The following is a 46155-nucleotide window of genomic DNA, read 5'->3' on the forward strand; positions in this document are numbered from 1 at the left end:
GTTCATAATAATTGAGGTTTGATTGTATTCACTGCCGCAAAGCTACAACCAAACCTCAAAGTGTAAAAGGTGCATTTGTTCGAATGCTTACTCTATACAATACTCCCCTGATACTCCGAAAGGAAGTTGCAAATATTTCCGAAGGGGAGATAGAATATTCTCGGAAGAAGAATAAATCACAGAACCATTTTGGGAAATGGCAATTTCCACTACCCCGATTCCTTCCATAAAATCCAATTCCACGGAATAATTAGAATCTTCAACGAATACAACAAATGGCACTAATGGTATAACGGAACGGCTTCCATCTTCTTTTCCCGTAGTCAGAATTTCAAAAGGAATATCATTTGAATGCAAAAAGACTTCTTCTTTTCCAGAAGCAATACTTATGTCGACCAAAGGATTAGCATCGACCTTTAATAAAGAAAATAACAACAATACAGATAAGATAATTTTCAGTTTCATAGTCTTTCATTTTTTATTTATACAAAATTAGGGACTATTCAACAATAATTCAGCAATAACTATGCGGACAAAAATAGGGTAGGTAATAAATTATATATCAACACACTACAAAGAAACATATAGGACAAAAAAACGTTTTTTTCTCAATACATCATTATCATTTGCTCTAAAGAATCATTCTTAGTAAGTCCTAAATCTGCTTTTAGTCTTTGTCTGTTTTTATATATGGATTTCATTTCACAATCAAAAACAATCATTAATTGCTTGTTAGAGAATCCCACTTTCAGCAACGCAGCCAACAATAATTCATTTTTTGTTAAATCAAACTCTTGTTTAAGTCGAGTAATAAAATTCGCATGAACCAAATCCAGAAAGTCAAATATATGTTGCCGTTCAGCAATAGTCATATTACTAATAATCAAATTTCCTTGCTTCAATTCCTCTAATACAAACAAGGCGTCAACACTCGAATTCTCACATACTCGCTTATTTTCTGCTATTAAACAAAGGATTTTTCTATTCAGGATTCCTATTTCCTCTTTTTTAGCCTGACGTTCTTGTAAGCTCACATTCTCCAATTCTGCAATTCTACAAGCATATCTATTAATAATTGCATTATTATTTCCAATAATCTCGACATTACGCAACAATTTTGTTCGATACCTTTTCCTAACCAGAAAGAAAGCGATGATGCCCAACCCTAATATGAATACAAATAAAAACAAATAAAAATAAGTCTGTTTCTCATTTTCCAGCCTTATCTGTTTATTTTCCAAAATAAGCTTATCATTTTCATACTTATTCTGCAAATCCAACAACTGCTTTTGCAGTTCAGCATTACGAGTCACCTCTAATAATGAATCAGACTTCTCTTTATACAAAAACGCTTTCAAATAATTACCATCTTTTTTATGCATATCAGCCAAATAGTAATATGCACCCGAAGACACAAAAATATTAGTTGCATTGATACAAGTAACAAAACAATCTTCAGCTTTTTTCTTTTGACCTACTTCAGAATAAACACGTCCCAAAGACAAACTATAACGATATTTATCATTTAAATTATCACAAACTTCCATTGCATTTGAAAAATACTCTATTGCTTGTGGATATCGTTTTTCATTATTGGCAATAAGTCCTAATAAATGTAGAAAAGATGCCTTCATACCACTAACAGTGTCACTCAACACAAGCCCTTTTTCAGCATACCAACCTGCACTATCATTATGATGTACCGAAAAATAGCCTCTTGCCATATTCCTATAACCATATAAAATACGACGTCTGTCACTCGCCAGTTCATAGTACCTGATAGAATGTTTAAAATTGTCTATAGAATTTTCATACAATCCTTGAACCGAGTTCAAATACCCTATATATTCCCAGACCATCCCTTGTACTTTATAATCCCTAGTTTCTTCCAAGAGACTCGATGCTTCCAGATAAGCCTGCATAGCATCTGAGAAGCGCTCCTTTAACAACATCACTTTTCCATAATAAAAGTAAGCCTTCCCTGCCTTCAATTTATCACCTTCCTGTTTATAATATTCTACCGCTATCATTATCAATGAGTCTGACTGCAAATTATCCAAATAGTTTTTATCCAAAGCCTGCGTTAAAAGCAAAGCATAATCTGCTCTCTGTTGTCCTCTCATACATTCGGGACATTCAATTTGACTCAGAAGCGACAAGGCACTATCAGGAAATAATTCCATACACGCTTCCACACGTCTTAAGACATTATTGTCCTCTTTTTCTTGTACACATGAGATAAACAATACAAGAATCATCAATAAATTAATTCCATTTTTCATCCCGGCATTCATAGCTCGCATATTTTAGCTTTCAGATAGCACATCTCTCCAATACCGAAAGGCAAGAATGGGTATAGGCTAATATGCCTTTCCTCGTTACTCTCTATCACACAATCTTGGCAAACAGCTCCAAATGCTCATCCACATAGCCGGCAACCAAAGCTGTATATTCCTCCTCTTTTTCCAAAAATTCATCTTCCAGTTCATCGAAAGCCTCATATTGCTCGTACATTGCCATAAATTCCTCGTCTGTGCGTTCGCGTTCCAAGTCGTCACGATGGCTATCGTATATTTTCTTGGCAGCATAAACCAACTTGCTCAAATCGCCCACTCCCCACAAACGCATCACTTTGGCAAACGGATTGTCGAAAATATAACCGCCATAACCATTTTGAATCAGTTGGCAGAAGCCCCCTTCCATCACTTCATCACGGAATATCTGATAGGCCAACAATGAATGCTGTTCACCGGTAAGCAAAGACATCGTCCCGGCAGTCATTTCTCCGCCTATTTCTTTCTTATAAGCACCGGTGAATACGCCGATGAATGCATCCATCCCTTCACCGGCAGCCTGGCGCAATGCCACATCTGTAACTTCTATCATAGTTTGTATTTTATTTAATTGTGCCACAAAGGTAAGACTTTGCAGTCATAGTCAAACACGGACTCCCCTTTATTTTCTTCGCCTTGCCAACCAGTTGGCAGGATTTTGCCTTACCATTGGCAAGACTTTGCCACCGTGTTGGCAAAACTTTGCCATAGGCATGGCAAAAGTTTGCCAAGACGCAAGCAAGGGGTTGGCAAAATTACTTCCTGATTGACAAGCACATACCTTATTGATTCACAAACCCTATCAGAGACGAGAAAAAACAGTCAACTGCAAACTCCACTTTACATTCCGCAGAAATTCAGCTTCTTATTACTTCTTTTTAATAAAAAAGTCAAATTGAACAGTTGGCAGAAACGGGGAAAACAACTAACTTTGCACCCGACTAATAAAAGTGGACTACGTTTTTTTTAATTATATCACTTAAAAAAAGAGCTAATTATGACTTATTCACACGAAGTGGAACACATGTGTGTTGTGAAGAAAGGTCCTAACCACGGACCGGCTCCTATTCCCGAAGAAGGTAAATGGGTAAAAGCTAAAGAAATTGTTGACATCTCTGGTCTGACACACGGTATTGGCTGGTGTGCTCCTCAGCAAGGTGCATGTAAATTAACCCTCAATGTAAAGGAAGGCGTTATCCAGGAAGCTTTGGTTGAGACTATCGGTTGCTCCGGTATGACTCACTCTGCTGCTATGGCATCAGAAATCCTCCCGGGAAAGACTATCCTCGAAGCATTGAATACTGACCTCGTTTGCGACGCTATCAACACAGCTATGCGCGAACTCTTCCTGCAAATCGTTTACGGTCGTACTCAGTCTGCTTTCTCTGAAGGCGGTTTGATTATCGGTGCCGGTCTGGAAGACTTGGGTAAAGGTCTGCGCAGCCAGGTAGGTACACTGTACGGTACTTTGGCTAAAGGTCCCCGTTACCTGGAAATGGCCGAAGGTTACATCAAGAATGTATTCCTGGACAAGGACGACCAAATTTGCGGGTACGAGTTTGTTCACCTGGGCAAGTTCATGGATGAAATCAAGAAGGGAACTGACGCAAACGAAGCTTTGAAGAAAGTTACCGGTACTTACGGACGCGTAACAGCAGAACAAGGAGCAGTTAAACACATTGACCCACGTCACGAATAATATAAGGAGGAAAAGAATATGATTAGAGAAGTGAAATTTGAAAGTCAAGACCGTCGTATCAAGCAGATCATCGCTGCTCTGAACGAAAACGGCATCAAAGACATCGAAGAGGCTAACGCTATCTGCGAAGCTCATGGACTTGATCCTTATATGACGTGTGAAGAAACTCAGCCTATCTGTTTTGAAAATGCAAAGTGGGCCTACGTTGTAGGTTGTGCCATCGCTATCAAGAAGGGCTGCAAGAACGCTGCTGAAGCTGCCGAAGCTATCGGTATCGGCCTGCAGGCATTCTGTATCCCGGGTTCTGTAGCCGACGACCGTAAGGTTGGTATCGGTCATGGTAACCTGGCTGCCATGTTGCTGCGCGAGGAGACTAAGTGCTTCGCTTTCTTGGCAGGTCACGAGTCATTCGCTGCTGCCGAAGGTGCTATCAAAATTGCCGCTAAAGCAGACAAAGTACGTAAAGAACCTCTGCGTTGCATCCTGAACGGTCTCGGCAAGGACGCTGCACAGATTATCTCTCGTATCAACGGCTTTACATACGTTCAGACTCAATTCGATTACTATACAGGTGAACTGAAAGTAGTTCGTGAAATCGCATACAGCGACGGTCCCCGTGCCAAAGTAAAATGCTACGGTGCAGACGATGTTCGCGAAGGTGTGGCTATCATGTGGAAAGAAGGCGTGGATGTATCCATCACTGGTAACTCTACGAATCCGACCCGCTTTCAACACCCGGTTGCAGGTACTTATAAGAAAGAACGCGTATTGGCTGGCAAGCCGTACTTCTCAGTGGCATCCGGTGGTGGTACTGGTCGTACTCTGCACCCGGACAACATGGCTGCCGGACCGGCTTCTTACGGTATGACTGACACAATGGGTCGTATGCACTCAGACGCTCAGTTCGCTGGTTCTTCATCAGTTCCTGCTCACGTGGAAATGATGGGATTCCTCGGCATCGGTAACAACCCGATGGTAGGATGTACAGTGGCTTGTGCGGTTGACGTGGCTCAGGCTTTGAGCAAGTAAGTAGCAAGTAAATAATTACATAGAAAAAGAGGATAGCCTTCATTGGCTATCCTCTTTTTCTATCTACCCACAATCGCCACCTTTATCACCCCCTCCAGCCTATTCTCAAAAATACGGTAGGCTTCGTCAATTTCCTCCAACGAGAAACGATGTGTGATAAGCGGTGTGGTATCTATCTGTCCCGCCGCTATCAGGCGCAGTATCTCGGCACAATCGCACCCATCCACACCACCGGTCTTGAAGACAAGATTCTTGCCATACATCTCCGGCAAGGGCAATAACTGAGGCTGGTCATAAAGCGCCACAATGGTGACAATGGCATTGGGACGGGCACACTCCCATGCCAAGCGGAAAGTATCTTCCGTGCCGGCAACTTCAAGTACGACATCTGCCCCACCATGGTCGCTATGCTTCCTCACAAAGTCTTTGCAGTTTTCCGGCCCAATGACCAGCACCTCCGAATAATGCTCGCGGACAAAACGGATTCTTTCGGCCGACTGCTCGCAGACAATAATGCGACGGGGCTTCTTCAGCATGGAACAAAGCAGGGTACAAATACCCGTCGGCCCGGCACCGATGATGAGTACAGTGTCTTCCTCGGTTATTTCGGAGATACGGGCAGCCCAGAAGCCGGTGGCCAACACATCGCCTACCAAGAGCGCCTGCTCGTCGCTTACCGTATCGGGAATACGGTTCAGTCCCTGGTCGGCATAAGGCACACGTACATATTCCGCCTGGCCGCCATCGATACGGCACCCCAAAGCCCAACCGCCATTGGTGTCGGTACAGTTGTTCACATATCCGTGACGACAAAAGAAACATTTACCACAAAAAGTCTCCACATTCACAGTCACACGGTCGCCGGGCTTTACCGACTCAACTTCGGCACCCACCTGCTCTACGATGCCCACCATTTCGTGTCCTACCGTAATTCCGGGTACGGCGCGCGGTACACTTCCATGCTTTATATGCAAGTCACTGGTGCATATGCTACCCAGTGTCACCCGCACAATAGCATCACGTGCATCTTCCAATACCGGTATCGGTTTCTCAAGCAATCCGAACTTTCCGTGTTCAATATAAGTATATGCCAACATAATATATGCTTTTTTGAGTTATCACTTCTAAACGCGAAGTTGCCAGAAAGCAACAGCCGCTGCGGCCGCCACGTTCAGCGAATCTACACCGTGCGCCATGGGGATACGAACCACATAGTCGGCTCCCGCAATCGCTTCGTGCGAAAGACCATCTCCCTCAGTACCCATCACAATAGCCAACCGGGGCTCGGTCTTCAAAACGGGATTGTCTATGGAAATGGAATTGTCCGTAAGCGCCATGGCCGCCGTACGGAAACCCAACTCACCGAGCGTATCCAGAGGACCGTCCATCCACGTCCACGGCACAAGAAAAACCGTTCCCATTGAAACCCGGACCGCACGACGGTTCAGAGGATCGCAGGAATTACGCGTCAACAGCACAGCATCCATGCCAAGAGCTGCCGCCGAACGGAAGATGGCCCCAATATTGGTGGTATCCACCACCCCGTCAATAACCACAATACGCCGGGCTCCCCGGCAGACGTCCTCCATACTCTTCGGAACCGGACGGCGCATGGCACAAAGAACACCACGCGTCAAAACGTAGCCGGTCAGCTCGGCAAGCAATTCCCTACCGCTTGTGTAGACGGGTATATCGCCACAACGCTCAATGATTTCAGCAGCATCCCCATAGATGTGCTTGTGCTCACACAAAAAGGCCAAAGGCTCGTAGCCGGCATCCAGAGCCACCTTGATAACCTTAGGACTCTCAGCTATAAACAGCCCTTTGTCCGGCTCAAGGCGATTGCGTAACTGGGCTTCGGTAAGGGTACTGAATATCTCCACACCGGGATGGGTCAAAGATGATATTTCGATAACAGGCATCGGATGATTTACTATTTGACGATTACTATTTACAATTCATGGCAGAAAGCCCTATAACCCCTTTATTGTCTTCATCAGTTGTTCTCCCAGTCCGATGGTATATCCTTGCGATACAAAGACCACCCGATTGAAAGTATCGGCTATGATGAATACCGGCAGGCTCTCTTTGTGCTTCAGCTTCATACTTTCTGCAATCTGCGCAGCGATACCGTCCGTATCTATACCATAAATAATGGTAGAGGGCAAATCGGGGAATGACTCGCGGGCGAACTTGCCGGCTTTGGACTCATCAGGGAACAGCAACACCATCTTACGCCCCCACTTCTCCAAATCAGCCTTGAATGAAGCGATGTCGCGCAACGCATGATTGGTTGGCTCTTGATTGACACCCAGAATGCCTACGACAAAGTAACCGCGCCCACAAGCCTGCAGCAGACTCTGCCGGGCTGCGGAGCCGGCGTCCGGCAGCGGAGTGAAGAGAGACTCCGAATTAAAGTTCCCGATAACCTGCACCTCATCCTCGCTCTCGCGCATCACCAATTCAATTTCCGTTGTCTTCTCCGGCAGAATATTGAAAAAGGTGGTTTTAGAAAGTACCGCACCGCTGGCAAGGCGTGTACCGGTCACCAAAACATAATCTCCGGCCTCCAGAGCTGTTCCTTCCTTCAGCAGATTGCTCCATGTAGTACCGCCGCCCATATCTGCATCGCCTTCGTCATAGGAAAGCAATTGCAAACTGCCCTGCGGGGTCTGTTTGGAAAGAGTGAAATGAGAATAGTATTTCGGGTTATCCAACGAACGGATAGGCTTATAGGAAGCCACCAACTTTCCCTTCGAAGCAATTCCTTCTGCCATAAAGACCGGCTCTTCCGAATGATGGTTCAAGTCCACATCCATCGCACCATCATCCCCTATCAACTGTACTTTGCCGGTCACTCCGTTGATACGGGCAGGGATTGCCATGCTGCGTGCCATGGAGACGAAGAAAATGTCACGGCTATGGGCATCAGCCACACGGGCCTTCCAGACCCCTTCCGGAGAAATGGGAGCCCCTCCCAAATTACAGTCATTGTCTACCCGGATATTTTGGGCCACCCATGCCACCAGTTTCATCGGTTCTGCCTTGTATGCCTCAGCATCTTCCTTTGAGACGGCTTTCTTGAAAAATCCTTTATAGGGGGTCAGCATCTCGTTGCTTACGCGTGGATTGCGCACATATCTGCGGAAATGGTCGGCATTCTTGCACATACGGGATTGCATGTGGTCCATCAGAACTTCCAGTGTAACGTCGCGGAGGTCTTTTGCCGAAATCCGTTGGAGCAGGTCCAGACCTCCTCTTTTGGACTTTTCAGAGCGCAACCGTGCCATGAAGTCGGCAATGACCCGATGGTTTCCTCTGGAAGCGACCAGTATCCGTGAAACGGCATCTTCGTCGAGCTTGTACCGCCGGGCAAAATAACGCGCCGTCTCATCCGTCATGAACATAGACACATAAGCGTTGCGGATGGAATCTTCATGGACCATGCGGCGGTCATTCGCCGCACGCTGTTCGGGCGTAACCGCCGGCAACTCCGCATTTTCGGGGGGAGGCACAAGTTCAAAATCTACCGCATGGCCGTCGCCGGCAGTCTTATCCATCTTCACAACCAGTTCATGGTCCTTACCGAAAGACAGTTTGGCATAGCCGAATTTTCCGTCTTTGGAAGCCCATACCAGCATGTCACCCTTACCGGCCGTCAAAAAAGCCTTTCCCTCTGCATCGGTCTGCTTCCGGGCTACAGTATAGAACTCCGCATAATTATAGAGCTTGAACTCCACACAAGCATCAGACACCGGATTTCCATGTCCGTCCATGACCGTAACTGTGGCCTTAGCCGTCGGTGCATAGTTACCGATTACATTGATTTCCGTATAAGTAGGAGTGACAGACATCACTTCCTCCGCTCCTTCATAACGTCCGAAGACCTTGGTATGCATCAGCATACCGCGACTGGCCGGAGCATTGAACCAACCAAGGTTGAGTACCGGTTCGGGTTCGCAGGCTCCAAGAAAATACCATTTCCCGTCTGCCCATGCTTCTACCCACGCATGATTGTCGTCGGTATGCGCCCACCGGGGTGTGTAGACCTGACGGGCAGGGATACCCACCGAACGCAAGGCGGCAACCAGCAAGGTAGATTCCTCGCCACAACGCCCGTATGCCGTGCGTACCGTTGCCAAAGGCGAACTGGTACGGGCATCGGAGGGAGTATAGATAGCCTTCTCGTGGCACCAGTGGTTCACCTCCAGAATGGCATCATAGAGGGACAGAGACTTGACACGATTCTTCAGTTCTTCGTAAAACACTACCCGTGCACTGTCCAGATGCTCATTGTTGACCCGCACCGGAAGCACAAAATGACGAAACAAATCCTCAGGAATAACTTTTCCCCAAGGCATCTCATCGGCAGCCTTTTGGGAGGCGCGCACGTTCATCAGATGAAATTCTCCGGAATAATCGGCAATGTCTGCCAAAGGCATATAGGCATAAAGGAACTCCAAAGCTTCGCGTTCGTACGACGTCAAGTCCGTATCGAATATGGCAAACAAATCGCCCTGCGGCAACCTTTCTTTTTTTTGATTGAAGTCTTGCTCCACACGTTGGCGGTAAGAAGTGTCTGTAATGAAAGAACGTTTGCCGCAAGAGGCAAGCAAACATACCAGTCCGAGAAATCCCAGAAGTCGTGCAACTCGTTTCATAACGCAATTATTAAGGTTGAGCCACAAAAATAGTGTAAATCGTCCGCAAAAGAAAATTAATTCCCGTTTTACTTACATAATCACTCTACTTCAGATGTATCACCAAAGTCGTGTCTCCGGAAAAAGTGAAGCTGCATTTGTCATAAGACGGCAGACCCATAACGCCTTGAGCATCATTGCTGAACCCGTACTTCTCTGTAGGAATGCCGAAAACGGCAGTATCCAGTTTCCCGTTTCCGTTCTCGTCTTGAAACAACGAAATGGCATACGTACCCGTAGGTAACCCCTGGCAAGGAATGGAGAGCGACGTATCTTTCACATCTATCCGGAAGGCGGTCAAGGGTTTCTTCATGAATGTTTCTTCCGAATTGTAGATGGCGACATAGAGATGCCCCTCCACCTTTTCAATGTCACACACTTCAATAGTCAGGTTCTGGGCAAAGAGCAGCTGGGCGGCACTTTGCATTACAAATACTAAAAAAATAATCATTGCTTTCATCTTTGTTTATTTAAAAAGGGTTATTGTCTAAAAATTGGATACATCGTAGGCGGCCTTCTTGCCTAAAGTCACATATACTCCTACATAGAAAAAATGGTCGCTGGAAGCCAGGACAGCCTTGTTATCCACCTTACCGAACTCATTCTTCCGGCAAAGGATATTGCTGGTGGAAGCATGGATGATTACCTTCTTGCTTGCCAGGAAGGTCACACCCAAATCCAGACTGTTATAAGGCTTCACTTCATCGTTCATCAGACCCGGCAGCATGGGGTTATGATAAGGACGTCCGCTACTGAAACGGTCGGTCACGCTGACAATGGAACGCAGGCGAGGCAAGGAATACTTCACCACCCAGGCTGCATTATGCCGTGTAGCATACTGAGGAGTAGTCAGTTCCAGATACTCCCGATATTTACGTTTGGCTATATTATAGGTATAGGATAACTGGTATTCCAGATTCTTGAAGGACGCTCTATCACGGAAGAACAAGTCTATGCCTTTGCTGTGTCCATAACCGTTGGAGGTCAAGAATACAGCTTTCGTATCGGCATCCGTTTCCTCCAATGCCAGACGGTCATAATCCTTATAATAAAGTTCAGCTTTACAGAAACGCCCTTCATAGTCGTACTGAACGCCCAAATTGTACTGCATACATACTTCCGACATCAACTGCGGCCGACGCACCAGACAGTTGTTCTCGGGCAACTGTGTGTATCGCCCTACAATCCCCGACAGCATCATGTTTCCCCAATAATAGTTCGCCGCCAGCCGGGGAGAGAAATTCATCTTACGGTTCGGAGAAGTGTATTCCGTGCGAAAAGAAAACTCCATCTTCAATTGTTCCATCGGATAATAAGCCATCGAAAAGAAACCCGCACCAATGGTAGGCGACATGCGATTGCTGTCATCCGTCCCGCACAACAGATAATGATTCCCGTAATTGCGGATATAGCTCTCTATCCCCATATCCAGGCGGAATACCGATGACAGCCGTTTGGAAACTTTAGCCTTCAGATGCGTCTCTTGCTGACGTTCCAGCCAGTTATCACCCGAAACAACTGCTCCTCCGATTCTCCGGTTATAGTAAGAATAGGCCGCCCCTGCAAACCAACTCCACTCTCCGGAAGTATGCCTGCGAAAGGTTGCATTTACATAGATATTGTCTTCACCCAGCCCGAACAATCTGCGGTTATCCCCTTCGTAAGTGGAAAAGTCCGTCCGGTCGTATTGTGCGTAAACCTTCCATACCACTCTTTCATCAAGAGTATAACGGAACTGGACAGCTCCGGAAAACATCCGGTAAGGCTTCTCGAAATCCCTCCTGCCCGAATAAACCTTGTCATACAAACCCAGGTTCTGATAATTCAAGTCAACAGACAAGGATCCTCTGTCAAAAGTCTTTGTGCCCCCTCCACCAACACCGACAACGGAAGCGTTCACTCCGACTTTATCGACCTTGCTGTAATCTTTTGTTTCCAATGGCAAGACTGCCGAAAGCGCTTCTCCATATTCTTGTGGAGCGCCTCCCGAAGCAAGGTTTACCCCACTGAACATAAATGTAGAGTAACGACTGCGAGCAGGGGTATTTATTCCGTTCGAAGTATAGGGATTCAGTACATGCATTCCATCAATAAAAGTCTGCGTCTCGTAACTGCCTCCACCACGTACCAGCAATTCACCGGTTTCACCCTGCACTTGCGTACCGGGCAAAGTCTGCAATGCCTTGTATAAATCACCGTTCGCACCGCCCACCGTGACCAGTTCCACCGGATGCATATCGCTCCAACGGCTGTTGGCAGCAGGAGTTCTGGCTCCTTTTACCACTACTTCTTCCAAAGCGACACTGTCTATATTAAAATTCAGACGTACTGTATCGGTCACTGATTTCTGCGCTACGGAAGGCTGTGTATAAAGTAATACACCCAATATCCCAAAGACTGTTTCCCGTTTCATATCTTTACATTCGTTGTGTTTCCTGCCGCAAACATAAAGGAAGGGTATAAGACAAAAAAATATCCGGGACAGACAGCCCGGATATGTGACAACCAACAAACTCTTTGTGACGAACAACGTATTTCTGTGACGAGTGACTAACTCTTTGTTCGGTTTTCAATCAATGCTTTCACCTCTTTGGCGTATGCGCGTGAAACCGGAACATCTTCTTCGCAACCCTCCAGATTCAGCTTATATCCCTGAGAGTTTCCATCTACTTTCACCACCATCCGGATGTTTACAAGAAAGGCCCTATGGCAACGGATAATAAAAGGGCAAGCAGAGACAGCTTCCTCTGCCTGCTTCATGGTGGCACGCAACAATCTCCATGTAATTTTCTTTTCTTTATCCGAATCTGAACGGTAACCTACTTTTACGTAATTCCCCTTTGCCTCTGCATAAAGGAAATCTCCGGCCTTTACTTCCAGCATTTCTTTGGTGCCACCGGCAAACACCAACGCTTCTTCCGAGGAAAACACCTTGTCTTCCAAGCTCGCTATCCCAACTTCCGGGGATATTCTCCTTGAAAGGTGACCGTTCATCTCCATAGCTTCTTTCAGATTGCGGGTCAGTTGCAAATTGCGGTTCCACATCAGAAAAAATATGGTAGGAAAAGGTGCCAGCACCATTACCCAAGACAAAGCCAGAAAGAACAACCGCTTGTCCAACCACATTCCCATCAACCATGATTGATAGGCCCAAATCCCCACTGCTATCAGCAACAACATCAGCAGCAAATTCAACACATGCTTACCCAATGTCCAGTTCTGCTCCTTGTAATAAGCAGGAAATAATGCCGGAAGCAAATAGGTGAAAACTCCCGAAGCACCTGCCGCAATCAATGCAGAACCGGCAACCACCCCAAACACACTTCCCTTTATCCGGGAAATACCGAACGGCTGAAGTATATATAATATCAGAAAAATAATGGCCGAAGGTATCACTACTGCCTTCCAGCGTTGATAAAACGTAGGATAAGGACTCCGCCAAAGTTCCACCAATTTCCCCATAAGTATATAGTCTCTCTTGTTTACATGGTAATATATGCAAAGATAATACATTTACTCAACACATGCTCATACAGATACTATATTATCAATCTGTTTTATCACACGACAAGGATTTCCCACTGCCACACAATTCGCAGGAATAGAACGGGTAACCACACTCCCCGCCCCGATAACGCTGTTCCTCCCGATGGTGACACCAGGCAAAATGACAACCCCTCCACCAATCCATACTCCATCCTCTATTCGTACAGGTAAGGCATACGTACGGCAGATTTCTTGTTCTTCCGGACAGTCCTGCACCATACGTTCATCTACTTTGGTAGAATGGGTTGCCGTATATATCTGTACATTAGAGGCTATTAAGACGTTGCTACCTATGTCAATACGATTGTTGTCCACAAAGGTACAATTCATGTTGACAATTACCTTGTCGCCCATAAAAATATGCTTGCCACATTCACAATGGAAGTCAATATCCACATGCACATTCTTGCCTACATGTCCCAACATCTCACACAACAACTCCCTCCTGCGCTTGCTATCGGCATAATCTGTGGCATTGAATTGTGCCAGGAGACGTTTTGTACGCAAAATCATCTCCACTATTTTCGGATCCCTGCTTCCTATAAAAGGTTCGCCAGCCATGCACTTTTCATATTCTGTTTTCATACGCATCCTGTTTTTGCGGACAAAAATACAAAACTCTAATGTATAGGAATTTATCCTATGTTAAAAAATACCCCTTTGCCCTGATACGACTCAATGATTGTTGTGTAATGCCAAGGAAAGAAGCGATATGTCCCAAAGTCACTCTATGAAAAAGGGCCGGACACTCACTCATTAATTTTTCATAACGCTCATACGCAGACAAGTTGAGGCGAGATATATGAATATCTTGTAAGCGAAGAAAATTTTCCTGTTGTAACACCCTCATCCAATTTGCAATATCTATATCTGACTTATACAACTCATTAAGCGTTTCAATGGAAATAGAATAGACCAGTGTTTCTTCCAATGTTTCCACGTATTCAAAGCCTGCTTTGTTCCTATATAAATCCCACGAGCCACAAGCTACATCACCTTCCATAGAGAACCATGTCGTTATTTCTTTTCCATCGTGCAAGGTGTACGAGCGTGTCATTCCCTTCTCTATGAAGTGGACTTGCCTATCAAATTGTCCTGCACGGATAATAAGTGTTTTGACAGGAAACACTTGCTTTTCAAAACCATGTGCCAATGTCGCCAATGCTTCATCTGAAACCGGATAATAAACTCTTATTGTTCTGACAATATTCTCCATACTAAAATATCCCTTTTTACAAAGGTATAAAACAAGGAAGAGTTTGCGAAACTTGCGTAACATATTTGTCATATATAGATTGCAAAATCTAGTATTTCTAAAGAAAATAAAGGATGAATGGCTATTTTTTATGTTATAAAACACATTTCTCGCAAACATTTCGTATCTTTGCAACGTTATAAGATAAAAGAAAAGATGTAAAAACCCGCTTTCCGAAACGCGGAGAGCACAAAAAGATGAGAATTATGAAAAAGAATGCAAATGAAATTTTTATGTTACAGTACCAAATCAAACGCTATCAGGCAATGGGTAATGGAACAATGTGTCAAACACTGAACGGTAAACTACAAAAGCTGCTTGCAAAGCAGTCACTCGTAACCATGTAAAAAAACACCTTTAAATACAATGAATAAAGGGCAGGGAACTTTTCAGTTCTCTGCCCTTTTTCTTTTTTATCCATCTATACTAATGGTTAGCACCAACAACAAACTCACTTTGCATCCTTATCTCCCTACCGTCAACCGAAATTCCTTGTAGGGTAATTATATATATTCCGTTCATATCCGAAGTATAAAAGTTGAGTGTACCCATAGCGGAAGTTATCTCCGGATTCCAATAAAGTGTATGCCGAAAATCCGGTAAGCGAGAACCGGCTTGTTTCTCTGAATTGTATGATGGAGCAACAAATGCGATTCTCTTTTGTGGAAACTCATAAGAAAACATCTGTGAATTCTTATCCAAACGTATATCAGGCAATGTTCCCCGATGGGTTATAAACGAAACAATTCCATCATACAACTCCCCGCCAAAAGTATATTTGCCAGTATAACGATGTATATAGTGTATCAAACGGGCATCATAGTTCAGAATGGTTTCATGGTCATCAAACGGAATCCCGTCTAACAACACCAGTGTTTTCATATTACTGAATCTCCTTATATCCGGTTGCAGTATCCGGATGACATCTTTACCTTCCAGCTGACTGATACGTATTCCCTTGACAAATTCCACAAAAACATCCCTCACAGTCCTGAAACGAACATACTCATCCAGATTATAAGTGGAAGCGGGAACAAAATCATAAAGTTGTTGCAATATACTCTTGCTATACGAAGAATCTACCGGCAAAAGAGAATGTAATTGCGCGCTGAAACCACGCTCTATCAAGTCTTCTTTCCGAAATGACACACAGACTTTAGGAAGTTTTTCTGCCAACACCCCGACAAAAGGAGAAATAAGCTCCAATCGGCAGGGACTTTCCTCCTCCGGTAATGCAGTTAATACAATCTCCTGCATATCCGTTATTCCGGTCGTATAAAAAGCATAAATAGCGTCAGCCTTAGGCTGTCCGCCAAAGACACGAATATCCTTGCCCACACATGCCAGACGTGCATTTACATTGTCAGCAGGCGCTCCCATCAGCCTGCCGGTTACAATATGCCCTTCACACTCTGCAGCAAATGACCGTTCCGGAACACTTGTATAGTTCTTCTGCCCGTCGGCTGATATTGGAAACCCCTTTAGCACATAGTCTTTTCGTACTACGGACAAAGTAAGCTCCTTGACATCAGCAGGCAGATTGGGTAATGTCAAGGCTACTTTACTCCGGTTCCCATAGACCGATTTATCTGTCCATAAGTCCGCTCCGGAAAGCTGATTGCCGGAAGCTTGTGAAACGGTAATGGAATCCGTGAAAAGTTCCACATTATCCTCCTCTGTTGTCTGAACAGTATTAAGCAAGGCTATATACTTCTTTGGGAAACAAGCCATAGGATAGTTCCTCATATAACGCGTATATGCCGTCAGTTGGTAAGCTCCGGTATGCATGACTTGCGGAAGTCTGATACGTCCCCATCCATTCCCGTTCTGCAAGTCGATTTTACCTTGTGCGTATACCAGCTTCGTGTCACTTATCTCTACATAAGCTACTTTGCTTAATACGCTTCCACGAGACAAGGAATCCGTCACACAAACTTTTATCCACAAATCTTCTCCAGCCACATAGCAGTCCTTGTCTGTATAAATACGCATATTCTCAACAATTTGAGCGTGTAATCCCAATACAAGAACCCAACCTATAATACAAAATATCACTCTCTTCATATCATTTCAATATTAATTCATTTCATCCGGCCAGAAGGAAGGCTTTTCCAAGCTGGCACCTAAATAGCGTACGTCTGTACAACCTCCGGAAACCCATGCATAACCTACCATCAATGGATAAGCAATAGCATATCCCATCACATATAAATCCATGTACGAATCTGCCCAACCTCTAAATTCTTGGCAATAACCGTCAGGAAACCTATAATATATATCATCGGCAGAAATGAAAATACGATATTTTGCCACATTCATGCTAACTCCCACATAACCAACTACATTTTTGCCTGAATTGTTGCAAATAATATTCGTAGGAAGTTCTGAAGGCTGAGGAATAAACAATCCACCCATTTCTTCATTGATTTTTATTTTCTCCTGATAATATTCGTACTCGCCCCTCGAAATCTTACGCTGTTTCACCAAAGTGCTATAATGATGAAAGACACGGTTATTATCCGCCTTTATAGAATAGAGCCACTTATCCTTCAATTGAGTATCCTTATTTGTTCCTATATTACCTACTATGATTTTAGCCGACTTATCATGAAACCATCCCCGTGCATATGGTGTAGTATCAAAATCAACCACCTCATCAGTGGTAGGGTCATAACGGAACTTGGGATTATATACTGCCCTCACTTCCCAATCTTCCTCGTAACTCCAGAAATAACATCCGCCATCTTCACTCCGCATAGAAAAGCGGATAGAGATGTCACCGTATTTTTCCGGTTGCTCGTAGGTAACGTCATTTATTGTTTCTGTCTCCAATGGATATTGAGGCTCCGAAGTATAAATATCCCCTTCATACACAATTTTCAGACTATAGCTGGCATCTTTATTCAAAGAGCCAATTACAACTTGGTATTTTCCATCTCCCAAAGAAGTGCCATTAAAACAAGAACCATCACTTCCTACTACACTGACTTCTGCATCTATCTTGTTATAATCCTGAGGAATTCCTTCTACATTCAAAGGAAAGGAACAGCTCAAGGAAAAAACAACTGTACTATCTGATATGATGTTACCTTCAACTATAAGCACCCTCGTACTACTCTCCGGCAAGTGCGCATTGAATTTATCCACACAACTGCCAATAGTGAGCCACAACAAGCATATCCATGTTACTATATATTTTGCATTATTCATCGCTTTTTCTTATTAAAACAGATTGATTTCAACTGGCCAGAAGGAAGGCTTTTCCAAGCTGGCACCTAAATAGCGTACGTCTGTACAACCTCCGGAAACCCATGCATAACCTTTGAATCCCGTACTTGGGTCCGGATATGCAATGGTATACCCCATCAAGTATAAATCTAAAAATGTATACTCTTCTTTCAGCCCTTTCGCTCCCTGACAATACCCCTCAGGAAGCCTATATTGTATATCATCTGTAGAAATGAAAATGCGATATTCCGCCACATTCAAACTGACACCAACATATCCAATGGCCTGTTTATTTGAGCTTTCACATCTAATGTTCGACGGCAATTCCGAAGGCTGGGGAACAAACAACCCGCCCATCTCCTCATTAAGCTTTATTTTCTCCTGATAATATTCATATTCACCCTTCGAAATCTTACGTTGTTTCACTATAGTACTGTAATAGCAAGAAAAACGAATATCGTCTGCTTCAATGGAATAGAGACACTTATCCTTTACACGATTATCCTTGTTTATTTCCATATTACCTATTATTATCTCGGACGATTCACTATGACACCATCCGCGTGAGTATGGTCTAGCATCATAATCAACGATCTTATCTGTTTCGGGGTCATAAGCACACATAGGATTGTATACGGCCCTCACCTCCCAATCTTCTTCATAACTCCAAGAATAACATGCAGCATCTTTGCTTTGCATAGAGAAACGGATACTGACATCACCATACTCCCCTTGCTGTTCGTAGGTGACATCGTCTATGCTTTCCGTTCCTATCGGATATTGAGGTTCGGAAGTATAGATATCTCCCTCATAGACAATCTTCAAGCTATAGCGGACATCCCTATGCAATGTTCCGACAGCAACCCGGTACTTTCCATTACCCAACGCAACACCCCTAAAACTGGAGCCATCCTCACCGGTTACACAAACTTCAGCATCCACCTTATTGAAATCAGGAGGAACCCCTTCCACATCCAAGGAAAAGGAACGGCTCAAAGAAAACACGACAGCACTATCCGATATTATACTACCTTCAACTATGAGAAGGCCGATACTACTTTCCGGCAAGTGGGCATTGAACTTATCCACACAATTACTAAGGAACAACCATAACGGACATATACATATCACCCAATATACTTTATTCTTCATACCCTTTCAGAATTTAATATTATAAGTAACAAAAGGAATGGGAGCACCGAATATGGACATCTTGTATCCTTGAATCCTACCCTCCTCGGACACAAAATAGACAGAGTACACATTCTTCCTTCCGGTCAGGTTATAGATACCGAAAGAAAGGGAACTGTGGGTCAACAATGTCAGGTGGTGACTGGGTTCAATATTGAACGACAAATCCATACGGAAATAGTCGGGAACACGATAACTGTTACGGTCGGTATAGTAAACCTGCATTTTCTTCAAACCCTGGTCGTAGTATTGCCCGGCAGGAATTGTGGTGGGACGGCCCGTACTGTAATCCATATTGAAAGACATGCTGTAACGGCGGGTAAACTTGTAATTGCCTACAAGCTTGAAGTCATGCGGCTTGTCATACTCGGTCGGATACCATTCTCCACCATTGATGGGACGGGCTATGCGCGGATCATTCTGACGCAAGAAAGTGCGCGAATAAGTATAGCTCATCCACCCGTTCAGTTTTCCAGCCGGTTTTTTCACCTGGAATTCCACGCCGTAAGCATATCCCTCCGTATTGATGACATCCGTCTCCAGATGGTGGTTCATCAGGATTTGGGCGGAACTGCGATAATCCAGATAATCAATCAGCTTTTTGTAATATCCTTCTACAGATAATTCCAGAAGTTGCCCCGGCGTATTATAGTAGGCGCCTGCCGCCACCTGCCAGCCACGTTGAGGCTTGATATTGGGGTCGCTCAGCTTCCAGGTATCTGTAGGAGACATAACGGCAGTATTCGATACCTTATGGATATACTGCCTCATCGTATTGAAACCGGCCTTTACGGAAAAATCATCTGTAAAGGCATAACGTGCCGACACTCTGAATTCCGGTCCGTGATAGGTCTTGATGACCTTTCCATTCCCCGCCGTGATAGAATCCGCCACCGAAGACATGGAGGGCAGTATACCTTCCTGATATGTATAGTAAGTGCACGGTCCCAAAGCATTGAGCATGGAATAGCGTATACCCGCATTGATGGAGAGCCTGGAAGTTATATCCCATTCATCCCCTATATAAACGGCACTTTCCAGTGCTTTATCCTTTTGCAGTTCATCATATCTTACCAGCGAATTAGGCCCCACCGGCTCGTAGGTCCCGGAATTCACATTATACAGCTGGCTCATCAAACCGAAGTTCACCGCATGGCTATTGCCGGCTTGATAAAGAAAGTCCGCTTTTCCAAACCATTGGTTAATGGCAAAAGACAGCCGTGCGGCAGACGCTTCCTCCACCGTTTCATCATTTCGGTAATCGTAGTGGTCATAACCGAAAGAGAAGTTTCCGGTCAGCTTTTCTGCAAAGACAGTCCTCCAGTTTGCCGAGAAATTCATATTGTTGTAGGCATACTTCTCATTGTCATTAAAGGCAAAACGGTCGTGACTATAATAGCCATAGACATTCAGCTTGTTGCGCTCGTTCAGCGTATGCGAGAAGACAGTCCCCAAATCATAGAAACCGGCTTTCCCATCACGATACCCGCTTTTGTTGGGCAATGTCTTCATTATCCAGTCCGAATAGGTCGTACGTCCACTCAGCAGAAGGGAAGTCTTTTCCTTAATGATGGGAATCTCGAGATTCAACTTACTGGTCACAAGCCCGATACCTGCAGAACCAGTAAACTTTTCCTTGTTCGCCTCCTTGCTGGTGATGTTCAGTACGGAAGCGATACGCCCGCCATACTGGCTGGGGATACTGCTCTTATAAAGTTCCGCATCCTTTATCATGTCCGAATTAAAAGCCGTGAAAAAACCGAAAAGATGATTGGGGTTATAAATCGTTCCGTTATTGAAAAGAAGCAGGTTCTGGTCAGCGGCACTCCCACGCACATTGTATCCGCTGGATGCCTCCCCCACTGTCTTGATGCCGGGAAGTGTCTGTATCATCTTCAGCACATCCACCTCACCCATAGCCGTAGGAATGTTTTTCAGCAGGGCAGGCTGCAGCTTCTCCATTCCCAACTGCACACTTTTCACGTTCTGTATACGCCCCGAAACAATAAGCACCTCATCCAGCATATGGTCTTCCTCTTCCAACTCGATATGGACAATGCCTTCACCATAAAGCATAAATTGCCGATGGGTCACTTTGATATTCATCCCACTGATTTCAAGAATATTATAGCCTGCAGGCAGGTCAATGGTAAATTCCCCCTGACGGTTGGTCGTCGTAGCTACCCACGGCTCTCGATGAATGATGTCGATACCATCCAGATTCTGGCCGGTCTTAAAGTCAGAAACTCTTCCGGTCAAAGTTATCATATCTCCGGGGGCAGGCTTGTACTTGTTTCCTATCTCATAGACCTTGTTTTCTGAAGAAGACTTCACAATAGGAATGTATGAAGGCAATAGTTCCTCATCCGTCTCCAACTTTTCCCCCATCAATACCGGTGGCAGCGAGGTAGCCAGAAAAATCTCCGGCAAGACAAATATTCTGTCACCATAAACCGTCACCTTATAGATAGTAGCTGCCAAAGCCTCTCTCAAGTACTCGGCAGTGGGGTTCTTCACCTCTGCCCGCTTCACTTTAAAAGGAACCGTTATCGTTGTATAAACACGGCAAGACGTGCCCTTTTCTACTGCATCCATCAATTCGAATATGGAAATGCTGTCCGTAGCCATCTGTTGCTGTGCAAACATGCCGAAAGGCGACAATAGGAGGAAAAAGGCTACTGTATATTTAAGATTATGTGCTTTCATATTATTTTCCATGAATTAAGGAATCAATATATTCCGTTAACCGGGTCATTGCCCGGACACCGCCATCTTCCTTGAAGTCCAGCCGCTCTTTCCGGCAATAAGCCTTCAACTGCTTCTTGTATGTAGGAAAAAGTTTCAAGAAACCCGAACGGGAAGTTATCACATAATCGGTTCCGCCACTGCGAAGACTGAAATAGCTCTTTTTCTTGAACCGGCTGTAATAAAGATCGTTTTTCTTCACCTGAGACTCCATTGTGGATACGATATACTGTGTCAGGCACATTTGCGGACTATCATATAGCAACGCAGCGAAACAGTCACCCTGCGGTACAAACTTCTGTCCTTCTATGACAAAATAATCCACTTTCCGCATATCTACCTGCAAGGTTATCCGTTTCTCCGGAGTAACCACAATCAGACTCTTTTTATAGGTATCATAACGGAGCTGCAAATCCGAGTAAAGCCATCTGCCATAACAGACAGCCCCCTCGCGAAATTCATCCGTATTCCAATAGGGATGGTTAAGATACTTCTGCTGGTTATAATTTTCCTCTGCCTTACCGGAGTAAAGAGCAGCATAATCTCCTGCCGCTTTTCTGAATTCATCAAAAACGGCTTGTTGTGCACAAACCAAAGATGGAAAACATAGGACGCATAGTAGCGTGTAAAGGTGTGTTTTTCGCATATATGTGAAGTGTTATAGGTGAGGATAATCACAAATATAACATTTCACTTTTAAAAATAAAATTATTATTATATATAATTCAAATAAAAACAAAAAATAGAACCATAATCGGATGCTAAACACAAAGCTAAACATTTAGCATGCAAGCAGAAGCACATTACAATAAGATTAAAGCGCCATTCATCCTCTACCATCAATTATACTTACATATATTTATAAAAAACGATACAGCACAATCGCTCAAGCCGCAACAATATCCTTCCCGAAAGGAGTCAATGCCAGCCCTGCCAGCTTAAAGTGTTGGATACCGAAAGGAATGCCTATAATGGTGATGCACAGCAATAACCCGAATCCCAAGTGCGAAAGGCAAATCCAAATGCCGCCCAAGAATATCCAAAGAATATTCATCAGCACATAGAGGCAACCGTTGGAACGTTCCCCGCTACGAACCTCTTTGCCGAAAGGCCACAAGGCAAGGCTTGCCATTTTCAAGGTCTGCATGCCAAAAGGGATGCCAATAATGGTGAACATCATCAATAAACTTGCAATAAGATACTCCACAGCAGTGATGATACCTCCAAACATCAACCACAAAATATTCATAAAACAGCCCATAGCTTTCCTTTTTTTAATACTGAACACAAATATAGCATTATTTATTTGAATGTTCCGTCTCCCAGTCACTAAATTCAAAACTCAGCTGTTCCCAGACTCCTTTCTCCTCCCCCTCTTCACGGGGGTTGGAAACGGAAAGCCCAATCAAACGGATAGGATGATGTTCATAATCCACTTCCTGCAGCAATTGCTTTGCCAAAGGCAGAATCACGTCAAGGGCAACCAGCTCCTTTGTTTGGGTCATACTGCGGGTAATCTGGCTAAAATCATGAAACTTGATTTTCAGCGTCAGCGTATTCCCGCGGAAATTGGTGTGCTCCAGTCGCCCCACCAGCTCCACTGCCGCATGGTACAGCTCTATAATGACGGATGAACGCTTGCTGATGTCCTTCTCCAACGTATGTTCGCAACCCACAGACTTGCGGATGCGGACAGCCTCTACCGGACGGATATCGATGCCACGGGCAAAATCATAATAAATTGTTCCCACTTTGCCAAATTCGCGGGTCAGCATCTCCAAAGACTGCATACGCAGCTGTTCCCCGTTGTGAATCCCCAAAGTGTGCATCTTCTTCGCCGTTACCGGTCCCACTCCCCAGAAACTTTCAATGGGCAGCCGGGCAACAAAGTCCAGTGCCTGGGCAGGATGTATGGTGCAAAGCCCGTCCGGCTTGCGGTAGTCCGAGGCTATCTTGGCAAGAAACTTATTATAGGATATGCCGGCAGAAGCCACCAGATTCAACCTCTCCCGCACCTTCCGCTTTATCTCCTTCGCGATGTCTACAGCCAATGGAATGCCCGGTTTATTCTCCGTCACATCCAGAAAAGCCTCGTCCAGCGAAATGGGCTCGATGACATCCGTATATTCATGAAAGATTTCGTGTATCTGGCGGGAAACGGATTTGTAGACTTCCATCCGTCCCGGGATAAAGATAAGTTGGGGGCACAGCCGCTTTGCCTTCAGTGACGACATGGCAGAACGCACCCCGAAACGCCGTGCCTCGTAACTGGCTGCCGCCACCACTCCCCGTTCCTCCGCATGGCCCACGGCAATGGGCTTGCCCCGCAATGCAGGATTATCACGCTGCTCTACGGAGGCGTAGAATGCGTCCATATCGATGTGTATAATTTTTCGTCCGGTCATTCTTCTTTCAACTCCCCGATACAAAGATACACTAATTTTTCTTCATCCGAAGTATCCGCCGATAGACATAAATGAAGGCTGGTATTAAAAAGGCATCTGCAAAAATCCATGCAGTAGGGTCACCAAAACACACGGCCAGATAGCCGAAAGCCGGAACAGCCAGCAGGCTGACCAGTATCCGGGCAATCATCTCCAAGACACCGGAAAGCATGGCAAGATTGGTATATCCCACCCCCTGGATAGTGTATCGCAGGATGCAGAGCAGTCTCCAAACCGGGAAAAAAGAAACGGAAATGTATAGGAACAACTCCGTATTCTTCCATTTCTCTGGATGTTGCCATAAATCTAATACCTCCGAAATTGGGTGTAAAAATAGGGAAAGATAGCGTTTAACTCGCGAATTACCTCTATCAGCTACCGGAAATCTTCGGGATGAACATCTCCGATATTGCCGATACGGAAAGTGTCGGCTTGCGAAATCTTTCCCGGACATTCCGGAAATTTTCACTTTGCAACCAAGTTGCATCTCCTTTCCGCTACCTTTGCTGCAGAAAATAGAAAATAAGAGGAAACAATATGAGTTGCAAATGCTGCTGCACACACGGACATACAGCGATACAAGAAAAAAGAAACAGTCTGCTGAAAGATTATTGGAGAATCATCCTCTCCACCCTATTACTTTTCGGAAGTCTCATCCTGAATGCTACTGACGCCACCTTCTTCAAGGGAGAGTATGTACCTTTTATATGGTACTTGCTTGCCTATCTCCCCGTAGGCCTCCCGGTGATGAGGGAAGCCTGGGAAAGCATCCTGCAAAAGAACGTGTTCAGCGAATTCACCCTTATGTCCATCGCCACCCTCGGCGCCTTCTATATAGGCGAATATCCCGAAGGCGTTGCCGTCATGCTCTTCTACTCCTTGGGAGAGCTCTTTCAGGACAAAGCCGTAGACAAAGCCAAGCGTAACATCAGCGCCCTGCTCGACGTACGTCCCGAAACGGCAACGGTCATCAGAAACGGCAGTACGCTTGTCGAAGCTCCCCAACGTGTGCAGGTAGGCGAAACCATCGAAGTAAAAGCCGGAGAGCGCGTCCCCCTGGACGGAACGATGCTGGACGAAGTTGCCGCCTTCAACACCTCTGCACTGACGGGAGAAAGTGTTCCCCGCAACATCCGCCAGGGCGGGGAAGTGCTTGCCGGAATGATTGCGACCGACAAAGTCGTACGCATCCAAGTCACCAAACCCTTCGAGAAAAGTGCTCTTTCCCGTATATTGGAACTGGTGCAGAATGCCTCCGAGCGCAAAGCGCCGGCAGAACTTTTCATCCGTAAGTTTGCCCGTATCTATACGCCCGCCGTCACCGGACTGGCGGCATTGATTGTACTGCTCCCCTTCCTCTATTCGCTGGCAGATGCACAATTCTCGTTCATCTTCAATGACTGGCTATACAGGGCATTGGTCTTTCTGGTTATCTCCTGCCCGTGCGCCCTCGTCGTAAGCATTCCGTTAGGCTACTTCGGAGGAATCGGCGCCGCCTCCCGCCTGGGTGTCCTCTTCAAAGGTGGCAACTACCTCGATGCCATCACCCAAGTCAACACGGTGGTATTCGACAAGACGGGTACGCTGACCAAAGGCACCTTCGATGTACAATCCTGCCAGGCACAACCGGGAGTTACGGAAGAGAAGTTGATACAGCTTGCCGCCTCGGCAGAGCGAAACAGTACGCACCCCATAGCCAAAGCCATCATAAGCTATGCCAAACAAAGAGATATAGAGCTGATTACCACAACGGACGTTACGGAGATTGCCGGCCACGGACTGCAAGCCACTATGGATGGAACGCGTGTCCTGGTGGGGAACACCCGCCTGCTGACTAAGTTCGGGATAGAATATCCCGATGAATTGTCATCAATTGTCGATACGATTGTGGCCTGCGCCATCGGAACAAAATATGCCGGTTATCTGTTGCTATCAGACACATTAAAGGAAGATGCCGTCAACGCCGTCAAAGAATTAAAAGCTTTAAATATCAATAATATTCAGATATTATCGGGAGACAAACAAGCCATTGTTACTAACTTTGCAGAAAAGCTAGGCATCACCCAGGCATACGGAGACCTGCTGCCGGACGGAAAGGTGAAGCACATCGAGGCACTCCGCAGCAACCCTGCCAACCGAATAGCCTTTGTGGGCGACGGCATCAATGATGCCCCGGTTCTTGCCCTTAGCCATGTGGGCATCGCCATGGGCGGACTTGGCAGCGATGCCGCCATCGAAACCGCCGATGTAGTGATACAGACAGACCAGCCTTCGAGAGTGGCCACCGCCATTCATGCGGGCAGGCAAACCCGCCGGATTGTCTGGCAGAACATCTCGCTGGCTTTCGGAGTGAAGCTGCTTGTCCTCATCCTCGGTGCCGGTGGAATCGCCACACTTTGGGAAGCTGTCTTTGCCGACGTAGGCGTCGCCCTCATTGCGATAGTGAACGCCATACGCATACAGAAACTTATTAAATAGAAAAAATGGAAGAAAAGAAATATTTGGACCTATTGGCCAAAAGGGACATACAGCCCACTGCCATCCGCATCCTGGTATTGCGCACCATGATGCAGGCAGGCCGTTCCGTCTCATTGCTCGACCTTGAAACCATGCTGGATACGGTGGACAAATCCACCATCTTCCGTACCCTTACCCTATTCCTCTCCCATCATCTGATACACAGTATAGATGACGGGACGGGTTCCTTCAAGTATGCCGTGTGCAGCGACAGTTGCTCTTGCGACGTAAGCGACCTGCACACCCATTTCCATTGCGAGAAATGCAACAAAACCTTCTGCTTCACCAACATTCCCACTCCGGTGGTGAAGCTGCCTCAAGGATTTACACTGAACAGCATCAACTATGTACTGAAAGGCATTTGTCCGGACTGTGCAGCAGAAGTCAACCGGGAGGCTTAGTTAAAAAATAAAAATCCATGCAGTCATTCATGTTCTTCTCTATCCTTAAGAAATAACATTGAGACAAACACATGGATACAAAAGCTCTTGTCACTTTATGCCAGAAGGGAAACGGGCAGGCCTTGAGCCTGCTCTACGAAAACTATTCAGAGAAAATGCTGAAAGTATGCCTACGCTATATTCCCGACCCAACGATAGCCCAAGATCTTCTTCACGACGGTTTTGTCATCATATTCACTTCCATTCATTCGCTGCGCAACCCGGAGAAACTGGAATACTGGATGAAAAAGATTATGAGAAACCTGGCACTGCAATACCTCAACCATGCCAATGCCAACCCCACCATCCCATTGACAGATATTCCGGAAGAGGAAGAGCCTGCTGAAAATCCTTTTTGTCCGGATTTCATTTCGTACGATAAGATGCTGGATATAGTGGAGAGCCTTCCGGAGGGCTACTGCAAGGTATTTAAACTGGCAGTACTGGAAGGATTGTCCCACAAAGAAATCGGAGATTTACTGGGTATAGCGCCACACTCCTCTTCCTCCCAATTGTTCCGGGCGAAAATTTTACTTAAAAAGATGCTGGCAGGATACCGTGTATTCATTGTTTTGACAGTATTGCTTCTCTTTCCAACGCTGTATGACTATCTGTACAGAGAGAAAAAGAGTATCAGGGAAAACCGTTTGTCCAAAGTTTCTTCCAGGCAAGCCGGGAGTACGCAACAAACAAAGAAAACCGATACTCCCCGAACCGACGAACAATGCTATACCAAAGAAAATCTGAACAAAAGGGAACGAATCATCCCTCCCGTTCCAGTTTCCACAGAATGGCCCCTTGCCATACCCACAATGAAAGATAGTATCCACAAATATCCCATACCTTCTCCATTCACCGGACAGACCATCACCAACCGACAGATGGCTTTCGTCTTCTCCCCTTCCCTGATGCCGCCAACCCGCAAGAAGAAATCCGGAAAATGGAAGTTGATGCTGGCAGGTTCACTCGGACCGCAACTGGCACAGAACTTATATAAGCTGATTGCCACTCCACATACCGACGGCATTTCAAGTGACTTCCCTCAACAAGTCAGCACGTGGGAAGAGTATTATTCTTATCTGCACACCCGCTATCAGCAGGGTACTCTGGGAAAAGATTCCATCGGACTCATGCAGATTGCCCAGAATAACAGCGGCAGGATTGTTGAGAACCAGCAACATCATGCCCCCATCGTTGTGGGACTCTCTCTCAGCAAGAAATTGAATGAGCGTTGGAGTCTGGAAACCGGATTGCAATATACGCTTCTCAGGTCGGAGTTCACTACCGGCGAAGCATTCCGCATTCAAGACAACCAGAAGTTGCATTATATCGGCATTCCTCTCCGGCTTTCCTACTGTTTCTGGCATTACAAACGTTTCTCCAGTTATGCCACGGCAGGCATGCAGGTGGATATCCCCATAAAAGGGACACTCCAAAGCTTCCATGTCACAGACAGTATTCCACACAAGCTCGACAGCCAGCCGGTAAGTGCTCCCTGGCAGTGGTCGGTCAACACAAGTATAGGCATACAATATCGCCTCACACCCCAGGCAGGCATCTATCTGGAGCCGACTGTAAACTATTATATCCCCGACGGCAGCCAACTGCGCACCATCCGAAAGGAACACCCGTTCATATTCACCCTCCCGGTAGGCCTCCGCATTTCCTGGTAAAAAAACGATGCGCCACGCAGTCTTTTACCCGACTGATTATCTATTTATATGGATAATCAAACTCAAGAAGGAACAAAGAACATGCAGAAACGACATACCGACCGGGAAAGCTACTTTGATGAACAGTCACAGACCAGCAAGAACTATTATATCCCCTACATAAAGGAAGTCATCGGACACATCCCCGATAAAGTGCTGGAAGTGGGCTGTGGAGAGGGAGGCAATCTGCTCCCCTTTGCCGAAGCCGGTTGCCGGGTGATGGGCGTAGACATTGATGCCACGCGAATAGAACAAGCCAGAACCTTCTTCGCCCAAAGGCATCAGCAGGGACAGTTCATTGCCACCGACATTTTCCAGCTCAAGGACAAGGCTACGAATTTTCCCCTGATTCTTCTACACGATGTGATAGAGCATATCAGAGACAAAGAACGGTTCTTCTCCGGCCTACAAGAACATTTGTCTGCCGACGGAGCTGTATTTGTAGGGTTTCCCGCCTGGCAAATGCCATTCGGAGGCCACCAGCAGATAGCACACAGCCACATTGTTTCACATTTCCCTTTTCTCCACCTCCTTCCCCGCACTTTATACAGATGGATATTAAGACTATGCGGTGAGCAGGAACGCGTAATCATGGAGCTACTGGATATAAAGAGCACCGGATGCACCATCGAACTGTTCAATCGCATCGCCCGGCAAGCCAACTATCAAATCATTGACCGGAGACTGTACCTTATAAACCCACATTATAAAATCAAATTCGGCTTGTCCCCACGAAGGCTCAACGGAGTTATTGCTGCTATCCCGTACATAAGAAACTTCTTTTGTACAAGTTGCTTTTACATATTAAAGAAAGGGACTAAAACTGTTAATCACTACTGATTTCCCAGCTTTAGAATTGATTCCGAACCATCAATTTAAGATTATATATTCAGAAGAAACCATTAAATTTCTGAATAGCCCTGATGAAAGAGGGTGTGTAGAAACCCTCATAAACTAAAAAATCACCCTCGCTGCAGATGGTTGTAGCGAAGGTGATTTCAATAAAAGGGGAACTTGCACTTCCTCCCTTTTAATGTTTTTACATCGTTACTTGGTTCATTACAGCCTCGTCAGGTGTCGTTCCTATTTCATCGGCAAATAATATGTGGGTGATAGACCCTCTCGGGGTCGGAGTTTCGATTTTAATTCTTTGACCTTGGTACATCTCCGGAATATCCACCAGCTTACATCTATGGGCTTCGTTATTGCCAAAACTGACATAATAATCTTCCCCTATTACCAGCTTTACAGGTTTACGTTGAGAGAAATGAGTCGGACAAACAGAGCTATCCACTTTTATATCTATCACAAAACCAAGAGCGGATGTTACCTTAGATAGTATATCAATGCTCACATTATAAGCCCCTTTCTCTATCTTGGCTATATTAACACGATTAACACCACAAAGATTAGCCAATTCCTCTTGGGTCATATTTCTCTTCTTGCGAAGAATGGCTAACCGACTACCAATCCGTTCACGTTCTTTCAAAATCTTCTCTGTACATTTTCCTTCGTGAATTTTCATAAATCTGTTGCAGAATTTAAAGTGTTGCCCCCACTTCTAATAGTTATTGATTTTTGAACAGACAAAAGTAGATATTAATTTTGAATTGTAGCACATTTACTACAACTATTTTCTAAATGAATATAAAAGGTAGGGGGAGTAGAAGAAAAGAAAAGCCCCTGAATTACTGGAATTCAAGGACTTACAAACTTCTTTTTACTATTTCCGTGGAGCTGGAGGGTGTCTCTCGAACCTTTTTATAAAATTTCACAGGATATCAAATATCATGTAATCAGTTATTTATCTCTTTCTTTCATTAATCTAAATATCTCTTAATATCATTGTATATCTCATTTTTCGGGTGTATTTTTGGGTGTCATTTTCAAACACACCCAATTATGAATATTAAAAGAAATATCATTTTCGCACCGGAAAGCCGCAAAAAAGACGGTATTCCAGTCACAAAGAATGTGCCAATCCGTATGCGTGTTATCTTTGCCAGTCAGCGTATCGAATTTACTACGGGATATAGAATCGATGTAGAAAAATGGGACACAGACAAGCAACGGGTTAGAAACGGTTGTACCAACAAGCTAAAGCAAAGTGCATCCGAAATCAACGCCGAACTATTACGGCAATACACCGAAATACAGAATGTGTTCAAAGAATTCGAGGTGCAAGATGTAATACCCACCCCTGCACAAATTAAGGAAGCGTTCAACCTAAAGACAAAAGGGGAAAAGAAAGAAAACCATGAGGAAAAGCAAAAGGTTGAATTAGACTTCATGAAAGTTTTCAATGAATTTGTAGCAGAATGTAGCAAACAAAATGACTGGTCTTCCTCAACCCTCAAAAAGTTTGCAACAGTCAAAAAACACATTTATACATTTGACCCTAATACTACGTTTGACAGTTGGACGGAAAAACATTTCAATGACTATATAGAATTCTTGCGTACAGAAAAAAACATGCGCAACACTTCCATTGCCAAACAAATCAAATTCGTAAAATGGTTCTTACGTTGGAGTAATCGAAAAGGGTATCACCAAAACATGGCTTATGATAAATTCGCGCCTAAAATGAAGAGTGCACCCAAAAAAGTGATATTTCTCACCCAAAATGAAATAAATAAACTAAGAACCTGCCCAATACCACCAACAAAGAAATACCTTGAAAGAGTAAGGGATGTATTGCTATTTTGCTGTTTCACCGGATTACGTCACTCCGATGTGTATAATTTGAAACGTAGTGATGTTAAAAACGGTCATATCGAAGTTATTACCATAAAGACGGCAGACAGTCTTATTATTGAATTAAATGACCACAGCAAGGCAATACTCGAAAAGTACAAAGGTGTGCCGTTCCCTAATGACAGGGCATTGCCAGTTGTAAGCAATCAAAGGATGAACGAATTTTTAAAAGAACTGGGACAACTGGCAGAAATAGATGAACCAATACGAGAAACATATTATAGAGGAAATGAACGAATAGACGAAGTTACACCTAAATACGCATTATTAAGTACTCACACCGGAAGACGAACATTTATCTGTAATGCTTTGGCACTTGGCATTCCAGTACAAGTAGTAATGAAATGGACGGGACACAGCGATTACAAAGCGATGAAGCCCTATATTGATATAGCGGATGAAATCAAAATCAACGCTATGACTAAATTTAATCTGATATAACTATGGACGAAAGAATAACATCAATGATACCCCACTACGGGAAACTCAACAAGATATATACCGAAATAATGTCCGGCGGCAGTTTCTCTTTTGAGAAGCAGCAATTCATTTCCGGCTTTTACGGAGAGTACGGGGACACGCAGACATTTGAAACCGCACTCATCAGCCTCATGCTTGAAATGGACGCCGCACACTTCTCCATATTGCTGAACAGCCTGAAACGTGAGATTGAAAGCAACATCTCGACTTACAACGCCTGCAGGGAGTTTTTCGACCGTCTCGATACCGAATACGTCTGCCGACGGCATGAAAGCCGTTTTGACTGGGACATCGACAGACAGATGAAAGTCACAAACGGATATTACCGGGAACTCATGGAAGCCAACGGCTCTTTGGAAGCGGTAGGCTTCAGGGAGCATGACCGTCAGGAAGAGGAACTGCTGGAAAGAAGGTACGAACGGTGCAAGCGGGAATACGACAAGGAAAAAGCCAAACTGGATGAACTGTACAAACAGAAGGAGCAGGCAAGGCGGGAAGCCCTGCAATGCCTGAAAAACCGTTGCGGGGACATTTGCAGACTGGGCGGCTCACTATTGGCAATCCTTGAAAAATACCTGACCGACCAAAAGAAAAAGGAGGGAGAGGAAAAGGAAGCCGCCACCACACCGACAAGCCAACCCGCCTACTTCCCCATGAAACTTTTGTCAGCCGTTTACGAAAGATGCAACGGTGAGCAGTTCGAAGCCGTTTCAGAACTGGACTTCTACGCCAGCATGAACCTGCAACCATGCGAAGGCAGACTGAAAATAAGACCGAGGGAGAAAGCCCGTGTATGCTATCTCATTTTCCTTATGGGTGAAACGCTGCCCAAGCCGGACAGAGAAAAATGGAAAGGGGACATCATGAACCTGCTGGGAATAGACGATGCATACTACAAGTCAAAATACAAAGAGCCCGTTTCCGATTTCCCCAGTGACAGCAATCAGGTATTTGCAAAGGAAATGCGGTCAATATTCCGATAGTCGGTGATATGTCCCGACACTCCACGACACGACCACTTTTACCACTCAAAATAATTTCCGCCACCCTTTATTATCTTCTGATATTTAGTGAGATAGCGTGAAACCACAATCACGCTATCCACATCCTTACCACCCGTACCCGGAACTAACTTTGCACTGTTCGAACGAGGTAAAAAGCCCATGCGCAGGGCTTGCAGTACAAACGTTAATTCATTCTGATATGGAAATTAGAGACCTTTTATCAAAGCCCGTATGGCAGATGACGGGCGAAGAGTTCATATTCCTGAACCGCCATGCCTTGCAAGGAAGCGAAACGAAGCCAGCCCAGCCAGCAGCCGACAAGGACAAGAAATACGTGTACGGGATAGGCGGCATAGCCCGGCTGTTCGGGTGCAGCATACCCACAGCAAACCGCATCAAGAAAAGCGGGAGGATAGACAGAGCCATTACGCAGATAGGACGAAAAATCATCGTCGATGCGGACATGGCGCTTGAACTGGCAGGACACAAAAGCGGGGGACGCAGATAGGGAGGTGCGATATGGACAACAAGGAAAGAAACATCACGCCCGAAGAGGCGGTAATCCTATGGCAAGCCTCACGGCTCGACCTTTCGGAAGACTACGAGAAGGCACCCGAAATTCTGAAAGTGCGAGGCTCCGTCATCGGTACGCTGGGGAATTTCAGCGCGTCAATCGGAAAAGCCAAGAGCAAGAAGACGTTCAACGTCTCCGCAATCGTGGCGGCTGCGCTGAAAAACGGGACGGTACTAAGCTACACGGCTGAACTGCCCGAAAACAAGCGGAAAATACTCTATGTGGACACCGAGCAAAGCACCTACCACTGCGCAAAGGTGGCAAAACGGATATTGCGCATGGCGGGACTGCCCGCAGACAGAAACCATGAAGACCTTGAATTCCTCGTCCTAAGGAAGTACACGCCCGAAGAGCGCATAGCAATCGTGAGGGAGGCAATCTACCGCACCGAGAATATCGGGCTGGTAGTCATTGACGGAATACGGGACATGGTGCATGACATCAACAACCCCGGTGAGTCCACAACGGTAATCTCCTATCTGATGACATGGACGGGGGAAAGGGACATCCACATCCATACTGTCCTGCACCAGAACAAGGGGGACGAGAATGCAAGGGGTCACATAGGAACCGAGCTAAGCAACAAGGCGGAAACGGTGCTGCAAGTGGAGAAGGACGAGAATAACCCCGACATAAGCAAGGTCAAAGCCGCACACATCAGGGCGGTGGACTTCGAGCCGTTCGCATTCCGTATCAATGGGGAGGCACTGCCCGAACTACTGGACGGCTACCGGTTCAAGGAGAAGGAGCCGGGCAAAGGGAGGAGGGGAAAATTCGACCCCAACAAGGACATCAGCGAGCAGCAGCACCGCATCGCACTGGAAGCCGCATTCACCCTGAAAGACGAATACGGCTACAAGGAACTTGCGGGAGTATTGAGGGATGCCTACGCCTCTGTGGGCGTCATACTTGGCGGAAACAGGGTGACAGACCTCATTACCCTATTGAAGAACAAACGGATGATAGTGCAGGAGAACGGCAGGAAATACACCTTCAAGCCCGATTTCCACTATTAGCGGTATGGTATGGGAACCACTTTACTTTAGTCACGTACCATATATATACGGAAATAAAGTAAAGTGGATATAGCCCGTAACATATAGAGAGGTACGGGCGAAAACAAAAAAAGATGTTCACACCGCCTGACAAGAAAAACAGCACGGGCATGACAGCCCGGAACCGCTTTACTTTAGTCAGGGTGCATATATATAGCGAAATAAAGTAAAGCGGATGCAGCCCGCAGCATGCAGAAGGTACGGGCGAAAACAAAAAACAATATCCACTTAAACAGAAACCCACATGAATACGAATGAAGCGAAGCGGATACGCATAGAGGAATATCTGCACAGTCTTGGCTACAGCCCGGTAAGACGGCAGGGCAATAGCCTATGGTACAAGTCACCTTTCAGGGACGAGTGCGAACCGTCCTTCAAGGTGAACACCGAGCGCAACCTATGGTACGATTTTGGCGCGAGCAAGGGCGGCAACATCATCGCACTGGCGCAGGAGCTCTACGCATCCGACAGCCTGCCCTACCTCTTGGAAAAGATAGCGGAGCAGGCACCAAACGTGCGCCCGGTCTCCTTCTCTTTTGGCGGGCAACCTTTCTCCAAACCGAGCTTCCGACAGTTGGAGGCGGTGCCGCTTTCTTCCCCCGCCCTATTCTCCTATCTGCGGCAGAGGGGGATAAATACGGAACTGGCAAAAAGAGAATGTTGCGAGGTGCGCTATCAAACTGACGGCAAGCCTTACTTTGCCGTCGGTTTTCCCAACCGTTCGGGAGGCTACGAGATACGCAACAAGTTCTTCAAGGGCTGCATAGCACCGAAGGACATCACCCACATACGGCAGGAACAGACGAAGGAGACCTGCTACCTCTTCGAGGGCTTCATGGACTACCTCTCCTTCCTCACCCTGCGGCTGGAAAGGTGTCCCGGACGCCCCGAACTTGACGGGCAGGACTACATTGTGCTGAACTCGACTGCCAGCCTCTCCAAAGCAATCCACCCACTGGGCGATTACGAACACATCCATTGTTTCCTTGACAACGACAAGGCGGGAATGGAAGCCGTTCAGGAACTGCGGGAGGAATACGGGATGCGCATACGGGACGCATCGCACATATACGGAGGCTACAACGACCTGAACGACTTCCTTTGTGGTAAACGGTCAGGACAAGCGGAACGGTGGCAGGAGAAGCCGGAACCGGAGAAAAGGCAACGGCAGGCAAGGCAACCGGAGAGGAAAGGCAAAGGCATCGGGATGTAACCGCACATGCCAACGGAAGGCTTTAAAAAAGCCATAGCTCATTAGGGCTTTTTCTTCACGCAATGCACGCATCGCTAAAAAAGCCCCAATGAGCAAAAGGGACGCCGCCCCTTTTGAAACCCCGTGAGCCATGCGGCATGGAAGCAAGGCAGGGGAAGTATTAACCGAAAAATGTATTACAGTTATGGGATATGCAGTTTTGCATTTGGAAAAGGCAAAAGGTGCGGACGGCGCAATGTCCACGCACATAGAGCGCACCGTACACCCGAAGAATGCGGACAGAACGCGAACGCACCTGAACCGGGAACTGGTACAGTTCCCCGAAGGGGTAAGGAACCGTACGCAGGCGATAGCGCACCGGATAGAGACGGCAGGCATCAAACGCAAGATAGGTACCAACCAGGTAAGGGCAATCCGGGTGCTGCTCACCGGAAGCAACGAGGACATGAAGCGTATGGAAGAGGACGGGAGGCTTGACGGCTGGTGCAGCGACAACCTGAAATGGCTCCGGGAAACATACGGCGAGCGGAACCTCGTGTCGGCAGTCCTGCACATGGACGAGAAGACGCCGCACATACACGCCACCATTGTACCGATAGTGACCGGGGAGCGCAGGAAAGCCAGACAAGACAAACAGAACGGGAAGAAGAAGTACAGAAAGAAGAACACGCAGGATGTGCGGCTGTGCGCCGATGACGTCATGGCAAGGCACAAGCTGAAACACTATCAGGACACCTACGCACAAGCCATGAGCAAGTACGGCTTGCAGAGAGGCGTGGACGGTTCGCTGGCAAAGCACATACCGACCTCGCAATATTACAAGGAACTGGTGGAACGGCAGGACAGCCTGCAGGAGAACATCGAAAACCTGCTGGGGCTGGAAGAGGAAGCGCAGAAGAAGCTGAAAAAGGTCAAGGGGGAAATCAACGTGCAGAAGATGAAGGGTGCGGCGGTGAACGCAACCACAGCCATAGCGGACGGGGTGAGTTCTCTTTTGGGCGGCAGCAAGGTCAAGAGGCTGGAAGCGGAGAACGAAAATTTGAGGCAGGACATTGTGGCTCTGCAAAAGCAGGTACAAGCCGAACAGAGGGAGCAGACAAAAATGGAGAACCGCCACAACAGCGAGATAAACAAGATAGACCGGAGCTACCAGCAAAAAATCAGGGAATACGACAACAGACTGGAACAGATAGACACCTATTTCCCTATCGTGAAGGAACTGTTGCCCATAGCCGAACAATGCCGGGAAGTGGGGTTTACCGAGGAACTGACAAGGCGGGTTGTCAGCCTGCAACCCGTGGAGTTCAAGGGAAGGCTCTATTCGAAGGAACACAAGGAGAAGTTCAGGACGGAGCACTCGACGGCAACCGTGGAGAGGAACCCGCAGGAGAAAGGGAAATTCCGGCTGTGCATTGACGGCATGCCCATACTCGAATGGTTCAAAATGAAGTTTCAGGAACTCAAAGAAAAGCTGGGTGTAAGCCACACCCCAAAAGAAGAGAACAAACCGAAAAGAGGGTTGAGATTGTAAAACGTAATAAAAAATAGGGGCTTTGGTTTCATTTATTTAGCTGTTTTTTGTATTTTTGTATTGGATTGAGTATGCTCTTTCCAAGACATATTAGAATTTTTAGAAGCGTTATGCTTATCTTGTAGATGAAAACGTAGGAAATTTTCAAAGAGTACAAGGATAGCATAGTGGTTCTCACGCTATAGCGTGGGCTGCTATATCCATATCTGTACTCAAGGTATTTTCCTACGACCTTCATCTAAGACGTGGCATGCAGACCCACGCTTCTTTTTGTATAACTCTGCTTAGTGGGGTCTCAGGCGGCTATATATGAAACCAACAACATGATTTCACAAGATGAATTTTCTTTATTTGACCCTCAAAAAATGAGAGCTTCAGTCTTACCTGACAAGCCCGGTAACTATATCATAGTATTACGTAGTACGTCCTCATTGCCCATAAAAGTACAAATTTCCACCACTCCTATACTAACCTCTTTTGATTACAAAAAAGAGAAATACAATGTCGTGTATGTAGGCAAAAGCAGTAAAAGTCTGCGTATTCGTGACTACAAACAACATTTCACTGGCACTGCCGGAAATTCCACAATTCGCAAATCATTAGGATGTTTATTGGGATTCAAACTGATTCCAAGAGACATAAACTCTCCCCAAAACGGAAAAACTACATTTGGTGAATTTGACGAGCGTACACTGACCGAATGGATGAAAGACAACCTGCTACTTTTTTATTATGCAAATAATGATTATGCAAATGTTGAAAAAGAATTGATTCGCATATATAATCCCCCGCTTAACTTGCAAGGAAATTTCAATAAAACTAATCTTGATTTCCGCAAGGAGCTTTCTGCGCTTCGTTCATGCACTTCGGCGAAACAAGCCCCAATACCAAATAACCAATTAAAACTAAATACCTATCCACAACAATTGCAATGCAGCAATTGTGGTATAAATCTAACAATTGATGAAGGGTTAAAAAATAAGAAGTACATTAAATGCCTTTCTTGTGGTTGTATTATTCAAAATCCCATCTACATACAAAATAAAAAAAATAAAGAACGCCGACAATGGATAGCGGTATTGATTTTTCTTGTTGTGGTTATAATTTTCAATATTTCAAGTAGAGAATACAGCACTTCTTCAAAGGGTAACAATAGAATCGAAAACTACGGGAGCAACAAAGGACCATCTCAAACAAAAGCTATGGCAGGAGTAAGGGTCTATCTTAAACGGCATTATCTTAAAGACCCTGATAGTTATGAAGGAATAAGTTGGGAAGCCTTTGGTATATATAATAAAGACAATAATACTTATTTTGCTCTTCATAAATATAGGGCTAAAAACAGTTATGGCGGTTACGTGGTGGAAGAGAAACTTTTTGTATTGGATTCTGACGGGAATGTTATAAAAGTTGTAGATGACATGAATGAAGTCATTAATGGTTATTGATATAAACAATGAACAAACAATGAAGTTATGAAGGAGCAAAATGCTGAAAGACTTTCTGAATATGAGAAAGCCCAAATAGAGTTTGCAAAAGGTAAAGCGGAGTTTCTACAAGGATGTGGCGGTTGCCTGATGATCCCAATCATCATTATCATTCTACTTTGTATAGTAATTTTAATAGGTCTAATCGCTTCTCCTTTTATGGATTAATCAAAAAATTTAATTCTAACTTAAATAATATGGCATTATGAAAAAAATTATTACTTCTATTTTCATTTTGATGTTTTATCTTGGTTGTTCACCACCACAGAAGGATGTACTGTTTGCAAACGCTTCCGATGAACAAATCATAGAATGGGGTAAACAATACGTAGTCCATTCCATTGAGGATAGTTTAAAAGAAGGAGAAAGTTACAAAATAATGGAATGGATTTTGGCAGAAAAAAAGACAAGTATTCCCGTTGAGGTATGGCAAATGGATAATACATATAAAAAAGATTCAATATCAGGATGCGTCAAGCTATTAGATACACGAGGTATTTTCGATGAACTCGCATTTATAGGAAATGGTGATAGCGCATTTGTAGCCTTCGCTGTTGCATATACAATAGATGAAAAGAATGGGAATAGTTCATTCTTAGAAAAAGTTTTTACCCTCGATAAAAGTGGTAAAGTGTTGGATTGTAGCGATTACCTCAGCCCTTCTCAAAAGAGAAAACAAATAGAAGAAAATTTTAACAGAGCTTTGGAACAGATGGGTCCTATTCTGATTCAGACGGTAAAGGAAGGTGCAGCTATGGCTGGTAAAGATACAAGCAATGTAACAAGTATAACGATTAATGGAAAGACATATTCCGAATAATTTATAATATTACGTATTATGAAGACAAATGAACGTATTTTAAGAATCAACAGTGTGTTGCGAGATTATTTTGCGAAACATCCTCAAAGCGGAATGATCCTTGCAAAAGAGTTTATGCCTCTTTTTATAAAGAATGGCATTTTCAATAAAGATAATAGAGAGGGGTTACCCATTCGAAAAGTTCTGCGAGATTTGGATACTGAAAATTCATTGGACAAAATTCCCTATGTTCATACTGAAAGGAAACCTAAAACAATCAATTGGTATTTTCGTCCTTTGCTTTTATCGCTTGTAATATTTATGGGTATGCTTTCGAGTTGTTCTTTTAAGTCAAATACCGATTTCCCAAAAGTGACCCATGTAGCTTTCCAAAAAGAAAAACATGGGAAATGGGGTATGGTTGGAGTTGATGGAAACATCTTGTTTGAAAATAAATTTGACAAAAGACCGTCTTATGCAGTAAATGGAGTGTTTAGAATTCGGGATTATGATACAAATCAATATCTTTACTATTCCGCAACTCCAACTCCCCAATTAATAGGAACTCCCAAAGGTTATAAGCAAGGAGGCATATGTAGCGAAGGAATAATTCCTGTTGTTTCTGCGGATGAACGTATTCACTATCTAACAGAAACGGGAGAAACTGCATTTTATTTGCTTCCGTATCAGGGAAAGGAATTCTTATGTGTATCTCCATTCTTTACGGAGCAACGTGCTTGGTTTCGGTTAGAAAATCGTAAATGCGGATATATAGATCCACAAGGCAATGTTGTGATAGAACCTATTTATGATAACGCTTTCCCTTTCCATGAAGGAAAAGCTATTGTATATAACAAAGAAGCTGACAAATGGTTAGTTATCGACCCCAATGGAAAAGAATTATTTGAAGCCAGTTCCAATGGATACCAACAATATTCATACACCTTTTTTGAAAACGGATATTGTTTAATAGAAAACTTCTTACTCAATGAAAAAGGCGAAAAAGCACAGAGATTCCCCTCTAATATTTATAGTATTTCACCTTTCATTGACAATGTTGCTTTATTTCAAGACAGTAAAACTGGATTATGGGGACAGCTTAACATACAAGGAGAAAGTATCGGAGAGCCTAAATATTCGCGAGCTTTAGGTATTGTAGGTGATTGGATATATGTTGCTGATACAATTGCTAATTTAAAAGATGACTGGGATAATCAATATATGAATGTATATGCAATAAATTCTAAAGGTGAAATTAAAAATAAAATAGAAAACGTTTCATGTTTTTACCCATTATCCCAATATATCATAATGGCAGAAAATGAGAAATATTACTTTGCTGACAAAAAAGGGAATCCAATAGACAACAACTCTTATTACAAAATTTCAGTTCCCCCATTTACAAATGCCCCCAGTTACTCATCCTTTTGGTCTTCTTTAATAGCACCTCACTCCTTGTCTGATTATGATGCTTGGGGAGTTGCAACCAATTATATAGATGAAAAGAAAACATTGGCATCAATATTCGATAAATTAACATCCGACGGCATTGACAGCTTAAAAATTGGTCAAACCATTCCAAAAATTATGGATTTATACAATATAAAACAAATGCCAACAAGTGGAATGATTGACTTGCATAATAGAGATTGGGGCATAAATCAGGTTTTTGCAACGTATTCCGTTGGCATTCTTCATGAATGTGAGTGTGTAATTGTGATTAAAGTAAAGATTGATGCGAGTGCTTCTCCGATAGGTGATAATCCAAAGAAATTGTTTGATGCTATACCACAATATCTTACAGAAACTTTGGGATTAAAAAGGGAAGATGAAACCCTTTATCGATCTGAAGATGCTTGTTATGATATTGTTTATTATGAAGGAGAGGATTCATTCTTTTTAATGTCTAAAGCGATAACAGAGAAATAGTTAAGAAACATTCATATAAATCGAACACTTAAAAATATTCCCGTACAGAACATCAAATTCTGTACGGGAATACTTTTATACATAAAAAATAATTATCTAAGTATTGTGGACCTGGGGAGAATCGAACTCCCGTCCAAACGAGGAAACCATATGCTTTCTACATGCTTATCTTTGCCTAAAATTTTCGAACATAAGCAAGACCAAAGCCACCAACTTATGCCTTATCCTCTAAAATTTCGTAAGAGTTACGAGGAAAAACTCAAACTATTCCCGATTTTACTGTGCCACTTTATCAAACGCTTCGGAACAAGAGCTTTTGAGTGACATCTCGTTTCTACCACTTTGGCGGAAATAAAGCTAATCTACTATACTTCGATTAAGCAGCGAGAGCATAATTTTCGTTGCCAGATAAAATTTTGATAACTGATATTTAAGTGGAAATTACCGACCCACTGCATGCTTACATACCATTCCAACTCGCTGTCAATTCCAGTCAAGCCCTAATGATGTTTCAAAGATAGGAAATCGCCTTGATAAGAACAAACAAAATGATAAAAATTAAAATAGAATATCACAAATCATCACAATAGTTAATTTATTTAAGAAAGGCAGATAGCTTTTGATATAAAGAATGATAATCAGACTATCATTTTTATTTCAGGGTGCATTTTGGGGTGTAAACAATATAAACACCTGATTATCAATATTATTTGTGGAGCTGGAGGGAATCGAACCCTCGTCCAAACGAGGAAATCATAAGCTTTCTACATGCTTATCTTTGCCTAAATTTTCGTGCAGCGGCAGAACCAAAGCCATCAACCGTTGCCTTATCCTCTAAATTTTCACCCGCGCCACGAGGCTGACACGAACTATCCCCGATTTGACTGCACCACTTTATCGGAATGCTTCGGAGCAACAGCTTCCGAGTGATGTCACGTCCCAGCACCTGGTGCCGGGATTAAGCTTCAATCTACTATACTTCGATTAAGCAGCGAGAGCGTAACGAGTTTCGCCAGATAAAATTTTGAGGACTGAGATTAAAGTGCAAATCAACGACGCACTGCATGCTTACTTACCATTTCTGCCCGCTGTCAAATCCAGTCAACCCCATGACTTTGTAACGGTCTGAAATTTAAAAGATTGCGTAACTCATTGCTAAGTAGGGAGGGTGAAAAAGGGATAAATGCTACTTTATTTTTCATCCTCTACCGCTTTCTTTGGCCCAAAGATACATATTCTTTTATTAGCAATCACCATATATTTACAAATATTAGCTAATACTGACTTTTCGTGATAAAAACAATAATCTTCCATACATAGAATATGTGCACCCCATTGTCATCAATGTTCAAACAGCTACCAAAGCCAGTATCCGTTGACAGAATTACCCCCTGCAAGAGGGAATATCTATCTTCTGTAATGGATATTTGTACAAAAGAGATGGGAAGTTAACGGAAAAAGTCTCTGAAGTTAACTGAAAAACCGGAAAGAATTAAGGAAGCAATCTATCCCAAACTTTGGTTTTTCCATACCCAACCTTGGGATGTCTAAACCAAGGTTTGGTTTAGACATCCCAAGGTTGAAAAGAAAGTTCTTCCGTACAAGCAACAATTCCGCCAACAGATTCCTATTATATAAATACACCCTCGTTTAACAGATGTAGCCGTAATACTTGTATACACCGCGATTGCATCTACTTTTCAGGTTATTATAGTGTTCTTTCTTTTTAAAAGTGAATGATATGTTTCGTCTAATAATGATTTGAATTCCCCGGTAGCGTCTTGGAGTATATTTTTAGTAAGAGGAAGACCCTTCGGACAATAAAAGCCGATACTTCGGACTATTTTATCCCTTTATTTCACACATTAGCCGTATTTTTGTCAACAAAAGAAACAATAATAACCAAGAGATTTTTAGAACATATCATGAAGAACCTTATTGCCCTAACCCTGCTGCTTGGAGGAAGCACACTGCTCTGCGCACAAAAGCCTGCCAAAACACCGGCAACCTACAAGCCGGTGAAAAGTGAAATGTACCGCAAAGGTTGGATAGACTTCAACAAAAACGGAGTGAAAGACGTGTACGAAGACCCCTCCGCCCCGCTCGAAGCACGCATCGAAAACCTGCTGCAACAGATGACGCTGGACGAAAAGACCTGCCAAATGGTCACCCTCTACGGCTACAAACGCGTACTGAAAGACGACCTCCCCACCCCCGAATGGAAAGAGCTGCTCTGGAAAGACGGCATCGGCGCCATCGACGAACACCTGAACGGCTTCCAGCAATGGGGGCTGCCTCCCTCGGACAATGCCTACGTCTGGCCCGCCTCGCGCCACGCCTGGGCACTAAACGAGGTGCAACGGTTCTTTGTGGAAGATACCCGTCTCGGCATCCCCGTAGACTTTACCAACGAAGGCATACGCGGCGTGGAAAGCTACCGCGCCACCAACTTCCCCACCCAACTGGGACTGGGACATACCTGGAACCGTGAACTGATTCGCCAAGTAGGACTCATCACCGGACGCGAAGCCCGCATGCTGGGCTACACCAACGTCTACGCCCCCATCCTCGACGTAGGACGCGACCAGCGCTGGGGACGCTACGAAGAAGTTTACGGCGAATCTCCCTACCTCGTAGCCGAACTGGGCATCGAAATGGTGCGCGGCTTGCAGCACAACCACCAAGTGGCCGCCACCGGCAAGCACTTTGCCGCTTACAGTAACAACAAAGGCGCCCGCGAAGGCATGGCACGCGTGGACCCGCAAATGTCGCCGCGCGAAGTGGAAAACATACACATCTACCCCTTCAAACGCGTCATCCGGGAAGCTGGCATGCTGGGCGTAATGAGTTCGTACAACGATTACGACGGCATCCCCGTGCAGGGCAGCTACTACTGGCTCACCACCCGCCTGCGTGGCGAAATGGGATTCCGTGGCTACGTCGTATCCGACAGTGACGCCGTAGAATACCTCTACACCAAGCACGGCACCGCCAAAGACATGAAAGAAGCCGTCCGCCAAAGCGTGGAAGCCGGACTGAACGTACGCTGCACCTTCCGCTCGCCCGACTCCTTCGTCCTTCCCCTCCGCGAACTGGTGAAGGAAGGCGGACTGAGCGAAGAAGTCATCAACGACCGCGTGCGCGACATCCTTCGGGTAAAGTTCCTCATCGGTCTGTTCGATGCCCCCTATCAGACAGACCTTGCCGATGCCGACCGTGAAGTGGAAAAAGAAGAGAACGAAGCCATTGCCTTGCAGGCATCCCGCGAGTCCATCGTTCTGCTGAAGAATGCCGGTGAACTATTGCCCTTAGACATCAACTCCACCAAGAAGATTGCCGTCTGTGGTCCCAATGCCAATGAAGAAGGCTACGCGCTGACCCATTACGGCCCACTTGCCGTAGAAGTGACCACTGTGCTGGAAGGCATTCAAGAAAAGACAAAAGGCAAGGCAGAGGTGCTCTACACCAAAGGCTGCGACCTGGTGGACGCCCACTGGCCCGAAAGTGAAATCATAGACTATCCGCTGACCGACGACGAACAAGCCGAGATAGACAAAGCCGTAGAAAATGCCCGTCAAGCTGATGTTGCCATCGTAGTATTGGGCGGCGGACAACGCACCTGCGGCGAAAACAAATCGCGCACCAGCCTCGACCTGCCCGGTCGGCAGTTGCAACTGCTTCAAGCCATACAAGCCACGGGCAAGCCCGTCGTACTGATACTCATCAACGGACGCCCGCTCTCCATCAACTGGGCAGACAAGTTCGTCCCCGCTATCCTCGAAGCCTGGTATCCCGGCTCCAAAGGCGGAACAGCCCTGGCCGACATCCTCTTCGGCGACTACAACCCCGGTGGAAAGCTGACGGTGACCTTCCCCAAGACCGTAGGGCAAATCCCCTTCAACTTCCCCTGCAAACCTTCTTCACAGATAGACGGCGGTAAGAATCCGGGACCTACGGGCAACATGTCACGCATCAACGGAGCACTCTACCCCTTCGGTTACGGCTTGAGCTACACCACCTTCGAGTACTCCGACCTCGACATCACCCCCCGAATCATCACCCCGAACGAGTCTGCCACCGTCCGCCTGAAGGTGACCAACACCGGCAAACGTGCCGGAGATGAAGTAGTGCAGCTCTATATCCGCGACGTACTGAGCAGCATCACCACCTACGAAAAGAATCTTGCAGGCTTCCAGCGCATCCACCTCGAACCGGGCGAAGCCCAGGAGCTGTCCTTCACCATCGACCGCAAGCACCTGGAGCTTCTGGACGCTGACATGAAATGGGTGGTGGAACCCGGCGACTTCGTGCTCATGGCCGGCGCCTCTTCCGAAGACATCCGCCTGAACGGAACGCTGACCGTAGAAGACTACCAGACCCGTGCCAAAGCCATTGAAGCCCAAAAACCAGCAAAGCGTGTGAGTACCAGCACCAACCCAGAGGATGCCGAAAACGTGCTCGACGAAAAAATCAATACCGCATGGCAAGGA

The 46155-nt window shown here is 45.2% G+C and carries 37 protein-coding genes, 2 other RNA genes and 2 pseudogenes; 18 read left to right on the top strand and 23 right to left on the bottom strand.

The window, feature by feature from the left end:
* Positions 1-87: 87 nt before the first annotated feature.
* The 3 genes from ABUA47_RS05670 to ABUA47_RS05680 all read right to left on the bottom strand — a co-directional run bounded on the left by ABUA47_RS05670 (position 88) and on the right by ABUA47_RS05680 (position 2886).
* Positions 88-465, bottom strand: a complete 378-nt coding sequence (locus ABUA47_RS05670) for a hypothetical protein (RefSeq protein ID WP_349824506.1) — start codon at positions 463-465, stop codon at positions 88-90.
* Between the two features lie 143 nt (positions 466-608).
* Complete coding sequence (locus ABUA47_RS05675) at positions 609-2294, bottom strand: tetratricopeptide repeat protein (protein ID WP_230583275.1); 1686 nt, start codon at positions 2292-2294, stop codon at positions 609-611.
* A gap of 94 nt (positions 2295-2388) precedes the next feature.
* Positions 2389-2886, bottom strand: a complete 498-nt coding sequence (locus ABUA47_RS05680) for a DMP19 family protein (protein ID WP_008665373.1) — start codon at positions 2884-2886, stop codon at positions 2389-2391.
* 444 nt (positions 2887-3330) lie between these two features.
* Between ABUA47_RS05680 and ABUA47_RS05685 the strand changes: the two genes are divergently transcribed.
* On the top strand, positions 3331-4032 hold the full coding sequence (locus ABUA47_RS05685; RefSeq protein WP_005832778.1) for an iron-sulfur cluster assembly scaffold protein: 702 nt from the start codon (positions 3331-3333) through the stop codon (positions 4030-4032).
* 18 nt (positions 4033-4050) lie between these two features.
* A complete protein-coding gene (locus ABUA47_RS05690) occupies positions 4051-5061 on the top strand; it encodes a GGGtGRT protein (protein WP_025833460.1) in 1011 nt (336 codons plus the stop codon).
* Positions 5062-5120: 59 nt separating this feature from the next.
* On the opposite strand, the gene ABUA47_RS05695 is transcribed toward ABUA47_RS05690, so the two are convergent.
* The 8 genes from ABUA47_RS05695 to ABUA47_RS05730 all read right to left on the bottom strand — a co-directional run bounded on the left by ABUA47_RS05695 (position 5121) and on the right by ABUA47_RS05730 (position 14523).
* Positions 5121-6158, bottom strand: a complete 1038-nt coding sequence (locus ABUA47_RS05695; RefSeq protein ID WP_035448979.1) for an alcohol dehydrogenase — start codon at positions 6156-6158, stop codon at positions 5121-5123.
* Between the two features lie 27 nt (positions 6159-6185).
* The gene (locus tag ABUA47_RS05700) at positions 6186-6983 is read right to left on the bottom strand and encodes a TrmH family RNA methyltransferase (RefSeq protein ID WP_008665308.1); all 798 of its coding nucleotides are present in this window, start codon (positions 6981-6983) and stop codon (positions 6186-6188) included.
* Between the two features lie 51 nt (positions 6984-7034).
* Positions 7035-9722, bottom strand: coding sequence for a transglutaminase domain-containing protein (locus tag ABUA47_RS05705; protein WP_035448981.1), 2688 nt, complete (start codon positions 9720-9722; stop codon positions 7035-7037).
* Between the two features lie 85 nt (positions 9723-9807).
* Positions 9808-10221: a DUF2141 domain-containing protein gene (locus ABUA47_RS05710; RefSeq protein ID WP_008665305.1), complete on the bottom strand. Its 414-nt coding sequence runs from the start codon at positions 10219-10221 to the stop codon at positions 9808-9810.
* A gap of 27 nt (positions 10222-10248) precedes the next feature.
* Positions 10249-12174: a TonB-dependent receptor plug domain-containing protein gene (locus ABUA47_RS05715; RefSeq protein ID WP_035448983.1), complete on the bottom strand. Its 1926-nt coding sequence runs from the start codon at positions 12172-12174 to the stop codon at positions 10249-10251.
* 137 nt (positions 12175-12311) lie between these two features.
* Positions 12312-13223: a LytTR family DNA-binding domain-containing protein gene (locus ABUA47_RS05720; protein WP_008665300.1), complete on the bottom strand. Its 912-nt coding sequence runs from the start codon at positions 13221-13223 to the stop codon at positions 12312-12314.
* Between the two features lie 66 nt (positions 13224-13289).
* Positions 13290-13892, bottom strand: coding sequence for a sugar O-acetyltransferase (locus ABUA47_RS05725; RefSeq protein ID WP_005832814.1), 603 nt, complete (start codon positions 13890-13892; stop codon positions 13290-13292).
* 55 nt (positions 13893-13947) lie between these two features.
* A complete protein-coding gene (locus tag ABUA47_RS05730; RefSeq protein WP_005832816.1) occupies positions 13948-14523 on the bottom strand; it encodes a Crp/Fnr family transcriptional regulator in 576 nt (191 codons plus the stop codon).
* Positions 14524-14768: 245 nt separating this feature from the next.
* On the opposite strand from ABUA47_RS05730, the gene ABUA47_RS05735 reads away from it, so the two are divergent.
* Positions 14769-14909: a hypothetical protein gene (locus ABUA47_RS05735; RefSeq protein ID WP_005832819.1), complete on the top strand. Its 141-nt coding sequence runs from the start codon at positions 14769-14771 to the stop codon at positions 14907-14909.
* 79 nt (positions 14910-14988) lie between these two features.
* Here ABUA47_RS05735 and ABUA47_RS05740 read toward each other — a convergent pair whose 3' ends face one another.
* The 9 genes and pseudogenes from ABUA47_RS05740 to ABUA47_RS05780 form a co-directional block, all read right to left on the bottom strand.
* On the bottom strand, positions 14989-16554 hold the full coding sequence (locus ABUA47_RS05740; RefSeq protein ID WP_227212788.1) for a hypothetical protein: 1566 nt from the start codon (positions 16552-16554) through the stop codon (positions 14989-14991).
* 84 nt (positions 16555-16638) lie between these two features.
* Positions 16639-17772, bottom strand: a complete 1134-nt coding sequence (locus tag ABUA47_RS05745) for a DUF4249 domain-containing protein (RefSeq protein WP_349824507.1) — start codon at positions 17770-17772, stop codon at positions 16639-16641.
* Positions 17773-17784: 12 nt separating this feature from the next.
* Positions 17785-18942 (bottom strand): DUF4249 domain-containing protein, encoded by a 1158-nt coding sequence (locus ABUA47_RS05750; protein WP_035448987.1) that lies wholly within the window; start codon positions 18940-18942, stop codon positions 17785-17787.
* A gap of 6 nt (positions 18943-18948) precedes the next feature.
* On the bottom strand, positions 18949-21687 hold the full coding sequence (locus ABUA47_RS05755) for a TonB-dependent receptor domain-containing protein (protein ID WP_034529665.1): 2739 nt from the start codon (positions 21685-21687) through the stop codon (positions 18949-18951).
* 1 nt (position 21688) lies between these two features.
* Complete coding sequence (locus ABUA47_RS05760) at positions 21689-22372, bottom strand: hypothetical protein (protein WP_005832827.1); 684 nt, start codon at positions 22370-22372, stop codon at positions 21689-21691.
* Between the two features lie 240 nt (positions 22373-22612).
* Positions 22613-22987 carry a YccF domain-containing protein gene (locus ABUA47_RS05765; RefSeq protein WP_005832831.1) on the bottom strand — a complete coding sequence of 125 codons (375 nt, stop codon included), beginning with the start codon at positions 22985-22987 and terminating at the stop codon, positions 22613-22615.
* Positions 22988-23024: 37 nt separating this feature from the next.
* On the bottom strand, positions 23025-24131 hold the full coding sequence (gene dinB, locus ABUA47_RS05770; protein WP_035448989.1) for a DNA polymerase IV: 1107 nt from the start codon (positions 24129-24131) through the stop codon (positions 23025-23027).
* 31 nt (positions 24132-24162) lie between these two features.
* Positions 24163-24450: pseudogene (locus ABUA47_RS05775) on the bottom strand (2-aminoethylphosphonate--pyruvate aminotransferase); the annotation flags it as partial.
* A gap of 95 nt (positions 24451-24545) precedes the next feature.
* Positions 24546-24620, bottom strand: a pseudogene (locus ABUA47_RS05780) (2-aminoethylphosphonate:pyruvate aminotransferase); the annotation flags it as partial.
* Between the two features lie 87 nt (positions 24621-24707).
* On the opposite strand from ABUA47_RS05780, the gene ABUA47_RS05785 reads away from it, so the two are divergent.
* The 4 genes from ABUA47_RS05785 to ABUA47_RS05800 all read left to right on the top strand — a co-directional run bounded on the left by ABUA47_RS05785 (position 24708) and on the right by ABUA47_RS05800 (position 29679).
* Positions 24708-26648 carry a heavy metal translocating P-type ATPase gene (locus ABUA47_RS05785; RefSeq protein WP_349824508.1) on the top strand — a complete coding sequence of 647 codons (1941 nt, stop codon included), beginning with the start codon at positions 24708-24710 and terminating at the stop codon, positions 26646-26648.
* A gap of 5 nt (positions 26649-26653) precedes the next feature.
* A complete protein-coding gene (locus tag ABUA47_RS05790; protein WP_005831909.1) occupies positions 26654-27088 on the top strand; it encodes a Fur family transcriptional regulator in 435 nt (144 codons plus the stop codon).
* 71 nt (positions 27089-27159) lie between these two features.
* Positions 27160-28800 (top strand): sigma-70 family RNA polymerase sigma factor, encoded by a 1641-nt coding sequence (locus tag ABUA47_RS05795; RefSeq protein WP_008665279.1) that lies wholly within the window; start codon positions 27160-27162, stop codon positions 28798-28800.
* Between the two features lie 81 nt (positions 28801-28881).
* Complete coding sequence (locus ABUA47_RS05800) at positions 28882-29679, top strand: class I SAM-dependent methyltransferase (RefSeq protein WP_005832840.1); 798 nt, start codon at positions 28882-28884, stop codon at positions 29677-29679.
* 199 nt (positions 29680-29878) lie between these two features.
* Here ABUA47_RS05800 and ABUA47_RS05805 read toward each other — a convergent pair whose 3' ends face one another.
* Positions 29879-30364 carry a helix-turn-helix domain-containing protein gene (locus tag ABUA47_RS05805; protein WP_008665278.1) on the bottom strand — a complete coding sequence of 162 codons (486 nt, stop codon included), beginning with the start codon at positions 30362-30364 and terminating at the stop codon, positions 29879-29881.
* A gap of 377 nt (positions 30365-30741) precedes the next feature.
* Here ABUA47_RS05805 and ABUA47_RS05810 point away from each other — a divergent pair, with 377 nt between their 5' ends.
* The 10 genes from ABUA47_RS05810 (at position 30742) to ABUA47_RS05855 (ending at position 41665) form a co-directional block, all read left to right on the top strand.
* Positions 30742-32034 carry a site-specific integrase gene (locus ABUA47_RS05810; protein WP_349824509.1) on the top strand — a complete coding sequence of 431 codons (1293 nt, stop codon included), beginning with the start codon at positions 30742-30744 and terminating at the stop codon, positions 32032-32034.
* A 2-nt stretch (positions 32035-32036) separates the two neighbouring features.
* On the top strand, positions 32037-33056 hold the full coding sequence (locus ABUA47_RS05815; RefSeq protein WP_005795802.1) for a hypothetical protein: 1020 nt from the start codon (positions 32037-32039) through the stop codon (positions 33054-33056).
* Between the two features lie 220 nt (positions 33057-33276).
* Positions 33277-33585, top strand: coding sequence for a DUF3853 family protein (locus ABUA47_RS05820; RefSeq protein ID WP_005795803.1), 309 nt, complete (start codon positions 33277-33279; stop codon positions 33583-33585).
* 11 nt (positions 33586-33596) lie between these two features.
* Positions 33597-34667, top strand: a complete 1071-nt coding sequence (locus ABUA47_RS05825) for an AAA family ATPase (RefSeq protein WP_008782524.1) — start codon at positions 33597-33599, stop codon at positions 34665-34667.
* A 283-nt stretch (positions 34668-34950) separates the two neighbouring features.
* Positions 34951-35919, top strand: coding sequence for a toprim domain-containing protein (locus ABUA47_RS05830; RefSeq protein ID WP_008665273.1), 969 nt, complete (start codon positions 34951-34953; stop codon positions 35917-35919).
* Between the two features lie 184 nt (positions 35920-36103).
* A complete protein-coding gene (gene mobV / locus ABUA47_RS05835) occupies positions 36104-37450 on the top strand; it encodes a MobV family relaxase (RefSeq protein WP_032951930.1) in 1347 nt (448 codons plus the stop codon).
* Positions 37451-37773: 323 nt separating this feature from the next.
* Complete coding sequence (locus tag ABUA47_RS05840) at positions 37774-38898, top strand: GIY-YIG nuclease family protein (RefSeq protein ID WP_005795808.1); 1125 nt, start codon at positions 37774-37776, stop codon at positions 38896-38898.
* Positions 38899-38925: 27 nt separating this feature from the next.
* Positions 38926-39105, top strand: coding sequence for a hypothetical protein (locus tag ABUA47_RS05845; RefSeq protein ID WP_005680237.1), 180 nt, complete (start codon positions 38926-38928; stop codon positions 39103-39105).
* 37 nt (positions 39106-39142) lie between these two features.
* The gene (locus tag ABUA47_RS05850) at positions 39143-39757 is read left to right on the top strand and encodes a hypothetical protein (protein ID WP_008665267.1); all 615 of its coding nucleotides are present in this window, start codon (positions 39143-39145) and stop codon (positions 39755-39757) included.
* Between the two features lie 18 nt (positions 39758-39775).
* On the top strand, positions 39776-41665 hold the full coding sequence (locus ABUA47_RS05855; protein WP_005795811.1) for a WG repeat-containing protein: 1890 nt from the start codon (positions 39776-39778) through the stop codon (positions 41663-41665).
* Positions 41666-41768: 103 nt separating this feature from the next.
* Here the strand turns inward: ABUA47_RS05855 and ssrA (ABUA47_RS05860) are convergent.
* Positions 41769-42166: a transfer-messenger RNA gene (gene ssrA / locus ABUA47_RS05860) on the bottom strand.
* A gap of 209 nt (positions 42167-42375) precedes the next feature.
* Positions 42376-42774, bottom strand: a transfer-messenger RNA (tmRNA) gene (ssrA, locus tag ABUA47_RS05865).
* 816 nt (positions 42775-43590) lie between these two features.
* Between ssrA (ABUA47_RS05865) and ABUA47_RS05870 the strand changes: the two genes are divergently transcribed.
* Positions 43591-46155 (top strand): glycoside hydrolase family 3 N-terminal domain-containing protein (locus tag ABUA47_RS05870; RefSeq protein ID WP_349831457.1); only part of this gene is annotated, 2565 nt, incomplete at its 3' end.

Source organism: Bacteroides sp. RTP31139st1_H2_RTP31139_211217 (genome assembly GCF_040227615.1).
GTDB lineage: Bacteria > Bacteroidota > Bacteroidia > Bacteroidales > Bacteroidaceae > Bacteroides > Bacteroides uniformis.

What these genes read in the sequence shown, in the direction of transcription:
- ABUA47_RS05680 (WP_008665373.1), bottom strand. Translation starts at nt 2,886, where the DNA reads ATGATAGAAGTTACAGATGTGGCATTGCGCCAGGCTGCCGGTGAAGGG.
- ABUA47_RS05795 (WP_008665279.1), top strand. Translation starts at nt 27,160, where the DNA reads ATGGATACAAAAGCTCTTGTCACTTTATGCCAGAAGGGAAACGGGCAG.
- ABUA47_RS05760 (WP_005832827.1), bottom strand. Translation starts at nt 22,372, where the DNA reads ATGCGAAAAACACACCTTTACACGCTACTATGCGTCCTATGTTTTCCA.
- ABUA47_RS05700 (WP_008665308.1), bottom strand. Translation starts at nt 6,983, where the DNA reads ATGCCTGTTATCGAAATATCATCTTTGACCCATCCCGGTGTGGAGATA.
- ABUA47_RS05855 (WP_005795811.1), top strand. Translation starts at nt 39,776, where the DNA reads ATGAAGACAAATGAACGTATTTTAAGAATCAACAGTGTGTTGCGAGAT.
- ABUA47_RS05790 (WP_005831909.1), top strand. Translation starts at nt 26,654, where the DNA reads ATGGAAGAAAAGAAATATTTGGACCTATTGGCCAAAAGGGACATACAG.
- ABUA47_RS05695 (WP_035448979.1), bottom strand. Translation starts at nt 6,158, where the DNA reads ATGTTGGCATATACTTATATTGAACACGGAAAGTTCGGATTGCTTGAG.
- ABUA47_RS05825 (WP_008782524.1), top strand. Translation starts at nt 33,597, where the DNA reads ATGGACAACAAGGAAAGAAACATCACGCCCGAAGAGGCGGTAATCCTA.
- ABUA47_RS05755 (WP_034529665.1), bottom strand. Translation starts at nt 21,687, where the DNA reads ATGAAAGCACATAATCTTAAATATACAGTAGCCTTTTTCCTCCTATTG.
- ABUA47_RS05685 (WP_005832778.1), top strand. Translation starts at nt 3,331, where the DNA reads ATGACTTATTCACACGAAGTGGAACACATGTGTGTTGTGAAGAAAGGT.
- mobV (WP_032951930.1), top strand. Translation starts at nt 36,104, where the DNA reads ATGGGATATGCAGTTTTGCATTTGGAAAAGGCAAAAGGTGCGGACGGC.
- ABUA47_RS05725 (WP_005832814.1), bottom strand. Translation starts at nt 13,892, where the DNA reads ATGAAAACAGAATATGAAAAGTGCATGGCTGGCGAACCTTTTATAGGA.
- ABUA47_RS05750 (WP_035448987.1), bottom strand. Translation starts at nt 18,942, where the DNA reads ATGAAGAATAAAGTATATTGGGTGATATGTATATGTCCGTTATGGTTG.
- ABUA47_RS05740 (WP_227212788.1), bottom strand. Translation starts at nt 16,554, where the DNA reads ATGCGTATTTATACAGACAAGGACTGCTATGTGGCTGGAGAAGATTTG.
- ABUA47_RS05810 (WP_349824509.1), top strand. Translation starts at nt 30,742, where the DNA reads ATGAATATTAAAAGAAATATCATTTTCGCACCGGAAAGCCGCAAAAAA.
- ABUA47_RS05820 (WP_005795803.1), top strand. Translation starts at nt 33,277, where the DNA reads ATGGAAATTAGAGACCTTTTATCAAAGCCCGTATGGCAGATGACGGGC.
- ABUA47_RS05690 (WP_025833460.1), top strand. Translation starts at nt 4,051, where the DNA reads ATGATTAGAGAAGTGAAATTTGAAAGTCAAGACCGTCGTATCAAGCAG.
- ABUA47_RS05830 (WP_008665273.1), top strand. Translation starts at nt 34,951, where the DNA reads ATGAATACGAATGAAGCGAAGCGGATACGCATAGAGGAATATCTGCAC.
- dinB (WP_035448989.1), bottom strand. Translation starts at nt 24,131, where the DNA reads ATGACCGGACGAAAAATTATACACATCGATATGGACGCATTCTACGCC.
- ABUA47_RS05715 (WP_035448983.1), bottom strand. Translation starts at nt 12,174, where the DNA reads ATGAAACGGGAAACAGTCTTTGGGATATTGGGTGTATTACTTTATACA.
- ABUA47_RS05720 (WP_008665300.1), bottom strand. Translation starts at nt 13,223, where the DNA reads ATGGGGAAATTGGTGGAACTTTGGCGGAGTCCTTATCCTACGTTTTAT.
- ABUA47_RS05800 (WP_005832840.1), top strand. Translation starts at nt 28,882, where the DNA reads ATGCAGAAACGACATACCGACCGGGAAAGCTACTTTGATGAACAGTCA.
- ABUA47_RS05840 (WP_005795808.1), top strand. Translation starts at nt 37,774, where the DNA reads ATGATTTCACAAGATGAATTTTCTTTATTTGACCCTCAAAAAATGAGA.
- ABUA47_RS05730 (WP_005832816.1), bottom strand. Translation starts at nt 14,523, where the DNA reads ATGGAGAATATTGTCAGAACAATAAGAGTTTATTATCCGGTTTCAGAT.
- ABUA47_RS05705 (WP_035448981.1), bottom strand. Translation starts at nt 9,722, where the DNA reads ATGAAACGAGTTGCACGACTTCTGGGATTTCTCGGACTGGTATGTTTG.
- ABUA47_RS05845 (WP_005680237.1), top strand. Translation starts at nt 38,926, where the DNA reads ATGAAGGAGCAAAATGCTGAAAGACTTTCTGAATATGAGAAAGCCCAA.
- ABUA47_RS05805 (WP_008665278.1), bottom strand. Translation starts at nt 30,364, where the DNA reads ATGAAAATTCACGAAGGAAAATGTACAGAGAAGATTTTGAAAGAACGT.
- ABUA47_RS05735 (WP_005832819.1), top strand. Translation starts at nt 14,769, where the DNA reads ATGAAAAAGAATGCAAATGAAATTTTTATGTTACAGTACCAAATCAAA.
- ABUA47_RS05765 (WP_005832831.1), bottom strand. Translation starts at nt 22,987, where the DNA reads ATGGGCTGTTTTATGAATATTTTGTGGTTGATGTTTGGAGGTATCATC.
- ABUA47_RS05785 (WP_349824508.1), top strand. Translation starts at nt 24,708, where the DNA reads ATGAGTTGCAAATGCTGCTGCACACACGGACATACAGCGATACAAGAA.
- ABUA47_RS05745 (WP_349824507.1), bottom strand. Translation starts at nt 17,772, where the DNA reads ATGAATAATGCAAAATATATAGTAACATGGATATGCTTGTTGTGGCTC.
- ABUA47_RS05710 (WP_008665305.1), bottom strand. Translation starts at nt 10,221, where the DNA reads ATGAAAGCAATGATTATTTTTTTAGTATTTGTAATGCAAAGTGCCGCC.
- ABUA47_RS05675 (WP_230583275.1), bottom strand. Translation starts at nt 2,294, where the DNA reads ATGAATGCCGGGATGAAAAATGGAATTAATTTATTGATGATTCTTGTA.
- ABUA47_RS05815 (WP_005795802.1), top strand. Translation starts at nt 32,037, where the DNA reads ATGGACGAAAGAATAACATCAATGATACCCCACTACGGGAAACTCAAC.
- ABUA47_RS05670 (WP_349824506.1), bottom strand. Translation starts at nt 465, where the DNA reads ATGAAACTGAAAATTATCTTATCTGTATTGTTGTTATTTTCTTTATTA.
- ABUA47_RS05850 (WP_008665267.1), top strand. Translation starts at nt 39,143, where the DNA reads ATGAAAAAAATTATTACTTCTATTTTCATTTTGATGTTTTATCTTGGT.